Raw genomic sequence first — 55,681 nt, forward strand, 5'->3', positions numbered from 1 at the left:
GCGAGCCGGACGCGCATCACGCGCCGCGCGGACTCGAGCTCGCGGAGCCAGTCGGCTGCGGCGTCGCGCGCGTCCTCGCGCGTGCGGGCCACGACCTCGGCCTCCGTGAGGGGCCCCAGCCGGCGCAGCACGTCCCACACGTCCTCGGCGTGCCGGGCCTGCCGCTCGGGCGCCAGCGCGCCGAGCTCGGCCTCGGTCCGCTCGATCTGCGCGGGGTCGAGCAGGTCGGCGAGCTGTGCCGCGACGCCGTCGCCGCCCAGCAGCTCGGCGAGCAGGGTCGGGTCGAGCGACAGCGCCGCTGCCCGCCGCTCCGCGAGCGGGGCGTCGCCGTCGTAGAGGAACTGCGCCGTGTACCCGAAGAGGAGCGACTGCGCGAACGGCGACGGCGTCGGGGTCGTGACCTCGACGAGGCGCACGCGCCCCGCCGCGAGGTCACGCATGAGGTCGGTGAGCGCCGCGACGTCGAAGTCGTCCTGGAGGCACTCGCGTGCGGCCTCGAGGACGATGGGGAACTCCGGGTACTCCGACGCCACCGACAGGAGCTGCGCCGAGCGCTGGCGCTGCTGCCACAGCGGCTGGCGCCGGTCCGGACGCCGCCGGGGCAGCAGGAGCGCGCGGGCGGCGGCCTCGCGGAACCGTGACGCGAACATGACCGACCCGCCGAGCTCGTCGCGCACCGCGTCGAGCACGTCGTCCGGGTCGAGCAGCAGGTCCTCGACGCCGACGACGGGTGCGTCCCCGCCGAGACCGCCCGAGCCGTCGGTCGCTCCCTCGAGCCACGAGTCCCCGGTGTCCGGGAGCCGCAGGACGATGCCGTCGTCGGCGTGCATCGCGGCGGCGTCGACCCCGTAGCGCTCGCGCAGGCGCGCGGCGAGCACGAGCGCCCACGGCGCGTGCACCTTCGCGCCGTACGGCGAGTGCACGACGACGCGCCAGTCGCCGAGCTCGTCGCGGAACCGCTCGACGACGACCGTCCGGTCGTCGGGCACGCGCCCGGTCGCGTCGCGCTGCTCACGGAGGTACGCGAGGAGGTTGTCGCTCGCCCACGCGTCGAGCCCGGCGGCGCGCAGCCGGTCGGCCGCGGCGTCGTGGTCGTCGGCCGCGAGCGCGTCGGTCTCGCGCACCCAGGCGCCGAGCGCCCGGCCGAGCTCGGCGGGCCGCCCGGGGGAGTCGCCCTTCCAGAAGGGCAGGCGCCCGGGGATGCCCGGCGCGGGCGTGACCAGCACGCGGTCCGGCGTGATGTCCTCGATGCGCCACGTGCTCGACCCGAGCGTGAACGTGTCGCCGACGCGCGACTCGTAGACCATCTCCTCGTCGAGCTCGCCGACGCGCTTGCCGCCGCGCGGGGCACGCCCGCCCGCCGTGTCCGGGTCGCCCGCCACACCTCCTGTCGCGGCGTCCGTGGCGAGGAAGACGCCGTACATCCCGCGGTCGGGGATGGTCCCGCCGCTCGTCGCCGCGAGCCGCAGCGCGCCCGGTCGCCCCGTGAGCCGGCCCGACGCACGGTCCCACACGATGCGCGCGCGCAGCTCGCCGAAGTCCTCGCTCGGGTACCGCCCCGCGAGCATGTCGAGCACCGCGTGCAGCGAGGCGTCGCCCAGGTGGGCGTACGGCGCGCTGCGCCGCACCACGGTGGCGAGCTCCGCGACCGTCCACTCGTCGACCGCGACCATGGCCACGACCTGCTGCGCGAGCACGTCGAGCGGGTTCGCGAGCACGTGGAGCTCCTCGATGCCGCCGGTGCGCATGCGCTCGGCGACGACCGCGGAGGGCACGAGGTCGCCCCGGTGCGTGGGGAACACGACGCCGTGCGACACCGCGCCCACCTGGTGCCCCGCGCGCCCGATGCGCTGCAGCCCGGAGGCGACCGACGGCGGGGCGCCGACCTGCACGACGAGGTCGACCGCGCCCATGTCGATGCCGAGCTCGAGGCTCGACGTCGCGACGACCGCGGGCAGCCGCCCGTCCTTGAGCTCGGTCTCGGTCCGCGTGCGTTCCGCACGGCTCATCGAGCCGTGGTGGGCGCGCGCGATGACGGGCTCGACGCCGGAGCTCGCGCCCGACTGCGCCTGCACCTGCGCCGCGGTGATCGTGCCCGGGTCGAGCACGTCCTCGCCCTGACGTTCCGCCCACACCTCGTTCATGCGTGCCGTGAGGCGCTCGGCGCCGCGGCGGGAGTTCGTGAACACGAGAGTCGAGCGGTGGTCGGCGACGAGGTCGACGACGCGCTCCTCGACGTGCGGCCACACCGACGGGCGCTGCGGCCGGACGTCCGGCGCCCCGGTCGGGCGGGACGTCGCAGGCCCCGAGAGGTCCCGCTCGCCCGGCGGCAGGGGTGGCAGCGCGCTCGCGCTCGTCGCCCCGGACGTCGCGCCACGGGCCCCGCCTGCTTCCTTGCCCGGGCGCGCGCCGGCGTCGGGCACCAGCGCGGCCGTGCCGAGGTCCGCGAGGTCGGGGACGGGCACCACGACGTCGACCTCGATGCGCTTGGCCGCGGGGGGCTGCACGACGACGACCTCGCGGCCCGCCTCCGCCTCCGGGCGGTGGCCGCCGAGGAACGTCGCCACGGCCTCGACGGGCCGGACGGTCGCCGAGAGCCCGATGCGCTGCGCGGGCGGGCGGTCCTGCGCCTCGAGGAAGGCGTCGAGACGTTCGAGCGACACCGCGAGGTGCGCGCCGCGCTTGGTCCCCGCCACGGCGTGGATCTCGTCGACGATCACGGTCTCGACGCCCGCGAGCCCCGCGCGCGCCTGCGAGGTCAGCACGAGGAACAGCGACTCGGGCGTGGTGATGAGGATGTCCGGCGGGTGCGTCGCGAGGCGGCGGCGCTCGCTCGTGGGCGTGTCGCCCGTGCGGGTGCCGACGACGACGTCCGGCACCTCGAGCCCGAGCCGCACCGCCGCCTGGCGGATGCCCGCGAGCGGGGAGCGGAGGTTGCGCTCGACGTCCGCGGCGAGCGCCTTGAGCGGCGAGACGTACACGACGCGGCAGCGCTGCTCGCGCACGACCTCGCCGGCTGCGGGCGCGCTCATGATCCGGTCGAGCGACCACAGGAACGCCGCGAGCGTCTTGCCCGACCCGGTCGGAGCGACGACGAGCGCGTGCCGGTCGCTCGACACCGCGTCCCACGCGCCGGCCTGCGCCGCGGTCGGGGCGTCGAACGCGCCCGAGAACCAGGCGCGCGTGGGCGCGGCGAAGCGCGCGAGCGGGTCCGTGGTCACTGGCCCATTCTCGCCGCGACCACCCACACGCGCCGCGCGACGGGAGACCGGCGGCCCGCCCGCGCGAGGGAAGTCCTCCGAGCGCTGCGTCGGCGTGCGAGCGATGCGTCCCGGGACGCATCGCTCGCGCACGGACGCAGCGCTCGGCCGTGCGGACCGAGAGGGCGCGCGGCGTGGGAGGCTGGTCCCGTGCGCTACCGCGAGTTCTCCGAGCTGGTCGACGAGGTGTTCGGCGCGTCCCTGGGACGCGCCTACGTCCGCGAGCAGGTGCTGTCCGCGCTCGGCGACCGGACGGCCGCCCAGGCGCTCGAGGACGGCGTCGAGCCGCGCGTCGTCTGGCACGCCCTGTGCGACGCGCTCGACGTGCCCGACGCGCGACGCTGGGGCCACGACGACCACCGCCAGGCCCCGCCGCGCCGCTGACCCCGCCCCTGCCGGTCCACGGAGGACCGCCGAGGGGCGCGACGGGCCTCTCGCCGCGATGATGGCCGCATGAGCGCTCCCGCCCGAGGCCGTGCCGCGGTCCGCGTGACCGCGGCCGACGTGCGCGGAGCCGTCTGGTCGCTCGTCTCGACGGCCGTCGGCCTCGGGCTCGCGATCTGGTTCGTCCCCGGGGTCGAGGTCACCAACCCGTGGTCGCTCGTCCTCGCGGCGCTCGCGGTCGGGCTGGGCGACGTGCTCCTGCGCCCCGTGCTCCGGCGTCTGGCGCACCGGTTCGGCGTGGTCGGCGCGCTCGTGTCCGGCGTGGTGGCACAGCTCGCGGTCGCGTGGGCGGCGCTCACGTACCTGCCGGGGTTCCGGAGCGGCTCGTGGGTGGACGTGCTCGCGGTGCTCGTGCTCGCGGCCGTCCTCATGGCGCTCGGGCGCTGGGTGGTCGGGGCGAGCGACAACGAGTACGTCCTCGGTGACCTGCTCCGGCGGGCGCGCCGGCAGGCCGGCGTGCCGCGACGCGGGCCGGGGGCCGCGGGTGCGACCGAGCGCCCGGCGGGACTGCTCGTCGTCCTGCTCGACGGCGTCGCGCGCCCCACGCTCGACTACGCGCTCCAGGCCGGGCTCGCCCCGACGCTCGCCCGCTGGCTGGGCAGCGGGAGCCACCACCTCACGACGTGGTGGGCGCGCGTGCCCGCGACGACGCCCGCCTCCACGATCGGCCTCCTGCACGGCTCGACGGAGCACGTGCCCGCGTTCCGCTGGTGGTCGCGCGCGCTCGGCCGGCTCGTCGTGACGAACCGACCCGCCGACGCGGCGGCGGTCGAGGCGCGCACCAGCGACGGTTCCGGGCTCCTCGCGGGCGGGGGAGTCGCCGTCTCCACGATGTTCTCCGGCGACGCGGCGACGAGCCTGCTCGTCATGAGCCGGGCGCGCGAGGGGCTCGGGCCCGGCCAGATGTTCGTGCACTTCTTCGCGAGCCCGTTCGTGCTCGTGCGTGCGGTCGTCGTCGCGCTCGGCGAGCTCTTCAAGGAGCTCTACCAGGGCTGGCAGCAGGCCGTGCGGGGCGTCGAGCCCCGGGTGTCGCGCCTCGGCTGGTACCCGGTGCTGCGCGCGGTGACGAACGTCGTGCTGCGCGACCTCAACACGACGCTCGTCGCGGAGCAGCTCGTGCGCGGGACGCCGGTGGTGTGCGTCGACCTCGTCGACTACGACGAGATCGCCCACCACGCCGGACCGCTGCGCCCCGAGTCGCTGCGCGCGCTGGAGGGCCTCGACCGGGTCGTCGGGCTCTGGGAGCAGGTCGCCGCCGTCGCGCCCCGCCGCTACGAGGTCGTCGTGCTGTCCGACCACGGGCAGTCGCTCGGCTCGACGTTCGAGCAGGTCGAGGGCCGGTCCTTCCTCGACGAGGTCCGGCGCCTCATGGCCCCCGGGCCCGGCGCGCGCGCCGGGGTGCGCCGCGGCGAGGAGGACGCCCGGGCCGAGGGACGCCGTCGGGCCACCTCGCCCGACAGCGAGTCGTGGGGCCCGGCGAACACCGCCCTCAACGCGCTGCGGCCCGGGACGTCGGGCGAGGAGGCCGCAGAGCCCGGCCGCATGATGGTCGGCCCGGACCGGACCGAGCGGCGCCCTGGCGCCGAGGACGCCGCGCTGCCCGAGGTCCCGGAGGTCGCGGTCGTGGGGTCGGGCAACCTGGGCATGGTCTGGTTCCCGCGCGAGCCGCGCCGGCTCACGGGCGACGAGGTCCGCGAGCGGTGGCCGGGGCTGCTCCCCGGTCTCGTCGCGAACCCGGCCGTCGGCGTCGTCGTCGAGCGCGGTGCGGGCGGCGAGGTGCGGGCGCACGGGTGCGGCGGCTCGCGCGACCTGCGGTCCGGGGAGGTCGTGGGCGAGGACCCGCTCGCGGGCTACGGGTCGAGAGCCGCGGCGGACCTGCTGCGCGTGGCGGCGCTCGAGGACGCGGGCGACCTCGTGCTCGTCTCGCGCGTGGACGAGGTCGGGATGGTGCACGCGTTCGAGGGGCTGGTCGGGTCGCACGGCGGCCTCGGCGGGGCCCAGAACGAGGCCGTCCTGCTGCACCCCGCGCACCTCGGGCTGCCCGACGACGAGCTCGAGGACGTGGACGGCACGCCGATGCTCGTCGGCGCGGAGGCGGTGCACCGTCGCCTCGTGGCGTGGCTCGTCGACCTCGGCGTGCGGTCCGTCGCCCCGGCGGCGGACGGCGCGGGGCGGCGGGCGGGGGAGCCGTGAGCGTCCGCGTGACGTGGCTCGGCCACTCGAGCGTCGTCCTCGACGTGCGGTCCGGACGCGCGGGGGTGCCGGACGTGCGCCTCGTCACCGACCCGCTCCTGCACCGGCACGCGGGGATGCTGCGGCGGCGCGGAGAGCGGCCCGCCGCGGTGTGGCAGGACAGCGACGCCGTCCTGCTGTCCCACCTGCACCACGACCACGCGGAGCTGCGCTCGTTGCGCCTCCTCGGCGACGCGCCCGTGCTCACGGCCCCGGCGAACGCGCGCTGGCTGCGCGCCAGGGGCCTGCGCGGGGTCGGGCTCGACGACGCGTGGCACGCCGTCGGGGCGGAGGCGGCGGGGGTCGAGGTGCGCCTCGTGGCGGCGGTGCACGGGCACCGGCCGATGCCGCACCGGCCCAACGCGGCGAACGGGCACCTCGTGCGGGCGGACGGCCCGGACGGGGCGCGGGTGTGGGCGGTCGGGGACACCGAGCACTACCCGGACATGGTCCACCTGCCGGCGCTCGCGGGCGGTCCGGTGGACGTCGCGCTCGTGCCGGTCGGCGGGTGGGGACCTCGGCTCTCGGGCGGGCACCTCGGCCCCGTGCAGGCGGCACGGGTGTGCGCCGAGGTGGGCGTGGGCGTCGCGATCCCGGTGCACTGGGGCACGCTCCACGCGCCGGGTGGGCGGCACCTCCCGCGTGGCTGGATGGACCACGCGGGGGCGGCGTTCGAGGCGGCCGCGCAGCGCGAGGCGCCCGGGACGCGCGTCGTGGTCCTGCGACCGGGGGAGTCGTGGTCGTCCGACGACGCGTGAGCGGCGCGGTCGTGACACGCCGAGGTGCGCGTTCCGGGATCGAACACGTGTTCGGCTAGAGTTGTGCACAGGACGCGCTCCGGCGGGTCCAGGACGCCGGTCCGGCACGACGATCCACAGGCTCGAGGGTCGCCGGAGCCGCGTGTCGGTGGCTGCCCGTAGCGTCGGGCCACAACGAACAGATGAACGTCGAACCGAAGGTGGACTGACATGCCCGCACCCGCAGACCGCGAGAAGGCGCTCGAGGCGGCCCTCGCCCAGATCGACCGGAGCTTCGGCAAGGGCTCCGTCATGCGCCTCGGCGAAGAAGGCCGCGCCCCCGTCGAGGTCATCCCCACGGGCTCCATCGCGCTGGACATCGCGCTCGGCATCGGCGGCCTGCCGCGCGGGCGCGTCATCGAGGTGTACGGCCCGGAGTCCTCTGGAAAGACGACCGTCGCGCTGCACGCCGTCGCGAGCGCGCAGCGCGCGGGCGGTATCGCGGCGTTCATCGACGCCGAGCACGCCCTCGACCCGGAGTACGCCAAGAAGCTCGGCGTCGACACGGACGCGCTCCTGGTCTCCCAGCCGGACACCGGCGAGCAGGCGCTCGAGATCACGGACATGCTGATCCGCTCGGGCGCGCTCGACATCATCGTCATCGACTCCGTCGCGGCGCTCGTGCCCAAGGCGGAGATCGAGGGCGAGATGGGCGACAGCCACGTCGGTCTCCAGGCCCGCCTCATGTCGCAGGCGCTGCGCAAGATCACGGGTGCGCTCAACGCGTCCGGGACCACCGCGATCTTCATCAACCAGCTCCGCGAGAAGATCGGCGTGTTCTTCGGCTCGCCCGAGACGACGACCGGTGGCAAGGCGCTGAAGTTCTACGCGTCCGTCCGCCTGGACATCCGTCGTATCGAGACGCTCAAGGAGGGCACCGACGCGGTCGGCAACCGGACCCGTGTCAAGGTCGTCAAGAACAAGATGGCCCCGCCCTTCAAGCAGGCCGAGTTCGACATCCTCTACGGCGTCGGCATCTCCCGCGAGGGTGGCCTCATCGACATGGGCGTGGAGCACGGGTTCGTGCGCAAGTCCGGGTCGTGGTTCACCTACGGCGGCGACCAGCTCGGTCAGGGCAAGGAGAACGCGCGTTCGTTCCTGCGCGACAACCCGGACCTCGCCAACGAGCTCGAGAAGAAGATCAAGGAGAAGCTCGGCGTCGGGGCCAAGATCGACGCTCCGGCCGACCCTGCGGCGGGCGTGACGGTCCCGGCCGACGGCGCGGCCGCGCCCGGCGCGGCGAAGGCCCCGGCCGCGGCCGCCAAGGGGAAGAAGTCGCCGTTCTGATCGACGAGCGGGACGGTGAGGACGGCTTCGAGCCGTCGGACCTGTCTGAGGAGGACGACGGGCGCCGCACCGGCCGCAAGGCCGGGCGGCGCCCGCGCCCGACCCTGCACGAGCTCGTGGAGCGCGGCGAGATCAGCGACGCCGACCTCGCCGAGCGCGCTCGGGAGACGGTGCTGCGCATCCTCACGGCCGCGCCGAAGAGCCGTGCGGAGCTCGCGCAGTCGCTCGCGCGCAAGGGCTACCCCGAGCACGTCGTCCTGCCGATCCTCGACCGGTTCGAGGAGGTCGGTCTCGTCGACGACGCGCAGTACGCCGAGATGATCGTCCGCACCCGGCACGCCGAGCGCGGGCTGTCACGCCGCGCGATCTCGACCGAGCTGCGGCGGCGCGGCATCGACGGCGAGGTCGGCGCCGCGGCGCTCGAGCAGGTCGACGACGACTCCGAGGCGGACGCGGCCCTGGAGCTCGCCCGCACGCGCCTCGCCCGCACGCGCGGCCTCGACCGCGAGGTGCGGGTGCGCCGGACCGTCGGGGCGCTCGCCCGCAAGGGCTACAGCCCGTCGCTGGCCTTCGAGATCGTCCAGCGAGAGCTCGACGCCGAGGCCGCCGAACCCCCGCTCGACTGAGGCCGTCAGCGGGTGACGGAGACCGCGGGTGCGTCCTCGGCCGGTCCGCCCGCGACGACCGTGGGGTTGCCGATGCCCGGGCCGGCGGCCGTGGCCCCCGCGGTGCGACCGCTGAGGAAGCGGGAGAGCCATCGCGCCACGAGGGTCAGCAGCCAGTTGATGACGATGAAGATCACCGCGGCGAGCACGAGCGACTGGAGGATGTTGCCGTTGCCGACGCCGTAGAGCTGCGCGGCCCGCAGGAGCTCGTTGTACGTGATGATCTGGCCGAGCGCGGAGTCCTTGAGGACGACGACGAGCTGCGAGACGAGCGCGGGGAGCATCGCGATGAGCGCCTGGGGGAGCTGGACCGAGCGCAGCGTCTGCCCCTGGGTAAGGCCGATCGCGAGCCCGGCCTCGCCCTGGCCCTTCGGGAGGTTCCCGACGCCGGAGCGCACGAGCTCGGCGATGACGGAGCCGTTGTAGAGCACGAGCGCGAAGACCACGGCGAGGAACGGGGCGTCGTCGACGTTGTTGAAGCCCAGGAGCAGCCAGAAGAAGATCATCATGAGCAGCACGGGCACGGCCCGGAAGAACTCGACGACGATCCCGCACACGGTCCGCACCGCGCGCAGGTGTGACAGCCGGCCGGTGCCGAACAGGAGCCCGAACGCGAGCGCGCCGACGATGCCGAACGCGGCGGCGCGCAGCGTGTTCTGCAGACCGGGGATGAAGTAGTACTGCCACGCGTCGGCGGTGAACAGCGACGACCACAGCTCGGGAGCGAGCTGGCCCTTGTTGCCGAGCGCCACGAGCACGAGCGCGGCGATCCCGAGGACGACGACGGCGCCGACGATGTTGCCCAGCAGGATCGCGCGGCGCGCGCGAGGGCCGGGGGCGTCGAAGAGGACGGACTGCTGGGTGCTCATCGGCGGACCGCCAGTCGGTTGGAGAGGGACGTGGTGAGCAGGCCGATGGGGATGACGAGGATGACGTAGCCGATCGCGAACGTCAGGAAGATCCCGTAGATGTAGTTCGAGTTGAACTCGATCATGGTCTTCATGAGGCTCGAGGTCTCGGTCGTGACGCTCGCCGCGGCCGCGACGGTGGAGTTCTTCAGCAGCGCGATGAGCGTGTTGCCGAGCGGCGCGATCGAGCCGCGGAACGCCTGGGGGAGGATGATGAGCCGCGCCGCGGGGAGGAACGACAGACCGATCGCCCGCGCCGCCTCCGCCTGGCCGATCGGCACCGTGTTCACGCCCGACCGGATCGACTCGCACACGAACGCGGCGTGGTAGATCGCCAGGCCCACGACGGCGAGCCGGAAGAAGTTCGCCGCGAAGTCGGGGGCGAGCGTGACGTTGAGCTGGCCCCACAGGCCCAGCACCATGAACGTCATGATGATCGTCAGCGGCGTGTTGCGGAACACGTTGACGTACGCGGTCCCCGCCCAGCGCAGGCTCGGCACGGGGGAGATCCGCATGAGCGCGAGCGCCGTGCCGAGCACGAGCGAGAGGATCGCGGCCCAGAACGTCAGCTGGATGTTGACCCAGAACGCGCCGAGCACGTCGTACTCCCGGGCGAGCGCCCAGGTCTGCGACAGGTAGTCACCCACGGTTGGTGGTCCTCCGGGAGGGTATGTGCCGGGCCGCGTCTACGGCCCGGCGGCCGGGGGAGCGGCGCACCGGCGCGCGGCTCCCCCGACCGTGGACGGTCAGGCGCAGGGGTCGACCGTCGGCGGGTTCTCGCTGGCGTTGGGCGTGTACCCGGTCCCCTCGGTGTTCTTGGTGACGAACTCCTCCCAGGAACCGTCCTCGATCATCTTCTCGATCGCGGCGTTGACGTCCTCGCAGACGTCGTTGTCCTGCGGGAGCCCGACGCCGTAGCGCTCGGTCGAGAACGGCGCCCCGACGACCTTGACCTTGCCCTTGTTGGCCGGCTGGGCGGCGAGGCCCGCGAGGATGATGTCGTCGGTCGTGACGGCGTCGACCTGGCCGGCGGTGAGCGCGGTGACGCACTCGGCGTACCCGGGTCGCTCGAGGAGCTGCGCGCCCGCGGCGTACTCGTCCTTGATGCGCTGCGCGGACGTCGAGCCCGTGACGGAGCACAGGTTCTTGCCCTCGAGCGACTCCGGCCCCGTGATGTCCGTGTTGTCCTCGGCGACGAGCAGGTCCTGCCCGGCCACGAAGTACGGCCCGGCGAACGCGACCGTCTCCTTGCGCGTGTCGGTGATGGAGTAGGTCGCGAAGATCATGTCGACCTGACCGGTCTGGAGCATCGTCTCGCGCTGGGCGGACGGCGCCTCGACCCACTCGATCTGGTCCTCGCCGTACCCGAGCTCGCCCGCCACGTACGTGGCGACGTCGACGTCGAAGCCCGTGTAGGTGGAGCCGTCCTGGTACCCGAGCCCTGGCTGGTCGAACTTGATGCCGATCTTGATCGAGCCCTCGGCGCCACCGCCGGTGTCGCCCGAGTCGGTGGCTCCGTCGGTCGCGGTGTCCTCGCCGCCGACCTCGCCGCCGCCGCACGCCGCGAGCGTGAGCGCGGTGAGAGCGGCCAGCACGGCAGCACCTGCGTGTCGTGTGCGCATCGTTCCTACCCTTCGTGAGTGGTGGCCGCCCGCCGAAGGTGTGCCTCGACGGTCGACCGGGTTCTGGGGCTGTCGGGCCGGGCCCGTAGGTGCCCGGCGGGCTTCAGTGGGTGAGGATCTTCGAGAGGAAGTCCTTGGCGCGGTCGCTCTTGGGCGCCGTGAAGAACTCCTCGGGGTGGGCCTCCTCGACGATCTGGCCGTCGGCCATGAAGACGACCCGGTTCGCGGCCTTGCGGGCGAAGCCCATCTCGTGCGTGACGACGATCATCGTCATGCCCTCCTTGGCGAGGGCGACCATGACGTCGAGGACCTCGTTGATCATCTCGGGGTCGAGCGCCGAGGTGGGCTCGTCGAAGAGCATGACCTTGGGCTGCATCGCGAGCGCGCGGGCGATGGCGACGCGCTGCTGCTGCCCGCCGGAGAGCTGGGCGGGCATCTTCTGCGCCTGGTTCATCACGCCGACGCGGTCGAGCAGCGCGAGCGCGCGGTCCTTGGCGACCTTCCCCTTCTCACGCCGCACCTTGACCGGGCCGAGCGTGACGTTGTCGAGGATCGTCTTGTGCGCGAAGAGGTTGAAGGACTGGAAGACCATGCCGACGTCGGAACGCAGGCGGGCGAGCTCCTTGCCCTCCTCGGGCAGGGGCTGCCCGTCGACGCGGATCTCCCCGGAGTCGATCGTCTCCAGCCTGTTGATCGCCCGGCACAGCGTCGACTTCCCGGAGCCCGACGGGCCGATGACGACGAGCACCTCGCCGCGTCGGACCGTGAGGTTGATGTCCCGCAGCACGTGCAGGTCCCCGAAGTGCTTGTTGACGTCGCGCAGCTCGACGAGCGGCTCACCGAGGACCTGCTCGGCGGGGAGGGGCTGAGCGTCCTGCGCGCTGCGCTGCGCGTCGGACGGCGAAGAGGTTTCGTCGGCCATTCCTGGACACTATGTCCCTTCTGTTGCACGGTGCCACCTCATCCGGCAACAGTCGGGCAACAGTTCAGTAACACGGCACCCGGCGCCGTACCCTGGACGGTGATGTCCACGATCGCCTCCGCCCCCGTCCCGGCCGCACTCGCACCCCGTGCCACCCCCGGTGCGCCGGTCGACGACGCGCACCCGCGCACCTACGTCGTCCGCACGCTCGGCTGCCAGATGAACGTCCACGACTCCGAGCACATGGCGGGGATGCTGGAGGAGGCGGGGTACACGCGCGCGAGCGCGGACGACGAGGCCGCGAACCGCGCCGACGTCGTCGTGATCAACACGTGCGCGGTGCGGGAGAACGCCGCGACGCGCCTCTACGGGAACCTCGGCCAGCTCGCCTCGGTCAAGGCGGCCCGGCCCGGGATGCAGATCGCCGTCGGCGGCTGCCTCGCCCAGAAGGACCGCGGCACGATCGTCGAGAAGGCGCCGTGGGTCGACGTCGTGTTCGGCACGCACAACCTCGACGCGCTGCCCGTGCTGCTCGAGCGGGCGCGCCACAACGAGGCCGCGCAGGTGGAGATCGCCGAGTCGCTCCAGGTCTTCCCCTCCACGCTGCCGACCAAGCGTGAGTCGGTCTACGCCGGCTGGGTCTCGATCAGCGTCGGCTGCAACAACACGTGCACGTTCTGCATCGTCCCGCACCTGCGCGGCAAGGAGCGCGACCGCCGCCCGGGCGAGGTCCTCGCCGAGGTCGGGGCGCTCGTCGAGGCCGGAGCCATCGAGGTCACCCTGCTCGGCCAGAACGTCAACAGCTACGGCGTCGAGTTCGGCGACCGCGGTGCGTTCGCCAAGCTGCTGCGCGCGTGCGGGACGATCGACGGGCTCGAGCGCGTCCGCTTCACGTCGCCGCACCCGGCCGCGTTCACCGACGACGTCATCGCGGCGATGGCCGAGACGCCGAACGTCATGCCCCAGCTCCACATGCCGCTCCAGTCGGGGTCCGACCGGATCCTGCGCGCCATGCGCCGTTCCTACCGCTCCGAGCGCTTCCTCGGCATCCTCGACCGCGTGCGCGCCGTCCTGCCCGACGCCGCCATCACGACGGACATCATCGTCGGGTTCCCCGGGGAGACCGAGGAGGACTTCGCGGAGACGATGCGCGTCGTCGAGGCCTCCCGCTTCTCCTCGGCCTTCATGTTCCAGTACTCGCCCCGCCCCGGGACGCCCGCCGCGACGATGGAGGACCAGCTCCCCAAGGAGGTCGTGCAGGAGCGCTTCGAGCGACTCCAGGCGCTCCAGGAGCGCATCGCCGGCGAGGAGTCGGCCCGTCAGGTCGGTCGGACGATCGACGTGCTCGTCGGCGAGGGCGCCGGCCGCAAGGACGGCGCCACGCACCGCGTGACCGGACGCGCCCCGGACAACCGGCTCGTCCACCTCGCGCTCCCCGTCGACGTCGTGCCCACGGCGCCCGACGACGCCGCGCCGGTCCCCGCCGCCACGCCCGCGTCCGCGGACCCGCGCCTCGCGGACGACCTCGACCCTCGCCTTCCCCGCCCCGGCGACGTCGTGACGGTGGAGGTCACGCGCTCGGCACCCCACCACCTCATCGCCGACTCGGCGCTCACGGGCGGCTCGTTCGCGGTGCGCCGCACCCGCTCCGGCGACGCGTGGGCGACGCGCGAGCGCGCTCGCCTCGGCGGTGGCGACGACGACCACGGGCACGGGCAAGGCGGCGGCGCCCCGTCCGGCCCGGTCGTCCTGGGCCTCCCCACGCTCCGCGCCTGAGCCGCTGATCCCGCCGGCGGACCCGACCGCGCGTGCCTGGCCGCCGCGGCCGGCGTCAGTCGTCCAGCGTTCCCGGGGGGAGCTGCGCGCCGATGGCGTGGAAGAGCTGCACGGCGGTCCCGAGACCGCACGAGACGGTCTGCGCGAGCTGGTCGTCCGTCGCGCCGTGCTCGAGGTCCACGGAGACCTCGGCGTAGAGCGCGAGCCGGCCCGCCTCCTCGCGGACGTAGACCTTGGGCCAGATGCGCTCGCGGTTCCAGTCGTTGACGGCCTGCAGGGTCACGAGGCGTGACTCGAGGGGGAGCGACGTCGACCAGCGGCCCCGGACCTGGAGGATCTCGGACCGGTCGCCGAGCAGCAGGAACCAGAACCGGTGCCCGTCCCACGTCCCGGTGATGTCGCCGTCGTCGTCCACGCGGAAGTGGTAACCGCGCCGCGTGAGGTGGTCGCCGATGCGCGCCATCGACAGCGCGCGCGGCAGCTCTTCCTCGCGCGGGAGCGAGTCGGGCGCCTTCGGGCGGCGGTTGCCGAACAGGCGCGTGAACCAGTTGGTGCGGGCCTGCGTCATGGCGCCTGCCTCGCGGGGTCGGGGTAGAACTCGTCGAGCGCGTCGAAGAACATCGACCCGGTGCTCAGCCCGCACTGGAGGAGCTGGTCGAGCTGGTCGTCGGTCACCCCGTGCTCGAGGTCCACGGTCACCTCGGTGAAGACCTGGATCATCCCGTTGTCGCGCACGCGCGTGTACGTCTTGGGCCAGATCCGGTCCGCGTTCCACTCGTTGCAGAACTCGAGGATCTCCTCCAGCCGCTCGAGCGCGAGGTCGCGGTTCCACTGACCGCGGACCTGGAGGATCTCGTCGCCGTGGCCGAAGAGCAGGAAGTAGAAGAGCCGACCGTGCCACAGCCCGCCCACGTCACCGTCGGAGTCGACGAAGTAGCTGTAGCCGCTGTCCGTGATCCACTCGACCACCCGGGAGAGCGCCAGCGGGGTCGGGGGACGCAGCACGTCGGTCGCGACCTGTCCCAGCTCTCGCGCCAGGAGGTCCTCGACCTGCGACTGCAGATCGTCCCCGGCGCGGCCGGGCGCCGCCCCGCCGTCCGGAGCCCCGCCGGGATCACCGTCCCGCCGGTCGTCGTCGTCCCGCGCCCCGAAGAACCTCACCCACCCACCGTACTCGCGCGCGCCCCCGGACGTCGCATCGCGGACCTCGTCCGTCGTCGCCCGTGGCAGCGCACCCGGGCCGCTGCGCGACGTCCGCACGGAACGGCCCCGCCGCATCGACCCGTGCCGTGGGGCGCCGCCGCCCCTGCTGCCGTCCGTCGCCGGCGTGCGGGCTGACCGGACCTCGTGCCGACGACGGCTACGGTGGGCCCGTGACCGTCCGCGCCGTCGTCCTGCCCGGTACCCCGCTCCTCGTCCCCGGCGCCGCGGGCGACACCACGGTGCTCAACGACACGCGCGCCGCGGCGCTCGCGGCGCTGGGCCGACTCGTGGACGGTGCCCGGGCCGTGCAGGGGGACGGGACCGCGCCCGTGGTCGTCGTCGCACCGGGACCCGCGCCGGGACCTGCGCCGGGACCCGCGCCGGGATCCGCGCCGACGCGGGGTCCGGCGCGAGCGTCGCTCGCGGCGGCGGGCGTCGCGGACGCCTGGCTCGACACCACGTGGGCGGTCGCGACACGTCCGGCCGCGCGGGACTGCCCGGTGGCGGGGGCAGCCGCGTCGGTGGGGCTCCTCGCGCTCGCCGGCGCGGGCTGGACGGGCCCAGTCGACGTCGTCGAGCTCGACGACGCCGACGCACCCGCCGCGCACGCGCTCGGCGCGCGCCTCGCCCGGCAGGGCGCGCGCCTCGTCGTCGTACACGACCCGCGGGCCGCGGCGCCGGACGCGGTGCTCGCCGGGTTCGGCGCCGCGCCCGACGCCGGGCACCGGCACGTCGCGACGGGGGAGTACGAGCAGCGCCGCTACGAGGTGCGCTGGTACGACGACGTCGCCCCTTGCGCCCCGGCCGGCAGGTCCGTCAGCCGCTGAGCCCCGCGCCGACGGCCGCGGCGTCCTGCTCGCGACCGAGGCGACGCAGGGTCGCGACGAGCTCGTTGGCGACCAGCGTCCGCGCGTCGCCGTCGTGGACGATCGCGAAGCCCTCCATCGCGGACTCGAGGAGGTCGACGGCCTCCGCGTCGGCACCGGCCTCGCAGCGGGAGCGCCCCGCGAGCCAGAACGCGTGGGCGGCGTCGCCGACCTGCCCTGCGCGCGCGAACTCCTCTGCCACGGCCTCGGCGAGCGTGGCGGCGGCGTCGAGCTCTCCCGCGGTCGCCAGCAGCCGCGCTCGGGTGTCCCGCAGGTCGCGGCGCTCCTGCTCGTCGGCCGCCGTGTCCCGCTCGACGAGGTCGGCAGCGCGGGGGACCTGCTCGGCGGCGGCCGGACCTGCCGCGTCGAGGTCGTCCAGCGTGCGCTGGAGCTGCGCGAGCGCTCCGGTCACGTCGCCGCGCCCGGCCTCCAGCCGGGCGTACGCACGGACGATCGGGCCGACGAACCGGGGTGCGACTCCACCCGCGCGGACCAGCGCGAGGGCGCGCACGAACGCCGGGGCGGCGCCCTCGTCGTCGCCCTCGACCGCGGCGAGCTGGGCCGCCTCGGCGAGCGCGAACCCGGCCCGGTCGAGGTGGCCCGCCGACTCCAGCTGCGCCGACGCGCGCCGCAGGAGCTGGGCCGCGCGCACCGGGTCCTCGCCCGCGACGTCGTCGGCGAGCCGGAGCATCCCCTCGGCGTCGGTCGGCTCGGCCGAGGCCTGCCCGACGTGCCCGGAGCCGTGCTCCGTGCCGAGGTCCGCGCCGGCCGGAGCGCCGGGGAGCGAGGGGGTCGCGCCGCCCGACGAGGACGTCGCCCGGACGTCCGCGCCGTCGTCGCCCACCGCGAGACCGGCCGGGTCGCCCGCTCCGGGCTCCGGCGCGGGCGACAGGACCGAGAGGTCGACGCGGAGCGTGCGGGACCCCTGGTCCCACGCGGCCCGTAGACGCTCGGACGCGGCAGGCGTGCCGTTGCGGGCGTCGAACGAGGATGCGAGGTCGGCCGCCTCGCGGCGGACCCAGTCGTCGAGCTCCGCGACGGTCGTCGCGGGCACGTCGCGCAGGGCGAGCGGCGCGTCCGCGTGCTCGGCACGCAGCACGCCTGTGGCGACGCTCACGCTCGTGAGGAAGCCGAGACGGTCGCCCGGCGAGTCGGCCTCGGTGAGGAACGCCTGGTGCTCGCCGAGCAGGCGCAGCGCGCGCGACGCGTTGCCCGTGCGCGCGAGGAACTCGACGTGCCGACCCTTCGGGCCCGTCATCGAGACCCCGGTGTCGAGGTGTCGCAGACCGCGCCGGTGCGTGCGGGCGGCAGCCTCGGCGTCGCCGACCTCCACGTACGCGAGCTGGAGGTGGGAGAGCATGTCACCGGGCTCGGTGGCGCACGACGGCGACCCCTGGAGTACCTGCTCGAGGAGCCGGATGCCCTCCTCGTGGCGGCCCGTCTCGAAGAGGTACGCGGCGCGGTCGCCGGGCTCGCACGCCTCGCACTGGGAGTACTCGTCCCGCGGGGTCGCGACCCATGCGCGATACGCGTCCTCGACGTCCGCGCCGCCCCGCTCGCGGGCCCACTCGAAGCGCTCCAGCTCGACGGCGTTCGTCCCGTTCCCCGCGAGCGCGTAGCGCCGCGCCATGTCGTCGAGCGTGCGCTCGATCTGCGCGGCGGGGACGGCGGGGAACTCCATGAGGTGCCCGACCATCCACTTGAACGACCAGAAGAGCGAGTGCGCGTCCTCCGCGTCGAAGTGCTCGGGGCGCTCGTCCCACCAGCGCAGCATCTTGGTGAACGGCAGGTAGGCCTTGGTGACCTCGCCGCCCCAGACGTACGACTCGACGAGGACGAAGAGCGCGTACGCGCGCGTCCCGTCCGGCCCCTCGGCCTCGACGCGCTCGACCTCGGCCGCGGCGGCCGTGGAGCGGGCGAGGCCGTAGGGCATGCGGCGGACGTCGTACAGCGCGGCGTTCACCTGGTCCACGGACCGGGTCATCGGTTCTCCTCGTCGGTGTGCTCGGTGTGCTCGGTGTGCTGGCCGGGGCGGGGGTTTGCGAGGGCGCGGGCCAGCAGGAGCGACAGCGAGTCGTTCATGAGCGCGGCCTCGACGGGCTGGAGCGCCTTGCCCGACGCCAGCACCGCGGTGACGTACAGGGACCGGACCCCCGCGCTACGGACGTCGGCGTCGGGACTCGCGAGCAGGTCACGCACCGTGTCGTTCGTGTCGTTGAGGACCAGCCGACGAGGGCGGGCCGGGCCGCTGAGACCCGCGAGGATCTCGCCCCACAGGTCGTCCGTCTCGGCCACACGGGCCGCCTCGCGCGCGTGGTCGCCGTCGCGGTCGTGCAGCAGCATCGCGGGCAGGGCGTCCGGCTCGTACCGCCGCAGCACGACGTCGCAGTCCTGGTCGGCGAGCGCGGCGTCGACCGACGCGAGCGCCTCCGCGACCTCGAGCTCGCGCAGGGGCTCGACCTCGGCGAGGACGTGCGCGACGTCCGTGGCGGAGACCGGCGACAGCCGCCACTGCGGGAACCGCGCCGCGACGCGCTCGAGCAGGTCCGCGTCGTAGACGTACCCGCCGTTGACGACGGCCAGGCCCTGGGCGGCCGCGACCGGGGCGATGCGGCGGAACTCCTCGACGCTCGAGGTGTAGAGCAGGCGGCCCTCCGGTCGAGCGTCCACGAGGTCGGCGAGCGTCCCGGTCCCGGCGGTCGTCTCGAACGGCAGCACGCGCGCCGCGACGTCGAGCATCTCGTCGTCGGTGAGCGCGAGGGCTCGGACCGCGAGGTGGTGGGTCTCGAGGAAGCGTCGCGCGAGGACCGTGTCCGCCGCGAGCGTCTCGAGCAGCCACCGGCGGACCTGCGCGCCGAGAGCGTCCCGGGTCGCGAGCAGGACCTCGTCCTCGTACAGGCCCTCGCGCGACGCGGTCGGACGCAGCACGGACGCGTCGAGCACGCACCGGACGAAGAACGCCCACGGGGGGAGCAGGTCGTCGACCGCGCTGCCGAGCAGCATGCGCTTGACGTAGACCCGGTGCCGCGCCGTGGTCGTCGGCGCGACCGCGGCCGGGAGCACGTACGCCACGCCGGACAGGCCCGCGAGGGGCAGGTCGAGGTCGATCCGGGCGAGCGGGCCGAAGCCCAACGTCCGCTCGGCGTAGCGCGTCAGGGCCGCGTCGCGGGCAGCGGGCGTCGGGTGCGCGGCCCGCCAGGGGAGCTCGTCGCCGCTCAGTCGGCGCAGCACGACGGGGGCGGCGTCCGCGCCGTCGGCGGCTTCGCCGTCGAGACGCGTCTCGACGAGCAGCTCGACGGGCAGGAGCGAGCCGAAGTCCTGCGCGAGCGCGACCACCGTCTCCGGTGCGAGCCAGTGCTCGGTGTCCCGGCGCGGGCGCAGCCGCACGACGCTCCCCGGCTCCGCGGGCGCGTCCGGGTCGTCCGGGCCCAGCTCGACGAGCTCGTACCGGCCGTCCGCCCGGCCCCGCCAGCGGACCGGGGCCGCCCGTCCTCCCGAGGGCGACGGGCGGGCGGAGCGCGACACGAGCTCGATCTCGTCGGCGACCATGAACGCCGAGAGCAGCCCGATGCCGAACTGGCCCAGGAACTCCTCGCGCCCCGAGCCCAGCTCGACGTCGCGCTTCGAGCTGCGCCCGATGGTCGCGAGCAGCTCTTGCGCCTCGTCGCGGGTCAGGCCGACGCCCGAGTCGTGCACCTCGAGACCGCCGTCCGGGAGCGGGCGCAGCAGGATGCGGCTCGGGGTCTCCGGGCCCTCCAGGGCGACGCGCGCCGTGATCGCGTCGACCCCGTTCTGCAGGAGCTCGCGCAGGTACACGCGCGGGCTGGAGTACAGGTGCCGGGCGAGGAGGTCCACGACGCCCCGCAGGTCGACCTGGAACGCCGCCGTCGCGTCCCCGCCCGGGGTCGTGCCGTGCGGGTGGCGCCCGCCGTCGGTGCGCTCGTGCGCCGCGCTCACCGCGCGTCGACGTCGGCGGTGCCGTCGGGGACCACGCCCTGCGCCGCCGTGTCGGGGAAGCGCTCGTCGAGCGCGTCGAAGAACTGCAGGCCCGTGAAGAGGCCGCACTCGACGAGCTGGCCGAGCTGGTCGTCGGCCGCGCCGAACTCGAGGTCGGTCGCGACCTCGGTGTACACGGCGACCTGGTCGTCCTCGACCCGCGTGTAGACCTTGGGCCAGATCTTGTCGCGGTTGAACTCGTTGGCGACGAGCACGACCTGTGCCTCCGCCGCGGCGGGCAGCGTCCGGTTCCACCGGCCGCGGACCTGGAGGATCTCCTGCTTCTCGCCCATGAGGAAGAAGAAGAACACCTTGCCGTCCCAGTTGCCGCCGAGGTCTCCGTCGGAGTCGACGAAGTACTTCCAGTCGCGGCTCTTGAGGAACGCCTCGACCCGCTCGCGCGTCAGCGGCGCGTTCTGGCTCGTCGGGGCGGCGTCCGGCTTGGTGAAGAAACCCATGTCTCGAGTCCTTGTCGTCGGTGTCAGGGTCCGTGCACCGCCCGCGAGAGGGCAGGTCGGAGCACGCGACGGGGTTGGGTGGCGGGCCCGCGAGCAGGCGGACCGTCCACCGGACACACTACGCATCACCGCCCACACGACCCAGGTCCGGGCCACCCGGCCGGTACCGTTGCGCGGGTGAAAACCGAGCACGACCCGACCGGCGCGCGGGACGGGGGCGATCGGCGCGACCGCCGCGTCGTCGTCGCCGTCGTGGGCCCGACCGCCACCGGCAAGTCGGACCTCGCCCTCGACCTGGCCGAGCGGCTGTCCGTCCCCGGGGCTCCGGCGGAGATCGTCAACGCCGACGCCTACCAGCTCTACCGTGGCATGGACGTCGGCACCGCGAAGGTCCCCGTCGACGAGCGCCGCGGCGTGCGTCATCACCTGCTCGACGTGATCGACCCCGTCGAGGACGCGTCGGTCGCGCGCTACCAGGCCGAGGCCCGGCGCGTGCTCGACGAGATCGCCACGCGCGGGGCGCGCGCGGTCGTCGTCGGCGGGTCGGGCCTGTACGTGCGCGCGCTCCTCGACGACATGCGTTTCCCCGGGACCGACCCGGCCGTGCGCGCGGCGCTCGAGGCGCGCGCCGAGGCCGAGGGCACGCGCGCGCTGCACGACGAGCTGGCGCGGCGCGATCCCGCGGCCGCCGCGAGCATCGGCCCCGCCAACACGCGGCGGATCGTGCGCGCCCTGGAGGTCATGGAGCTCACGGGCGAGCCGTTCACGGCGAACCTCCCGCGGCAGGCTTACGTGCGCCCGACCGTCCAGGTCGGTCTCGACTGCGACCGCGAGGTCCTCGACACGCGCGTGGCCGGACGGGTCGAGCGCATGTGGGCGCAGGGGCTCGTCGACGAGGTGCGCCGCGTCGAGGCGCAGGGCATGGGCCGGACGGCGCGCCGCGCCGTCGGGTACGCCGAGGTCCTGGCCGCGCTCCACGGGGAGACGACCGAGGACGCGGCGCGCGAGGCGGTCACCGCGAACACCCGTCGCCTCGCGCGCAAGCAGATGGGCTGGTTCGGCCGCGACCCGCGCGTGCACTGGCTCGACGCGCAGTCCCCGACCCGCATCGAGGACGCGCTGACCCTCGTGGCCCGGGCGGACGAGCACGCGGACGCCGTCGCGCGGGGCGACGTCCCCGAGCCGGACGAAGCGGACAGCGACGCCCCGGTGCGCCGTAGTCTGGGCTCATGACGCGCACCCGCTTCACCAAGGGCCACGGGACCCGCAACGACTTCGTGCTGCTCGCCGACACGAAGGGCGAGCTCGACCTCACGCCCGAGCTCGTGCGCGCGCTCGCCGACCGCCGCGGCGGGATCGGTGGCGACGGGGTCATCCGCCTCGTGCCGACCGCGCTCGTGCCCGAGTCGCGCGAGGTCCTCGCCGAGGACCCGCACGCCATCTGGTTCATGGACTACCGCAACGCCGACGGTTCGGTGGCCGAGATGTGCGGCAACGGCGTGCGCGTGTTCGCCGCGTTCGCCGAGCGGCTCGGGCTCGTGAGCTTCGCGGGCGGGACCGAGGTGCCCGTCGGGACGCGCGCGGGCGTCAAGCGCGTGCGCAAGGAGGCCGACGGCTGGTTCGCGGTCGACATGGGTCGCTGGTTCCTGCCCGGCGGCCGTCCCGCGCTGCACGACGGCTACGACGCGACGGTGGTGGTGCGCGGCTGGGAGGTCCCGCGGCCCGCGCTGAGCGTCGACCTCGGCAACCCCCACACCGTGCTCGCCGTCGCGCGCGAGGACCTGCTCGACCGCGCCGACCTCACGGAGGCGCCCGTCGTCGAGCCGCACCCGACGCACGGGACGAACGTCGAGCTCGTGGTGCCGCTCGGCGAGACGACGGCCGACGACGGCACGCTCGTCGGGCGCGTCCGCATGCGCGTGCACGAGCGCGGGGTCGGGGAGACGCCGTCGTGCGGGACCGGCGCGTGCGCCGCGGCGCTCGCGGTCCGCGTCTGGGGCGGCCCGGACGCGCCGGACACCTGGCTCGTCGACGTCCCGGGCGGGACCGTCCGCGTGAGGGCGCTCGAGGGGGACCGTGTCGAGCTCGCGGGGCCTGCCGAGCTCGTGTACGCGGGCGAGGTCGACCTCGCGTCGTTCCTGCCCGCCCCCGCGGCGGCGGAGGCCGAGGGCGCCGCCGACGCGGCGCCCGAGGGCGACGACGGGTCGGAGGGCGCCCCACGCACCGATTCCGGTGAGGGTGTCCCTGACGGGACGCCGGACGCGGAGCGCACCGCGGTCTGACGGACTGCTGCGCCCTCGGTCCGGCGGACCGGTCGCGACGCGTCGGTCCGGCTCAGCCCGGCGCCACGACCTCCAGGACCCGGAAGCCCTTCGCGCTCGCGGCGCGCTCGACGACCGCGCCCGGCAGAAGGGGCGGCAGCGCCTCGGCGAGCCAGCGCTGGAGCGAGTCGGACCCGAGGTTGCGCTGCACGACGAGGTGCGCGCTCGCGCCCGGCGCGAGGCGCGGGAGCCAGTGCAGCAGCATCGCGTGCAGGACGTCCTTGCCGACCCGGATCGGCGGGTTGGACCACAGGGCGGCGAGCGCGACGTCGTCGGGCACGTCGTCGGGGCCGACGGCGCGGACGTTCGGCAGGCCCAGCCGCTCCGCGTTGCGCCGCACGAGGTCGAGCGCTCGCTCGTTGACGTCGACGGCCCACACGGTCGCGTCCGGGGCCTCGAGCGCCATCGTCAGCCCGACGGGGCCCCAGCCGCAGCCGAGGTCGAGGACGTGGGCCGGGCCGGCGCCGGCCCGGGCCGCCACGACCTCGTCGAGCGGCGGGGTGGTGCGGAGCAGTACCTGCGTGCCGAGGTCGAGGCGACCGGGGGAGAAGACGCCGGACGCGACCTCGACCTCCACGTCCCGGCCTGCCAGGCGCGCCGAGATCGTGCGGCGCTCGGCGGCGGAGGCCGGCTTCGCGGTGAAGTAGTGGTCGTGCGAGCCGTCCTGCGCGGGGTCGGCGGCGGGGTCCTGGTCCTCGGTCACGTCGGCCGATCCTACGCGGAGGCGTCCCTCGACGACGCCGGCCCGGCCCCTCGGCACGGGCCTCACCCGCTAATCCGCTGGCCTCGGGACGATTTTCCGTGCCACGCTTGTTCTCCTACCACGGCGCACGAGCGCCGCTCCCTGACGAAAGGCGGCACATGAGCGCTACCCCGGCAAACACCCCAGCGACCCCCACCCCGGCTCAGGACGAGCCGACCGGCGCGACGCGGGACATCGCGAGCGACGTCGTGGCACGGGTGCTCGCTCGGGCCGGGACGGCGCGCGCCGAGGGCGGCACGGTCCACGCACAGCACGACGGCGAGCAGCTCGAGCTCGAGGAGCGCAGCGCGCTGCGCCGCGTGGTCGGTCTGTCGACCGAGCTCGAGGACGTCACCGAGGTCGAGTACCGGCAGCTGCGACTCGAGAAGGTCGTGCTCGTCGGGCTGTGGAGCCCCGGCGCCGACCCGCGCGAGGACGGCGCGCCGAGCTCCGCGGAGGAGGCCGAGATCTCGCTGCGCGAGCTCGCGGCCCTCGCCGAGACGGCGGGCTCCCAGGTGCTCGACGGCGTCATCCAGCGCCGCGCGAAGCCCGACCCGGGCACGTACCTCGGCTCCGGCAAGGCGGCGGAGCTCGCCGACGTCGTCGCCGCCAGCGGCGCGGACACCGTCGTGATCGACGGCGAGCTCGCGCCGTCCCAGCGTCGTGCGCTCGAGGACATCGTCAAGGTCAAGGTGATCGACCGGACCGCGCTGATCCTCGACATCTTCGCCCAGCACGCCAAGTCCCGGGAGGGCAAGGCCCAGGTCGAGCTCGCCCAGCTCGAGTACCTCCTCCCGCGCCTGCGCGGGTGGGGCGAGTCGATGTCCCGGCAGGCCGGCGGCCAGGTCGGCGGCGCCGGCGCGGGCATGGGGTCGCGCGGCCCCGGTGAGACGAAGATCGAGCTGGACCGCCGCCGCATCCGCAACCGCATGGCGAAGCTCCGCCGCGAGATCCAGGCGATGGCCCCGGGGCGCGAGACCAAGCGCGCCTCGCGCAAGCGGCACGCCGTGCCGTCCGTCGCGATCGCCGGCTACACGAACGCGGGCAAGTCGAGCCTGCTCAACGCGATCACGGGAGCGGGCGTGCTCGTCGAGAACGCGCTGTTCGCGACGCTCGACCCGACGGTGCGCCGCACGCGCACCGAGGACGGCCGCGTCTACACGCTCGCCGACACCGTGGGGTTCGTGCGCGCGCTGCCGCACCAGCTCGTCGAGGCGTTCCGTTCGACGCTCGAGGAGGTCGGCGACGCCGACCTGCTGCTCCACGTGGTGGACGCGTCGCACCCCGACCCGGAGGGCCAGATCGCGGCGGTCCGGCACGTCCTGGCCGACATCCCGGGCGTGGAGGACGTGCCCGAGGTGATCGTCCTGAACAAGGCGGACCTCGCGGACCCGGAGACCATCGCGCGCATCCGCCTGCGCGAGCGGCGCACGGTCGTCGTGTCGGCGCACACGGGCGAGGGGATCGAGCACCTGTGCGAGCTCATCGCGCACGAGCTCCCGCGCCCGGACGTGGAGATCGACGTCGTCGTGCCCTACCACCGTGGTGACCTCGTGCACCGCGTGCACACCGAGGGCGAGATCGACCACGAGGAGCACACGCCCGAGGGCACGCTCCTGCGGGGTCGTGTCGCCCAGGCGCTCGCGACCGAGCTCGTCGGGGTCTCGACGCAGGGCTGAGCACGTCGCGCCGGGAGGCCGGCCCGACGTCCTCCGCGACCCCGTACGGCATGCGTCGTGCGGGGTCGTGCCCGTGCCCGCGCCGTCGTCCACAGGGCGGCCGGCCCGTGGGCGCCCGACCGTAGACTCGGCGGGTGCCCCCCTCCACACGACCCGCCCCCGACCGCGTCGACGCCGAGGGGTCGGGCACGACGGCCGGCACCTCGGGTATGAGCGACGTGCCCGAGGTGGACGCGCTCCTCGACGTCGCCGTCACGCGGCTGGGCGGTGCGCGGCGCGACGGCCAGCACGCGATGGCGCGCGCGGTCACCGAGGCGATCGAGGGGTCGGAGCACCTCGTCGTCCAGGCGGGCACGGGCACGGGGAAGTCGCTCGGGTACCTCGTGCCCGCCGTGCGGCACGCCGTCGCGACGGACGAGCGGGTGATCGTCTCGACGGCGACCCTCGCGCTCCAGCGTCAGGTCATCACGCGCGACCTGCCGCTCGTCGCCGACGCCGTGGCGGACCGTCTCCCGCGGCCCGCCACGATCGCGCTGCTCAAGGGGTGGCACAACTACCTGTGCGTCCACAAGGTCGCGGGCGGGTACCCCGCCGACGAGCCGACGCTGTTCGACCTGCCGGGCGAGTCCGCGGGAGCCGCCGACCACCCCGCCGCGCGCGGCGGGACCAGCGCGGCCGCGCTCGGAGAGCAGGTCGTGCGGCTGCGGGAGTGGGCCGACGAGACGTCGACCGGCGACCGGGACGACCTGGTGCCCGGCGTGAGCGACAAGGCGTGGCGGCAGGTCTCGGTCACCGCCCTCGAGTGTCTCGGCCAGCGGTGCCCGATGCTCGCCGAGTGCTTCCCCGAGAAGGCGCGCGCGACGGCCCGCGAGGCCGACGTGGTCGTGACCAACCACGCGATGCTCGGCATCGCCGCGATGGGTTCGCCCGGCGTGCTGCCCGAGCACGACGTGCTCGTCGTCGACGAGGCGCACGAGCTCGCGGACCGGGTGACGGCAGCCGCGACGGTCGACCTGTCGGTCCCGGCGATCGAGAGCGCGGCACGGCTCGCGCGCCGGCACGGCGGCGTCACGACGGACGCGCTCGACGCGGCGTCGGCGGCGTTCGGGACGGTCGTCGGCGCTCTGCCCGCCGAGCGGTTCCCGGACGGGCTGCCCGACGCCGCGCGCTCGGCCGTCGCGGCGGTGCGCGACGCGGCGCGCGAGGTCCTCTCGACGCTCAAGCCTGAGACCGGGGTCACCAAGCCCGCCCAGCCGGACTCCGGGCTGAAGATGGCCCAGTCGACCATGCTGCAGCTCTTCGAGGTCGCCGAGCGCATGGCCGCCGACCCGACCGGGCACGACGTGCTCTGGTGCTCCCGCCCCGCCGAGGGCGGCTGGTCGGCCGACCGGTTCGGCGAGGGCGCCAGCCGCCTGCACGCCGCCCCGCTCGGCGTCGCCGGTCTCATCCGCACCCACCTGCTCGCCGAGCGGACCGGGGTGTTCACGTCCGCGACGCTCGCACTCGGCGGGAGCTTCGACGCCGTCGCGCGCACCTTCGGCCTCGGGAACGGCGGCGAGGGCGGCGACGCCGACGCGCCGCGGTGGCGCGGGCTCGACGTCGGGAGCCCGTTCGACTACGCGCGGCAGGGCATCCTCTACGTCGCCAAGCGCTTGCCCACTCCGGGCCGCGAGGCGTCGACGGAGCACCAGCTCGACGAGATCGCGGCCCTCGTCGAGGCTGCGGGCGGGCGCACGCTCGGCCTGTTCTCGTCGCGCCGCGCCGCGGTCGCCGCGGCGGAGGCGATGCGCGAGCGGCTCGACGTGCCGGTCCTGTGCCAGGGCGACGACCAGCTCCCGACGCTCGTGCGCGAGTTCGCCGCCGACCCGGCGACGTGCCTGTTCGGCACGCTGTCGCTGTGGCAGGGCGTCGACGTGCCGGGCCCGTCGTGCCAGCTCGTGCTCATCGACCGCATCCCGTTCCCGCGCCCGGACGACCCGGTGAAGTCGGCCCGGGCCCGTGCGGTCGAGGCCGCGGGCGGCAACGGGTTCATGCAGGTCTCCGCGACGCACGCCGCGCTCCTGCTGGCGCAGGGCGCCGGCCGGCTCGTGCGGTCCATGGCGGACCGGGGCGTGGTCGCGGTCCTCGACCCGCGTCTCGTGACCGCGCGCTACGGCACGTTCCTCACGCGGTCCATGCCGGGGTTCTGGCAGACGACCGACCGCGACGTCGCTACCGCTGCGCTCCGGCGCCTCGCCGCCCTAGGCTGAGTCCTTCCCGCGAGCATCAGGGAATCCAGCGAACTTTCACGGAGGCGAGATGACGACGAGCACGTCCCCGCAGGGCACCGGCGACGCGACCACGGGCGGTCCGGGAGGGGGAGCGCGGACCACCAAGCTCGCGATCGTCGGGGCCGGCGCGGTCGGGTCGACGCTCGCGTACGCGGCCCTCATGCGCGGCGCCGCGCGCACGGTGGCGCTCCTGGACGTCAACAGGGCGAAGGTCGAGGCGGAGGTGCTCGACCTCCAGCACGGCATCCAGTTCATGCCGATGGCCCGGGTCGAGGGCTCGGACGACGTCGCGGTGTGCGCGGGGGCGGACGTGGTCGTCGTGACGGCGGGGGCGAAGCAGAAGCCCGGCCAGACGCGGCTCGACCTCGCCGAGGGCACGATCGGCCTCATGCGCACGATCCTGCCCGGGCTGGTGGAGGTCGCCCCGGACGCGGTCTACGTCATGGTGACCAACCCCGTCGACATCGTCACGTACGCGGCGCTCAAGTTCTCCGGGCTGCCGCCGACGCAGCTCTTCGGCAGCGGGACGGTGCTCGACTCGTCGCGCCTGCGCTTCCTCGTGGCCCAGCACTGCGGCGTCGCGGTGCAGAACGTCCACGCGTACATCGCGGGCGAGCACGGCGACAGCGAGATCCCCCTGTGGAGCTCCGCGACCATCGGCGGCGTGCCGCTGCTCGAGTGGCCCGGCCTCGGCGGGCGGGGGCCCCTCACGGGGGAGGTCCGTGACGACATCGCGCGCGAGGTCGTGCAGTCGGCCTACCGGATCATCGAGGGCAAGGGCGCGACGAACTACGCCGTCGGGCTCGCGGGCACGCGCATCATCGAGGCCGTGCTCGACGACGAGCACCGCATCCTGCCGGTCTCGACGCTCCTGGACGGCGCGTACGGGCTCGACGACGTGTGCCTCTCGCTGCCGACGCTCGTCGACCGCCGGGGCGCCGCCGAGCGGGTCGAGGTCCCGCTGGCCGACGAGGAGCTCGCCGGCCTGCGCTCGTCCGCCGAGTCGCTGCGCGCCGTCGCCCGCCGCTTCGGTCTCTGACCGGCCGGGCCCGGCGGCCGGGCCCGAGCACCGCGAGAGCCGGGTGGTCGACGACCACCCGGCTCTCGGCGTGCTGCGGGGTCGGGCCCCGGTCGCTCAGAGGCTGCGCAGGACGGAGACGACGCGCCCGAGGACCTGGGCGTCGTCGCCCGGGATCGGGTCGTACGCGGCGTTGTGCGGCATGAGCCACACGTGGCCGTCCGCGCGACGCAGAGACTTCACCGTGGCCTCGCCGTCGATCATCGCCGCGACGATCTCGCCGTTCTCCGCGACCGGCTGGCGGCGCACGACGACCCAGTCCCCGTCGCAGATCGCGGCGTCGATCATCGAGTCGCCCTGGACCCGCAGGAGGAAGAGCTCGCCCTCGCCGACGAGCTGGCGGGGCAGCGGGAAGACGTCCTCGACGACCTGCTCCGCGAGGATCGGCCCGCCGGCGGCGATGCGACCGACGACCGGGACGTACGACGGCGCGGGGTGCGCCTCGTCGTACGCGGGCTGGGGCGCGGCGCCCGCCGTCCCGAGCGGGGTCGCGCGGCGCGCGTCGTCCGGCTGGACGACCTCGATCGCGCGGGGGCGGTTCGGGTCGCGCCGCAGGAAGCCCTTGCGCTCGAGCGTCGTGAGCTGGTGCTTCACGGACGACGGGCTCGTCAGGCCGACGGCCTCGCCGATCTCCCGCATGCTCGGCGGGTAGCCACGCTGCTCGACGCAGGCGCGGATGGTCTCGAGCACGAGGCGCTGCCGCGGCGTGAGCCCGTCACCCCCCGCCGACCCGTCCGGGAGCTCGCGCACCTCGGCGAGCCCCCGTGCCCTGTCCGTGCCTCGTGCCGCCATGGTCGCTCCGCCTTCGTCCGTCGCGGCCGCCGACGCCTCCCGGCCTGCGGCCTCCCCTCCCCGGGGCGTGCGCCTCGGGACCTCGGTCGTTCCTCCAGGTCCGAGCGGACATGTCCGGCGAACCGACCTGACACCAGGCTAGGGGAGGTTGCGACACGAATCAAACACCTGTTCGAGCATGTCTCGACTCTGTCGGTCGTTCGTGATAGACCTTCGTACAGGTGTTCTACGTACACGTGTTCGACCGACCCGGTCGGCACGGAGGCAAGAGGCTCGCGGCGTCCGATCGACCGGGGAAGGCGATCGGGCCCGCGGGCCGGGACGGAGCAGGCATGGATGCGATGGCGATCTCGGCGGTCGGGCCGCTCGGCCGCGCGGGCGGGGCTGCGGTGCCGGAGCGCGCGGGCGAGCGGCCGCTGCGGCTCACGCGGCGGGGCCGTGTGGTCCTCGTGCTCCTCGCGGCCGTGCTGCTGCTGCTCGCTGCGCGCGTGGGCGTCGCCGTCGCGAGCGCGCCGGGCGAGCCCGTGGAGGTCCGGGTCCACGTCGTCACCGCGGGGGAGACGCTGTGGGAGCTCGCGCAGGGCGTGGCGGCTCCGGGCGAGGACCTGCGGGACGTCGTGAACGGGCTCGCCGAGCTCAACGGGCTCTCGTCGTCGGGCCTCCAGGCCGGGCAGAAGATCCTCCTCCCGGCGTCCGCCTAGGGGGCGCGCGCAGCCCGTCGTCGTCGGCGGGTCCGAGTCCGGTGTGACGCAGGACACGGCAGGAAACCCTCGTGTGTCGGGTCGCAGGGGTTGCATCCCTGATTAGGCGCACCTAAGTTAGTGTCACCTCACAACGCCGGCTGGGGGGCTGGGCGGACGAGGCGAGGAGCGCGCGGTCCACCGCGACTCCTGTGCACGTCGCCGCGCGTGAGGCGAGTCACGCGCGTGATGGGGACGGGGGCGTCCCGACGGGGGCGGTCGATCACGACCGCCCCCGTTCTGCTGTCCACGGCCGGCCGCCTGTGCGCCGTCGTCCCACCCTCGGCGGGGTCCCCTCGTCGGAGGCGTGTTGCACCGCCCCGCCGCGACGGCATACGTTCGTCGCGCCGACCCGTCGGCGCGAACCCGCGGAGGAGCCCGCCATGCACTGCCCGTTCTGCCGCCACGCGGACTCCCGCGTCGTCGACTCGCGCACCTCGGACGACGGCGCGTCGATCCGTCGGCGCCGCCAGTGCCCCGAGTGCAACCGCCGCTTCACGACGATCGAGACCGCGAGCCTGTCCGTGGTCAAGCGCTCGGGCGTCACGGAGCCCTTCTCGCGCGAGAAGATCGTCAACGGCGTGCGCAAGGCCTGCCAGGGACGCCCCGTCAACGAGGACGACCTGGCGGTGCTCGCGCAGCGCGTGGAGGAGACGATCAGGGCGAGCGGCAGCGCGGAGCTCGACGCGTACGAGATCGGGCTCGCGATCCTCGGGCCGCTGCGTGAGCTCGACGAGGTCGCGTACCTGCGCTTCGCGAGCGTCTACCAGGCGTTCGACTCGCTCGAGGACTTCGAGAGCGCCATCACCTCGCTCCGGGTCGAGCGCGAGGAGCGCGAGTCGGCGGCACGGGCCGAGGGCCCGGACGGCGCCGCTCCCGCCGAGGACGTGCGCGAGGAGCCCGCGCCCCACGCCTGAGACGGCGACACCGTGCCCCGTCGTCGCTCCCGCGTCGTGGTCACCGGACCGCGTCCGCGGTGCTACAGGTCGCTGGACCGCGACGCCCAGATGTTGATGCCCGTGTCCGCGGGCAGGGCGTCGACCGCGGCGAGCTCCTCCGCGGTGAGAGCCGGCGCGTCGAGCGCGGCGAGGTTCTCGTCGAGCTGGCGTGTCGAGCTGGCGCCGAGCAGGACCGTGGTGACGCGTTCGTCCCGCATCGCCCAGAGGATCGCCGTCGTGGCGAGGCTGCGTCCGTGGGCGCGGGCGAGGCCGTCGAGCCGGCGCACGTGGTCGAGGTTCGCGTCCGAGAGGAACGCCGGACGCAGCGGCCCGCCGCGCGCCGCACGGGAGTCGTCCGGGACCCCGCGCAGGTACCGGTCGGTGAGCATCCCCTGGGCGAGGGGCGAGAAGGCCACGACGCCGAGGCCCTCGGCCCCGGCGACGTCGAGCACGGACGCCCCCGCGGGATCGTGCGGGTCGGGCTCCTCGACCCACCGGTTGAGCATCGAGTACGACACCTGGGTCACGACCAGGTCGACGCCGAGCCGCTCCGCGACGCGCAGCGCCTCCCGGGTGCGGCGCGCCGAGTAGGAGGAGATGCCCGCGTACCGCGCGCGCCCCGAGCGGACCGCCGTGGCGAGCGCGCCGACGGTCTCCTCGAGCGGCGTCGTCGGGTCGAAGCGGTGGGAGTAGAAGATGTCGACGTGGTCGAGCCCGAGGCGGCGCAGCGACGCGTCGAGGGAGGAGAGCAGGTACTTGCGCGAGCCGCCCTCGCCGTAGGGGCCCGGTCCCATGCGGTAACCGGCCTTGGTCGTCACGACGAGCTCGTCGCGGACCGGCCGCAGCTCGCGCGCGAGCAGGTGACCCAGCGACTCCTCCGCCGCTCCGCCCGGCGGCCCGTAGTTGTTCGCGAGGTCGAGGTGGGTCACCCCGCGGTCGACCGCGTGGAGCACGATCTCGCGCTGGGTCGCCCGGGGGTCGGCGTCGCCGAAGTTCTGCCACAGGCCCAGCGAGACGGTCGGCAGCGCGAGCCCGGAACGACCGAGGCGGCGGTGCGGCGGCGGGGCGCCGTCCGTGGGCGACGGCGGCGCGCTCGGTCGGGCGGCGGGGGCAGGAGAGGCGTCGGGCGGCACGGTGCCGAACCTACCGGACGCCGTCCGACGGCCGTCGGGGAGCCGGCGAGCCGGGGACAAATCAGGTGGCGTCCGGCGACGGGGTGCGGGAGGCTGGCGAGGTGCCCCGCACCGTCGGGCCGACACCGCAGTGCACGACCGAGTTCCCCATCGACGAGGAGACCGCCATGGCGTCCGACCAGCAGCGATCCGCTGCAGACACCGCACCGACCGACGAGGCCAAGGCGAAGTTCCGGGAGGCGCTCGACCGGAAGAACGCGGCGCGCCACCGCACGGCGGACGGCGAGTCCAACACCGGGTCGGTGCACGGCTCCGAGACCGTCGGCCCCGTCCAGCGCACGTTCCGCCGCAAGTCCGGCTGACCTGCGTCCCGTCGTCCGGTCGTCCCGCAACGGGGCGGCCGGACGACACGTGTCCGGGGTCAGTCCTCCGACCGGGCGAAGCGCCGTCCCGTGAGCTCACGGGCCTCGACCACGACCCACTCCTCGGTCGGCACGTCGACCGTGGGGACCAGCGGGTCCGCACCGTCCTGGACGGCGTCCACCTCGTGCTCGTTCCGGACCCGGTGGGCGGTCCCCCGGGCGACGACGCTCCACGCCCCGTCGTCGTCGACGTGGTCCCACTCGAGCGCGACGCGCTCGTTGGTCGCGAGGGTCGCGAGCTTGGTCCCCGGCACGGTGCGGAACGCGAGCGTGCGCTGGTGCGCCCGCACGGTGACGGGGTAGATGTCCGGCTCGCCCCGCACGCTCACGGCGAGGCGTGCGACGTGGGTCCCCTCCACGAGGTCCCACGACGCGTCGGCGTCGAGGATCTGCGGCCCGTCGTGCGTGTATCCGGTCATGCCTCATCGTGGCACCGACGCGGACGCGGCGCTCAGCGGCGAAGGTCATGCCGCCCGAGGACCTTCGCCGCGTGCGCCGGGCGGCCGGCGCACGCGGCGAGATCGCTCGAGGTGGGTGTCAGTCCAGGACGCGCAGGGCGATCGTCTGCTCCATCGCGGCCAGCGCGTCGATGACGGCGGGCTCGACGCGCGAGCCGACGTCGGTGACGACGTAGCCGATCTCGCCACGGGTGGCGAGCAGCTGGCCCTCGATGTTCGTGCCGTGCTCCGCGAGCGTCGCGTTGACGGCCGCGAGGACGCCCGGCGTGTTCCGGTGCAGGTGCGTGATGCGCGTGATCCCGGTGGTCTGCTCGAGCGCGAGGTTCGGCACGTTGACGCTGAGCGTCGTCGAGCCCGTCGTGAGGTAGTCGCGCAGCTTGGCCGACACGAACTGGCCGATCGCCTCCTGCGCCTCCTCCGTCGAGCCGCCGATGTGGGGCGTGAGGATGACGTTCGGCAGGCCGCGCAGCTCGGAGTCGAAGCTGTCGCCCTTGCGCTTGGGCTCCTGCGGGAACACGTCGACGGCGGCGCCGGAGACGCGACCCTCGACGATCGCCTCGCGCAGCGCGCCGTAGTCCACGACGAACCCGCGCGAGAGGTTGAGGAAGATCGAGCCCTGGCGCATGCGGGCGAACTGCTTGGCGCCGAACAGTCCGGCGTTGCCCTGGCGGCCGTCGACGTGCAGCGTGACGACGTCCGCCTGCTCGAGCAGCTCGTCGAGCGTGTCCATGCGGCGCGCGTTGCCGAGCGCGAGCTTCTCCGCCGTGTCGTAGAAGACCACGGACATGCCGAGGTTCTCGGCCACGACCGAGAGCTGGGTGCCGATGTTGCCGTAGCCCACGATGCCGAGCGTGCGGCCCCGGACCTCGTGCGCGCCCTCCGCCGACTTGTCCCAGCGGCCCTCGTGCAGCGCGCGGTCGCGCTCGGTGAGGCGGCGCGTGAGCGCGATGATCTCGGCGAGCGCGAGCTCGACCACGGAGCGCGTGTTCTGGAACGGGGCGTTGAACACGGCGACGCCCTGCGTCGCGGCGGAGCGCAGGTCGATCTGGTTCGTGCCGATGCAGAACGCGCCGAGCGCCACCAGGTCGGGGGCGTTCTCGAGCACGTTCGCGGTGACGTTCGTCTTGGACCGGATGCCGAGCAGGTGGACCCCGTCGAGGGCCTCGATCAGCTCGGACTCGTCGAGGGCGCCGGTGCGGACGGTGACGTCGATCCCCGCCGCCTCGAGGTTCGAGGCAGCGAGAGGGTGCAGGTTTTCAAGGAGGAGGGCGCGTAGCACGATCCCATGGTGCGCCCGGTCCGCGGTCCGGACCAAACGGGTCTTGACCCTCGGGACGAGGTGAACGCCCGACCCGCGCGGCCCGGACCCGACGCCTCACGGGGCGACGCGGGCACCGCCGTCCGCGTCCGTGCTCACCCGCATGCTCACCCCGGCGCCCGCTCGCGTCTCGGCGCCCGGCGCGCTGCCGGCGACGCCCGCGGGGAGCGCGCGGGCGTGCACGACGACCAGGCGCTGGGTCGGGCGGGTCATGGCGACGTAGAGGTCCGACGCGCCGGACGGGCCGGTCGCGACGTCGGAGGGCTCCACGAGCACGACGGCGTCGAACTCCAGCCCCTTCACCTGCACCGGGTCGAGCACCGTGACCGGGGCGTCCGGACCGGCGTCCTCGAGGCCGAGAGCGACGCGCAGGTCCGCGACGGCCGGAGCGGCGGCGACGACGGCGACGCGCCCCGACTCCGCGGCGACGAACTCCGCGCGGGCGGCCTCGGCCTCGGCCCGGACCAGGGCGGCGAGGTCGGCGGGCGCCGCCTCGACGACGCGCAGCGCGTCCTCCACGTCGCGCGCGGACGTCAGCGGCGAGACCGGCAGCCCGGCGGCGAGGGCGGCGCGCCGTGCGGCGTCGGCCACGGTCGCCGGGGTGCGGTAGTTGACGGTCAGCTCCGCGAGGCGCCACGCGTCGCGGAACACCGGGTCGAGCATGCCCTTCCACGAGCGCGCGCCCGCGAGCGACGACGTCTGCGCGACGTCGCCGACGACGGTGAACGAGCGCGTCGGGCACCGGCGCACGAGCATGCGCCACGCCATCGCCGAGAGCTCCTGCGCCTCGTCGACCACGACGTGCCCGTACGTCCACGTGCGGTCCTGCGCGGCGCGCTCGGCCGTCGTGAGGCGTGGGCCGCTCGCCGAGAAGCGCTCGGCCAGCACGTCCGCGCCGACGATCCCGCCGCCGGCGCCCGACGACTCGAGCACCTGACGTGCGTACTCCAGGTCCTGCGCGCGCTGCGCCGCCCGGGCGGCGGCCTCGGCCCGCTCCGCCTGGTCGTCCTCGCCGAGCAGCTCGGCGGCCTCGTCGAGGAGCGGGACGTCCGCCGGGGTCCACGGTGAGCCCTTCGGTCGCTCCAGCAGGCGGCGGTCGGCCGGCGAGAGCTCGGGCGCCGCCTCGGCGAGCCGGTGCGGCTTGGTCCAGAGGTCCTCGACGAGGCGCTCCGGCGTGAGGGGCAGCCACGCGAGGTTGAGCGCGACGCGTACGTCCCGATGGGAGCGCAGGTCCTCGAGGGCGAGCGCGCGGTCCTCGCCGACGAGCGGCTCGCCGAGCTGGCGGCCGTACTGGTCGACGAGCCGCGAGAGCATCTCGCGGACGAAGGTCACGCGCGCGAGGTTGTGCGGCTTGTGCGTGCGCCGGGCCTTGGCGATCGCGTCGCGGACGTCGCGGCGCCGGATCAGCAGGTCGTGGCCGTCCAGGCGCACCGGGACGTCCGCCGCGGGCACGCGCTCGCGCGCCCGCACCGCGCGTCGCACCGCCCGGGCCATGACGGCCCGGCCCTTGACGCGGGCGACGCGGGGGTCCTCCGCGCCGTCGGCGACGACGCCGGGGAGGAGGTCGGCGATCGTCGTGCTGACGACCCCCGTCTCGCCGAGCGACGGCAGCACCTGGTCGATGTAGCGCAGGAACGAGTGGCTCGGACCGACGAGAAGGACGCCCGAACGCTCCAGCACCCTCCGGTGCGCGTAGAGCAGGTACGCGGCGCGGTGCAGGGCGACGGCCGTCTTGCCCGTGCCCGGGCCGCCCTGCACGACGAGCGCCCCCGCCAGCGCGGACCGGATGATCGTGTCCTGCTCGGACTGGATCGTCGCGACGATGTCGCCCATGCGGCCGGTGCGGCCCGCCGCCATCGCGGCGAGGAGCGCGCCCTCGCCCGAGAGCGTCGTCCCGGTCACGGCCTCGGGCGCGTCCAGGTCCAGGAGCTCGTCCTCCAGACCCGTCACGTCCCGCCCGCGCGTCACCAGGTGCCGCCGCCGGACGACGCCGTCGGGGTGGGCCGCCGTCGCACGGTAGAACGACTGCGCCGCGGGCGCGCGCCAGTCGGTGAGGAGGCTCGTGTGCTCGGCGTCGGTCAGGCCGATGCGCCCGACGTAGCGGCGCGTGCCGTCGTCGAGGTCGAGCCGGCCGAACGCGAGCCGGTCCTCGACGGCGTCGAGCTGCGCGACGCGGTCCTCGTACAGCGTCGCGAACGCGTCGCGCTCGCTCCGGTTCTGCGGCGAGCCGGACGGTCCGGACCGACGGACGCCGTCGAGCCGCGCGCGGGCGGCGGCACGCAGCTCGTCGAGGCGCGCGTAGAGGGTGTCCACGACCTCCTGCTCGAGCCTGAGCTCGTCGTTGCGTCCCACGCTGTCCCTTCCCTCGGCCGGGCGTCGCGCCCGAGCGCACGCCCGTGACACGGCCGTCCATTATGGCCCACGGGCGCCCGGCCACGGACCGGTCCTCGGCGCGTCCCGCACCCGTGACCGGGCCCGACGCGCGGCTGACGCTAGGATCGTGGGCCATGGCGACCAGAGGGGAGCGGGCGTCGTGACCGGGACCGACCGTCAGGTCCCCGCGCGACCCTCTGCGCGGGGCGACGAGGCCGGCGCGCGTGACCAGGTGCTGTCCGAGCGCGCGGTCCTCGCCCCCACGGACGAGCTGCGCATCCTCCTCGTCGAGGACGACGACGGGGACGCGATCCTCGTCGAGGAGCTGCTGTCGGACGGCGACCTCACGGTCGAGCTCCATCGCGCGACGACGCTCGACGCCGCGCTCGAGATGCTCGCCTCCCGGCCCGTCGACTGCGTCCTGCTGGACCTCGGGCTGCCCGACTCCGTCGGGCTGTCGGCGGTCGAGCGGGTGCGGACCGGCACCCACCCGCCGGCCCTGGTGGTCCTCACCGGGCACTCGGGCATCGACCTCGGCGTCCAGGCCGTCGCGGCCGGCGCCGACGACTACCTGGTGAAGGGGGAGGTCGACGGCGACCTCCTGGGCCGGTCGGTGCGCTACGCCGTGCAGCGGCGCATGTCCGTCGAGCAGCAGCGCGCGCTGTACCGCAGCGAGGTACGGGCGGCCGAGACCGCTCGGCTGGAGCGCGCGCTCCTGCCCACGCCGCTCGTCCAGGACGACCGGCTCGACGTCATGGTGGGCTACGTCCCCGGCGGCAACGGTCTCCTGGGCGGTGACTTCTTCGATGCGGTCGAGCGCCCGGACGGGACGGTGCTGTGCGTCATCGGCGACGTCGCGGGCCACGGTCCGGACGAGGCGGCGCTGGGCGCGACGCTGCGCACGGCCTGGCGCACCATCGTCCTCTCCGACACCCGGCCGGAGGGCATCCTTCCCCTCCTGGAGCGCGTCCTCGTGCCCGAGCGCGCCCGTCCCGAGGTCTTCGTCACCCTCTGCCAGGTCGTCGTCTCCGCAGACCGCCGGCGTGCGGAGGTCTACCTCGCGGGGCACCTCGCACCGCTCCTGCTGCGCGACACCGCGACCGAGATCACGCCCACGGCCCGCGGCCGCGCTCTCGGGATCCCCGTCCAGGGAGGGTGGACGTCGCAGTCCGTCGACCTCGGGGAGCGCTGGGCGCTCATGCTCTACACGGACGGGCTCGTCGAGGCGACGGTCGCGGGCTCGGGGGTCCCGGCGGGACGGGCCCGGCCCGAGCGCGTCGGCGTCGACGGCCTGCGCCGCGCCGTCGACAGGGCTCTCGAACTGGGGGTCGAGGGGGTCGTGGAGCGCGTCTTCCGCCGCGTGCGCGACCTGCACGGCGGCCCGCTGGCGGACGACGCCGCGCTCCTCGTGCTCGGCTGGGGCGGGGACGAGGGCACCCCCGGCGAGCGCACGGCGACCCTCGCGGACTCGGACGAGTGGGCCCGGTGACGCCGGCGGTGAGCGAGACGACCGGTACGCCGCACTCCAGGCGGCGGCGCGCCCCCACCCTGCGCCGCCGGCTCGGGTGGGCGCTCGTCGTCGCGGGCGTGATCCTGCTCGGCGTGCTCGCGACGTCGGCCATCGCCCTCTCGCGCGTGCTGACCACCCAGGGCGAGGTCACCGGGCCGTTCTTCGACGCGGTGACCGAGGCGGACGCCGCGTACGTGGGCCTGCTCGACGCCGAGGTGGCGGTGCGCGCGTACGTCGCGACCGGGGACGACACGGCGCTCGAGGCCTACACCCGGGCGGTCGGGACGGACGCCGAGGGCGTCGTCCCCGACCCCGCGCTCGTGGACCTGCTCGGGCTGGACGAGGAGCAGGCGGCGACGCTCGCGCAGGCCGACGCGTCGGTGCGCGCCTGGGTCACCGACTACGCCGAGCGCGCGATCGCGACCACCGAGGACGACGGCCCGGGGCGGGTGCGCGCCGTGGACCAGGCGCACGGGGCCGAGCTGTTCGCCGACGCGCGGGCCGACACCGCGCGCTACGTCGACGCGATCCGCGCCGAGCGCCTCGAGCGGCTCGACACGCTCGACCGCTGGAGCAGGGCCCTCTTCGGCAGCGTCCTCGTCCTCGTGGGCTCGGCGCTCGCGGTCGGGATCATCCTCTGGGTGTGCCTCAAGCGCTGGGTCACCGAACCGATGGCCGAGCTCGCGCACCGCGTGCGGCTCGTGAGCTCCGGGAGCCTCGACGAACCGGTCGTGACCTCCGGCCCGGCGGAGATCGCGGACCTCGCCCAGGACGTCGAGCACATGCGCGTCGAGCTCGTCAACCAGGTCGCCGAGATCAAGGCGTCGCACGAGGACGCGGCCCGCTCGCACGAGCTCCTCGCGGAGCAGGCACGTGAGCTCGAACGGTCCAACCGCGACCTCGAGCAGTTCGCCTACGTCGCGTCCCACGACCTCCAGGAGCCGCTGCGCAAGGTCGCGAGCTTCACGCAGCTCCTCAAGAAGCGGTACGGCGGCGAGCTCGACGACCGCGCGGACCAGTACATCGACTTCGCGGTCGACGGCGCCAAGCGCATGCAGCGGCTCATCCAGGACCTGCTCGGCTTCTCGCGGGTCGGCCGGACGGGCAACGAGCGCGTGGACGTGGACCTCGAGCGGGAGCTCGAGGGCGTGCTCGAGGACCTGTCCGAGAAGATCACGGAGACCGGGGCGAGCATCACGCACGACCCGCTGCCCGTCGTCGTCGGCGAGCGGGCGCTCCTGCACCAGCTCCTGGCGAACCTCCTCGGCAACGCGCTGAAGTTCCGCGACCCCGAGCGGGCGCCCGCCGTGCACGTGGGCGTGCTCGCACGGGACACGCACTGGGAGATCTCGGTCGAGGACAACGGGATCGGGATCGACCCGCAGTACGCCGAGCGCGTGTTCGTCATCTTCCAGCGGCTGCACGCGAAGGACGTGTACGAGGGCACCGGCATCGGCCTCGCGCTGTGCAAGCGCATCGTCGAGTACCACGGCGGCCGGATCTGGATCGAGCCGCGCGACGGCGGGACGACGATCCGCTTCACGCTCGCCCACGCGTACGTGCACGCGCAGGTCGGCTACGCTCGCTCCGACCACGACGGCGCGGAGCAGTGATCCCCGAGTGATCCCTGCCCGCGCACGCCACGACGACGAGGAGAGCCCCGCATGAGCCACGGCAGCAAGCCGATCGACGTCCTCCTGGTGGAGGACGACCCCGGCGACGTGCTCATGACGCGCGAGGCGTTCGAGGACCACAAGGTCACCAACCGCCTCTCGGTGGTCTCCGACGGTGTGAGCGCGCTGCAGTTCCTGCGCAAGGAGGGCGAGCACGAGGGCGCGCCGACGCCGGACCTGATCCTGCTCGACCTCAACCTGCCGCGTATGGACGGGCGCGAGGTCCTCGCCGAGCTCAAGGCGGACGAGGCGCTGCGCAAGATCCCGGTCGTCGTGCTGACGACGTCGGAGGCCGAGGAGGACGTCGTGCGCAGCTACTCGTTGCACGCCAACGCGTACGTCACCAAGCCGGTCGACTTCGACCGCTTCATCGACGTGGTGCGCCAGATCGACGACTTCTTCGTCTCCGTGGTGCGGCTGCCCGGTCGCTGAGCCGGCGCGTGCCGCTCCGGGGACCCGCCGGGTACCCGAGCGGGTCTGGCCGCGTCGGGAAGAACCGCGGGACGAGCCGTGTTGTCCTCGTCAGGCCCGTCGCGCGCCGTCGGCAGCGCACGGGCGAAGGACGTCACGAGGAGGATGCATGCTGGACCCTCGCGGGATCTACGAGCTCGACGAGCAGGCGGTGGCACGCCTGTGGCCCACGCCGCCCGAGCCGGGCGCGGGGCCCGTGCTGCTGCACGCCGTCGCGGGGTTCGTCGACGCGGGCAGCGCGGGCGAGGTCGCGGTCGACCACCTGCTGGGGATCGGCGAGGTCACCCGTGTGGTGACGTTCGACGTCGACCAGCTCCTCGACTACCGCTCCAAGCGCGCCACGATGACCTTCAGCACGGACCGCTGGTCCGACTACGACGAGCCGCACCTGGTGATCGACCACGTGCGCGACGCCGAGGGGACGGGGTTCCTGCTGCTGCACGGCGCCGAGCCCGACGTGCAGTGGGAGCGCGTGGTCGCCGCGGTGCGCGACGTCGTCGAGCGCCTCGGCGTGTCGCTCACGGTCGGCTTCCACGGCATCCCGATGGGGATCCCGCACACGCGGCCCCTGTCGGTCACCGCCCACGCGACGCGGCCGGAGCTGCTGGGGGAGCACACGTCGTGGTTCGGCACGGTGAAGGTCCCGGCCAGCCTGGCGGCCCTGCTGGAGCTGCGGCTCGGCCGGGCGGAGCACGACGCGCTCGGCGTCACCGTGCACGTACCGCACTACCTGGCGCAGTCGTCGTACCCACCGGCGGCCGTGGTCGCGCTTGAGCACGTGCAGCGCGTCACCGGTCTGGACCTCGCGACGAGCGGGCTCGCGGAGGCGGTGCAGGACGCGAAGACCGAGGTCGAGCGGCAGGTGCGCGACTCCGAGGAGGTCGCCGCGGTGGTCCGCGCCCTCGAGGAGCAGTACGACGCGTTCGCGCGCTCCGTCGGGCGCACGAGCCTGCTCGCGGAGTCCGCGCCGATCCCGACGGCCGACGAGCTCGGCGCCGAGTTCGAGCGCTTCCTCGCGCAGCAGTCGGGCGACTGAGCCGCGTCGACCCGGTTCGCCCCGGTTCCGGACCGGGGTGGAATGTGCCGAAAAATCATCACGAGAGGTGGCGAGTTCCATGGCGGACCAGACGTGGTCCGTGCCACACTGTCACCCGTTGCAGTGACGTACTTGCGCACGACCCGGTGCAGGGCCGGTACGTGGGTCCGCCCGGCGGGGTGGTCCGGCGTCGGGCCTGCCGGCCGCACACGGCCGGGGCGCCGGCGAAGGACGTGGGACATGGCATTGCGGCGCACGGGGGTGGACGAAGGGTCCGCTCGCTGATGTCCCCGGATGGACAGAAGGTCAGAGGAAGAGCATGGCGCAGGGTTCTGTGAAGTGGTTCAACGCCGAGAAGGGCTACGGCTTCATCGCGCAGGACGGCGGCGGTGCCGACGTCTTCGTGCACTACTCGGCGATCGAGTCGAACGGGTACCGCACGCTCGACGAGGCGCAGCGGGTCGAGTTCGAGATCACCCAGGGGCCGAAGGGCCCGCAGGCGGAGAAGGTTCGTCCGCTCTGACGTCCCCGACGTCTGGCGGCCGGGCCACCCGGTCGTCGCAGCAGTACAGGAGCCGCGCCCCCTCGGGCGCGGCTCCTGTCGCGTCTCACGACCTGTCCGCCACGGTGCCGCCGGGCGGCGCCCCCTCGGGGTCGTCGAGCACCGGCGCGGTGCCCACGAACGCGCGGAGCTCGTCGCCCGTGACGACGCGCGCCGGGACGGCGAGCGAGCGGACGGCGCGCGCCAGCGTCGTGCTCGACAGGCTCGGCGCACCAGACCCGGCACGGACCGCGGCCAGCACGACGTTGCCGTAGCGCCGGCCCTTGAGCTGCGCGGGCTCCGCGATCGCCGCGACCCGGCCCTCCGCTGCGGACGTCTCCCCGAACGCGGCGGCGAGGGTTGCGGCCTCGCGGCGCGCCGTCGTGAGCGGCGGACGGTCGGCGCAGTTGACGAGGTAGACGCCGCCCGGGCGCAGGACGCGGTGCACCTCGACCGCCATGCCGAGGGTCGCGAGGTGGTCGGGCGTGCGGTCGCCGTCGAACACGTCGCGCACGACGACGTCGTACGAGGCGTCGGGCAGGCTCGCCACCGCGTGCCGCGCGTCGTCGGGACGCAGCCGGAGGCGCGGTGCCCGCGGCAGGTCGAACCACGTGCGCACCAGCTCGAGCAGGCGGGCGTCGAGGTCGACCCCGAGCTGGGTCGACCCCGGCCTGGTGTGCTCGACCCAGCGGGGCAGGCTGCACCCCGCCGCGCCGAGGTGCAGCGCGCGCAGGGGGGCCGCGCCGAGCTCGTCCATGACGGCCGCCATGTGCTGCATGTACTCGAACGCGAGCATCCCGGGGTCGTCGAGGTCGAGGTACGAGCTCGGGACGCCGTTGACGAAGAGCGTGACGGCCGACGGGACGTCCGGGTCGCGCTCGACGTGCGCGGTGCCCGTCGACGTCGGCACGGGCCCGGCCGGGAGCTCCGGCCTCGCGGTTCCGCCGCGGCCCCCGCTGCCCCGCCGCCGGGACGGTGTGGGTGGCGCGGAGGACCCTGAGGAGCGTCGGGAGGTGCGGCGAGCCATGTGCTCACCGTACGGGCTGGACGCCGCCCGGCGTTGACAGGATCGAACAGGTGTTCGATAGTGGAGGAGGAGGTGCGCGATGTCGAACGAAGCAGGCGCGAGGGGGGCGGTCGCCGTCCCCGCCGAGGTCCGTCGGCTGCTGGACCGCGCGGACGCGGAGCTCGTCGCGGCAGCGCTCGCGCAGGACGCGGGCGAGCGGTTCGTGCACGCCCATCTTGGCGCTCTGCGCGCCGCAGCGGCGGTCGTCGCGCTGCGCGCCCGACCGGTGCGTCGCGGGCGGGCCCGCTCGGTGTGGGACCAGCTCGCGGACGCCGAGCCGTCGCTCGCCGCGTGGTCCGGCTACTTCGCGAGCGGGGCGCGCGTGCGCGCCGCCGTCGACGCGGGTCGGTTCGACGCCGTGGACCCGCGCCGGGCCGACGAGCTCATGGCGTGCGCCGAGGACTTCCGTGACGAGGTCGCGATGCTCGTCGACCCGGACGCCGGGTTCGTCCGGCTGCCCGGTCTGCGGACGGTGGCGTCGTGACCCAGGCGCGGCCTGCGTCGAGCGCCCGGTGAGGCGGCGATGAGCCGCGGGCCGCGCGCGCTCGTCCGCAGAGACTGGGGCGACGACGAGGAGGGGTGCTCCATCCTCCACGTCGACATGGACGCGTTCTTCGCGTCCGTCGAGCTCGCCCGGCGTCCTCAGCTCGTGGGGCGACCGGTCGTCGTCGGTGGCGCGGAACGAGGGGTCGTCCTCGCGGCGACCTACGAGGCGCGGGCGTTCGGCGTCCACTCGGCGATGCCCATGGTGACTGCGCGCCGGCTGTGCCCGCAGGCGATCGTCGTCCCGCCGGACCACACGCGCTACTACGAGGTCTCCCGCGCGGTCATGGCGGTCATCGGCGAGATCACCGCGCTCGTGGAGCAGGTGAGCGTCGACGAGGCCTTCCTCGACGTGAGCGGGGCGCGGCGGCGCCTCGGGCCTCCGACGCGGATCGCGGCCGAGCTCCGGCGTCGCGTGCGGGCCGAGCACGGCATCACCTGCTCGGTCGGGATCGCGACGAACAAGTTCGTCGCCAAGCTGGCCTCGACGCACGCCAAGCCCGACGGCGTGCTCCTCGTGCCGGCGGCCGCCACCGTCCCGTTCCTGCGGACGCTGCCCGTCGGCGCGCTGTGGGGCGTGGGGGAGCGGACCGAGAGCGCGCTCGCGCAGTGGGGCATCCGCACGGTCGCCCAGCTCGCCGACACGGACGTCGCGTCGCTCCAGGCGGCGGTCGGCAAGGTCGCGGGAGCGCACCTGCACGACCTCGCGTGGGGGCGCGACCCCCGGCCGGTCGAGCCGGAGCGGTCGGAGCGGAGCATCGGTGCCGAGACGACGTTCGCGCACGACCTGCGCGACCTCGCGGCGGTCCAGGCGCGCGTGCTCGAGCTCGCGGACCGGTGCGCCGGCCGGCTGCGCCACCAGGGTCTCGTCGCGCGCACCGTGAGCGTGAAGGTGCGGACGAGCGACTTCCGCACCGTGACCCGCGCGCGGACCCTCGGCGCCCCGACGGACGTCGCACGCGAGATCTACCTCGTGGCGCGCGAGCTCGTCGCGAGCGTCGACCTGCGGGGCCTCGCCGTCCGGCTCGTGGGAGTCCGCGCGGAGGGCCTCGAACCCCGTGCGGACGCCGTCGTGCAGCCCACGCTCGAGGAAGCCGTCGAGGAGACGAACGCCGCCCGGCGACGGGTGGAGGAGGCCGTCGACGCGGTCCGAGGGCGCTTCGGGGTGAGATCCATCGCCATGGGGCCCGCGAGGGCCCGCTCGACTACCACCCCCGCGGATGTCGATCTATCCTGAGGGTGACACACGACCACCGTGGAGAAACGGGGTGCTCATGCCTCTGTCTGAGTACGAGCAGCGGGTCTTGGAGCAGATGGAGCGCGCGCTCACCTCGGACGACCCGCGGTTGGCGAACACGCTCCAGGCGCCACGACGACGTTCGGCGCTGCGCTATGTCCTGGCCGGAGTCGGCGTCGTCGGCGGCCTCCTCCTCCTCGTGCTGGGTGCTGCGCTGTCGCAGACCTGGCTCGGGGTGATCGGCTTCGTCCTCATGTTCGGGGGCGTCGTCCTGGTCTTCCAGTCTCCGCGCTCGTCGCGCAAGGGACCGGTGGGGACCGTCGAGGCGGACGGCACCGTCCGCCCGGCCGCGCCGAGCAAGCCGGCCCGCAAGCCCTTCCTCAGCCGACTGGAAGAGCGCTGGGACCGTCGGCGCGAGCAGGACGGTCGCTGAGCGACTCCTCGACAGCCTCGACCGCCGAGTCGACGAGCTCCTGGAGCCGGTCGGGACGGGCGACCGTCCGCGGCTCCGGGGCGTAACGCTCGGCCTCGAGGGCCGACGCCAGCCCGGAGACCGCCTCGGCGACGTCCTCGTCCCGCGCGTGCTGCCCGCGACGGGCCTGCAGCGCTGCGACGACCGCCGCGGGAACGCGCCGGGGCGTGGTCGACGTCGGCCACCGGACGTCGAGCGCCCCCAGCCGGTCGGTGAGCTCCGCCCATGCGTCCTCGGCGTCCCGCAGGCTCTGCGTCTCGGACCGGCGGCGGAGCGCGAGCCACAGCGCCCCGCCGACGGCGATCGCGACGAGTAGGAGCGCGACGCCCACGACGAGCAGCCAGGGTGCCCCGTCGTCCTGAGCGCCGCCGGTCGGCCCGCCCGTGCCGGGCGCGGTGGGCACGGGGCTCGCGGGCGCGGAGGGAGCCGCGGTCGTCGCGCCCGGTGTCGGCACGTTGCCCGGGTCTCCCGGCCCTCCCGGCGTCACGGCCACGGGCGTCGCCCACCGCGGGGTCGGGCCCGTCTGCTGGGCCGGGGTCGGCTCGAACCGCACCCAGCCCTGCCCCGGGAACCAGAGCTCCGGCCAGGCGTGGGAGTCGCGACCGGTGACCTGGAAGCTCGAGTCGTCGACGCGTTCGCCCGGCAGGAACCCGACGCCGAGACGTGCGGGGATGCCGAGGGTCCGCGCCATCATCGTCATCGAGGTCGCGAACTGGACGCAGTACCCCGTGCGGTCCTGCAGGAAGTCCCAGACCGCGTCGCCGGAGTCGCCCGGCGGCACCTCGGTCGAGTAGGTGAACTGCGAGACGTCGCGGAAGTAGGTCTGCAGGGCGAGCGCCTGGTCGTAGCGCGTCGGCGCCCCGTCGACCACGGCGGCGGCCAGGTCGCGGATGTCCTGCTCGTGCTCGGTCGCGGGCACGTCGAGGTAGTTGGGGTCGTCCGGGTCCGCGCCCGTCGCCCCGCGCAGCGACGCCGCGTCGAGCGGCCGGGAGAAGACCGCGAGCTCGTACGCGGTTCCGGCGCCGGTGGGCTGGTCCCCGAGCACCTCGTCGCGGACGTCGTCGTACGACCAGTCGCCGTCGATGTCCACGGTGCGGGGCTCGGTCGGGACGGGGAGCCTGGTGTCCCGCAGCGACTCGAGCGTGACGCGCACGGACGTGGGCTCCTCGACGCCGGCCGGGTCGGTGGGCCACAGCATCTGGTCGGCCGCCTCGATCGGGGTGCCGTCGCGGTCCGCGCCGCGCCGCCAGTTGGTGCCGTCGAAACCCGTGAGGGTGAACACCCGGAGCGGGCCGACCTCGTCCGCGTCGGTCCGGTAGCGCAGCACGACCTCACCCGAGCGCTCCGCGAGGTCGCGACGCATGTCGAGGTCGTCGGAGAGCCGCACCGTCTGCCCGGTCGAGGAGAAGAGGCGCGACCACGACGCGGACGCGACCTCGGGGAGCGAGGCGCTCGCCGAACCGAGACCCAGGGCGACGACCGCGACGGCGACCGCCACGACGAGGGCGCCGACGGCCCGCAGGCCGCCGGCCGCACGGCCGTCCGCGCGGCGCGCGGACGCGCCGCGTCGCACGGTGCGGTGCGGGTTGTCGACCGCGAGGAGCAGGACGAGCGCGGCCACGGTCACGACGAACGCCAGGGGAGGGATCTCGCCCATGATGACGAGTCCCGGGATCCACAGGGCGAGGAGCGGCAGCGCGACCCCGGCGCTCAGGCGGAGCCCGCCGGCCATGAGGTCGGCGACGAGGAAGACCACGACCGCGCCCCCGACCGCCATGAGCGCGATCGGCAGGCTCGGGTCGATCGGGGCGACCTCCGCGAGCGTGAGGTCCCGCGCGGTGGAGAGCCGGGACAGGACCCGGTCGACGTTGGAGAGGCCGATGAGGAGAGAGAAGCGGTCGGTCGGGCCCCCGTAGAGCCCGAGCAGGGCCCAGAGGCCGACGACGAGACCGGCGAGCGAGGGAAGCAGCGCGGCCGGAGGGGCGAGGACGTCGCCCCGTGCCGCGTGGCCCCGCTCGAGGGCGTAGCGCGAGACGCCGGTCACGAGGGCGAGGACCACGATGGTCCGTACGGCGGTGCCGGTCCAGCCGCCCGGACCGATGACGCTGCCGAGCGCGTAGGTCGACGCAACGACGGCGACGGCGACGAGCGCGCTCGTCGCGAGCACGCGGAGGCCCACGGGGGCCGTGGTGTCCGGTCGGGACGTGGTCATCGCGAGCCCTCCACGAGCAGGGTCCAGGCGTGCTCCAGGGACGCCGACGGGTCGACGAGCGCTGCGTGCCACCCGGTGGACCGCAGGGCGGCCACGGTCTCGAGCGCGTCGGCGTGCTCGGGCGCCCAGGGCCGTGCGCTCACCACGAGCGCGCGGTGCAGGCCGTCCCCGGCCATGGCCGCGACCGTGTGCCGGGCGACGGAGCCGAGCGGGCCGAGCACCGCGACGGTGATCTCGCCCGGGCGCCGGTCCCGCCGCAGCGCCTCGGAGGTCGCGACGACGGAGCGGTCGGCGTCCGCGACCACATGGTGCCCGTGGAGGTCGACGGTGGCGTCCAGGAGGTCGGCAGGCCCCTCGCCCGAGCGGTTGACGCGGAAGCCCGTGCCCGACACGACCGGTGCGAGCGACGTCGGGACGAGCCGGACGGGGTGGCCGGCCTGGAGGAGGGACACGCCGATCGACGCCGCGCACTCGACCGCCCACTCGCCGTCCTCGAGGGCGCGGGGGCTCGACGCGGCGAGCTCCGGGTGGGGCAGGAGCCCGCGGTCCAGGAGGACGCTGACGGGCGGCAGGCCCGCGCTCTCGTCCGCGCGGACCATGAGCTGGCCGTGCCGGGCCGCGCTGGCCCAGTGCACGCGCCGCGGGTCGTCGCCGGCGACGTAGTCGCGCAGCACCGAGTCGTCGCTCGACGCGAGCCGAGCACCCGACGCGGAGCGCTCGTGCTCGCCGAACGCCCGCGACCCGCGAACGGGCAGCTCGACCGTGCGCGGCCACACCGCGACGGCGGTCGGGTCGCCGAGCTCCTGGGTCGCGCTGACCAGGCCGAAGAGGTCGACCCGCGTCGTGAGGAGCGGTCCGAGCGGCCACCGGCCGCGGCGGAGCGGGCGCAGGCGGTAGCGGACCGCGATGTGGTCGCCCACCGTCGCGACCTGTGCCCGCAAGGAGCCCTGGTCGCACAGCTCGTGCGCCGCCTGCTCGCTGATCCGGAGGCGGGCGAGCGTCGTGGCCGTGGACGACGTGGCCCGCGTGGCCGCGACCGTGAGGCGCGCCGTCGTGAACTGCCCGCGCACGGCGGGGTTCGGCTGGACGCGGCGCGTCACGTGCAGGGCGCCACGGCCACGGTCGATCCGGCGGACGGCCATCCAGCACCAGGCGGCGCCGACGGCGAGCGCCCCGGCGGCGCCGAGCCCGACGAGGTCCGGCAGCCCGAGCGTGACACCGAGGACGGCGAGCGCGGCGCCGGCGGCGAGCACCACGGTGCCGCGGCGGGTCAGGCGCGCGCTGGCGAGGCTCCTGCCCCTGCCGCGGAGCCGCGCGAGGAACGACGGGGCGCGCACGTCAGCGTCGCTCGGTCGCGTCCAGGGCGGGGATCGGCGTCTGCGCCACGATCGACGCGACGACGGCCTCGGCGTCCTGGCCCGCGAGCCGGGCCTCGGTCGTGATGACGAGCCGGTGCGCGAGCACGGGGACGGCGAGGTACTGCACGTCGTCGGGGAGCACGTGGTCGCGGCCCGCCATGGCCGCGAGGGACTTCGCCGCGCGCAGGAGCTGGAGCGTCGTCCGGGGCGACGCCCCGAGCCGCAGGCCCGGGTGCTCGCGCGTCGCGGTGACGAGGGCGAGCACGTACCTCTTGACGGCGGTCGACGCGTAGACGGCGCGCGCCACCTCGGCGAACCGCAGGACGGCCGCGCCCGTGGTCACGGGGCGGAGGTGGGCCAACGGGTTGTCCGACTCCTGCCGGTCGAGCATCCGGAGCTCGGCGTCGACGTCCGGGTAGCCGACCGTCAGTCGCGCCATGAAACGGTCGCGCTGCGCCTCCGGCAAGGGATAGGTGCCCTCCATCTCGACGGGGTTCTGCGTCGCGACGACGAGGAAGGGGCTCGGCAGCGGGTGGGTCGTCCCGTCGACCGTGGTCTGCCCCTCCTCCATGCACTCGAGGAGCGCCGACTGCGTCTTGGGAGAGGCGCGGTTGATCTCGTCGCCGATCACGATGTTCGAGAAGACCGGGCCCGGGCGGAACTCGAACTCGTGGTTCGCGGCACGGTAGATGTTGACGCCGGTGAGGTCGCTCGGCAGGAGGTCCGGCGTGAACTGGATGCGGCCGACCTTGCAGTCGATCGTGCGAGCCAGCGCCTTGGCGAGCGTCGTCTTGCCGACGCCGGGGACGTCCTCGATGAGGAGGTGGCCCTGGGCGAGGAGGACGGCGACGGTGACGGTCACGAGGTCGGGACGGCCCGTGACGACGGACTCGATGCCGGAGCGGATCCGGCCCGTGGTCTCGACCAGCTCGTCGAGGCCGGCCAGGGCGTCGCCCCCGGGATCGTCGGAGGGCGCGACAGGGGCGATGTCGGGGAGCACGGAGACCTCCGTCGTCGGTGGCGCAGTGCCGCGGACCAGGGAGACCGCGGGTGGGAAGAGCCTAGTGGACCGCCGGCGCTGCGCCGAGCGCCGGCGCGAGGGCCGGCGGTACCCCGGCCGCTGCGTGCGCGCCCCCGGACCGGGGTCGCGACGCGCCATGGGGAGTGCTCCCCTCCACCCCGCTCCACCCGGCGTGACCTGCGGAGATCCTGCGAAGGCGGGTGAAAGCCCGTGGATTCACCGAGAGCGGTGGAGGGAAGTGGAGTACCGTGGAGGAGAAGGGAGCAGGAGGGGAGGTGCCAGGTGCATGTCCGGCTTCGTGGACGACGTGCTCGGCGGTTCCTCCGGCCTGCTCCTGGGCACCTTCACGCCACGTCTGGACGACAAGGGGAGGCTCATCCTCCCCGCGAAGTTCCGGTCGCGGCTCGCACCGGGTCTCGTCATGACGCGGGGGCAGGAGCGCTGTCTGTTCCTGCTGCCGATGGACGAGTTCCGGCGCATGTACGACCAGATCCGGCAGGCGCCGGTGACGAGCAAGCAGGCCCGGGACTACCTGCGCGTCTTCCTGTCGGGAGCGAGCGACGAGATCCCGGACAAGCAGGGACGCGTGTCGATCCCCGCGCCCTTGCGGGCGTACGCGGGGCTCGATCGCGACGTCGCCGTGATCGGCGCCGGCACGCGGGTCGAGATCTGGGACGCGCAGGCCTGGGAGACGTACCTCGCGGAGCAGGAGTCGGCGTACTCCGACACCTCCGAGGAGGTGTTCCCTGACCTGCGCTTCTAGGGCACGACCCACGGTTCCCGCACGGTGAGGCCTCCTCCCGCCCGGTCTGACGCACTTCCCCGGCGCCAGAAAGGACGCGGAGGGAGACCTGACCGTACGGGGACCGGCCGGGCGAGGCGCACCACCGGACGGTACGGACCGGCCACGACCAGCACGGAGAGGAGACGGACATGACGAGCACCCCCGACGACGCCGCCGAGCGGCACGTCCCGGTCCTCCTCCAGCGCTGCGTCGACCTCCTCGCCCCCGCGCTCGCGGAGCCCGGCGCCGTCCTCGTCGACTGCACGCTCGGCATGGGCGGGCACACCGAGGCCGTCCTGGAGCAGGTCCCGACGGCGCGTGTCGTCGGCATCGACCGCGACCCCGAGGCCATCGCCCGCGCGTCGCGCCGCCTCGAGCGGTTCGGCGACCGGTTCCGCGCGGTGCACGCCGTCTACGACGAGATCGGCGACGTCGTGGCCGACGTCGTCGGCGGGCCGGTCCAGGGCGTCCTCATGGACCTCGGGGTGTCCTCGCTCCAGATCGACGAGGCCGACCGCGGGTTCTCCTACGCGCACGACGCGCCGCTCGACATGCGCATGGACCCGTCGACCGGACAGACGGCCGCCGACGTCCTCAACACCTACGACGAGCGCGCGCTCACCCGGATCCTGCGCGACTACGGCGAGGAGCGGTTCGCGCAGCGCGTCGCCCGCGCGATCGTCCGACGCCGCGAGCAGCGCCCGTGGGAGCGCAGCGCCGAGCTCGTCGAGGTCGTGCGCGACGCGATCCCGGCCGCGACGCGGACGACGGGCGGGAACCCGGCCAAGCGGACCTTCCAGGCGCTGCGGATCGAGGTGAACGGCGAGCTCGAGGTGCTCGAGCGCGCGGTCCCGGCTGCCGTGGACGTCCTCGCCGTGGGCGGGCGCCTCGTCGTCGAGTCGTACCACTCGCTCGAGGACCGGATCGTCAAGCGCGTGCTGGCCGCGGGGGCGACGATCAGCGCCCCGCCCGGGCTGCCCGTCGTGCCGGAGGAGGACCAGCCGTACCTGCGGCTCCTCACCCGCGGCGCGGAGGAGGCGTCGGCCGTCGAGCGGGAGTCCAACCCGCGCTCGGCGTCCGTGCGGCTCCGCGGCGCCGAGCGCACCCGGCCCACGCCGCCGCACCGCCGCCCGACGCACCGACCGACCGACCGACCGCACGACCCGGGGGAGAGGACACGATGAGCGCACAGAGGTCGACCGCCGCCCGCCCGCTCCCGCGCACCGCGCGCCCGGCACCGCGCCCGTCGCTCACGGCGCTGCCGGGCGGCGCGTCGGAGCGCGCGCTCCGCTCGCGTCTCGAGCTCGTCCGGGCGCCGCTCCAGGCGCGGTCCAAGATCCCGTTCCTCGTCGTCTGCATGTCGATCCTCGGTGCGGCGCTCCTGTGTGCTCTCCTGGTGAACACGACGATGGCGCGCAACTCCTACGAGATGTCGGAGCTGCGCCGGGAGGTGAGCCGAGTGGCCCAGGACACGCAGAGCCTGGAGGCACAGGTCGCCGCCCAGAAGACCTCGCTGCCGGACACCGCGGCCTCCCTCGGCATGGTGCCCGCGGAGGACCCGGCGATGGTCCGGCTGTCCGACGGCACCGTCCTCGGCGGCGCGCAGGAGGAGGCCGGGCAGTGACGCGACAGACCGGAGCAGGAGGTGCCGGCCGGTCCCGACCGGTCGCGAGCTCGCAGAAGTCACGTCCGACCCCCACGACCTCCCGGCCCGTGCCGGGAGGTCGTCGTGCTTCCGGTGCCGCTCGTGGGGCCGCCGGAACGGGTGCCGGCTCCGGCACGCGAGCCGCCGCGACCGCGCGAGGGACCGGCGCGCGCGCGGCGGACGCACCCGCCCGTTCGCCCCGGACGACGGTGCCCCGCGCGCCGAGGGGCGGCGGGCGCCCGCCAGCGCGCCCCGCCCGGGGGACCCGGGAGCCGGGACGACCCGAGCGGCGCCAGCGCTGGCTCATCGTGGTCGCGGGCGTGATCACGGCGGTCTTCGTGGGCCAGCTCGTCAACGTCCAGGTGCTCCGCGGGCCGGCGCTCGCCGCCGACGCGCGCGCCGACCGCACGCGCAGCTCGACCCTGCTGGCCCACCGCGGCGACATCACCGACGCCGACGGCGTGGTGCTCGCGACGTCCGTGGACCGGTACACGGTCGCGGCGGACCCGAAGACGATCGCCGACTTCACGCCCCGCAGCGCCGACCTCGTCGACGGGGAGCCGCTCGAGGAGGGCGGCGCCGTGGGCGTGGCCAAGCTGCTCGCCCCGATCCTGGGGAAGTCCTCCCCGGAGCTCGCCGCGCAGCTCAACGGGACGTCGCGGTACGTCGTCCTGGCCAAGGACGTCACGCCCGAGGTGCAGCGCCAGATCGCGGACCTCCAGCTCTCCGCCTACGTGCGCACGACCATGACGAGCGAGCGGACGTACCCGGCGGGCACGGTCGCGGGCAACCTCGTGGGGTTCGTCAACGAGGAGCAGGCGGGCGGCGGCGGCGTCGAGGCGTCCTACGACGACGTCCTCGCCGGCGTCTCCGGGTCGCGCGAGTGCGAGGCCGGGCTGGGCGGTCAGGTCATCCCGACCGGCCGGTGCGACGTCGTGGACGCGGTGCCCGGGCGGAACGTGCAGCTCACGGTCTCGCGCGACGTGCAGTGGAAGGCGCAGGACTCCGTGGACCGCGCGGTGAGCGAGACCGGCGCGGAGTACGCGATCGCCGTGGTGCAGGACACGCGCACGGGCGAGATCCTCGCGCTCGCGGACTCGGGTACCGTGAACCCGAACGACCGGACCACGGACGCCGTCGCCCGGCCGAGCCGCGCGGTGTCGAACGTCTTCGACCCCGGGTCGACGGGCAAGGTCGTCACGATGGCCGCCGCGATCGAGGGCGGCTACGCGGACGCCGGCACGCAGTTCGAGGTGCCCGACCGCTACACCACGCCCAACGGGCAGACGTTCAAGGACTCGCACGACCACCCGGTGCAGCGCCTCACCCTCGCGGGGATCCTCGCCGAGTCCTCGAACACCGGCACCGTCCAGGTCGGGGAGAAGATCCCCAAGCAGGTGCGCTACGACTACCTGCACAAGTTCGGCTTCGGGCAGAAGTCCGGCCTCGGCCTGCCGGGCGAGTCCGCCGGGATCCTGCACCCCGCCGACGCGTGGGACGGGCGCACCGAGTACGCCGTGCTGTTCGGCCAGAGCGTGTCGGTGAACGCCATCCAGGCGACGAGCGTCTTCTCGACGATCGCCAACGGGGGCGTCCGCGCGACGCCGCGCATCGTCGCGGGCACCACGGACGAGCGAGGTGAGCTCGTCCCCGCGGATCCTCCCGCTCCGGTGCGTGTCGTCTCGCAGGAGACCGCAGACACGGTGCTGCACATGATGGAGTCGGTGGTCGAGGAGGGCACGGGGTCGAGCGCGGCGGTACCCGGCTACCGCGTCGCGGGCAAGACCGGGACCGCGGAGGCCGCCGGGGACGACGGCCGGTTGTCGGGGATCATGGCGTCGTTCATCGGCGTGGCCCCCGCGGACGACCCTCGGTACACGGTGTCGGTGTTCCTCAAGAACCCCCACTCGTCCATCTACGGCGGCGTGGTCGCGGCGCCCGTGTTCAGCGAGATCATGGGTTTCACGCTCGAGCACGAGGGCGTGCAGCCGAGCACGGAGCCGTACGTGCCGCTCCCGACGACGTGGTGAACCTCACCAGGTCGCGGGAGCCGGGGCGCGCCGTCGGTGAAGGTCCGGTGAAGCGCGCTCCCGCGCGGTGTCCGGGGCCCCACTGCTTGCGAGGGTGCCCGTCGCGGCACGGTAGGTTCTACACGTGACATCCCCGATCGACCGCCTTCGTCCTGCCGCGACCACCCGTCGGTCGGTCGAGGACCTGGCAGCACGGTTCGGTCTCGACGTCCGCGCAGGTGGCGGGCCCGGAGGCTCGTCCGCACCGGGCGGCGTCGAGGTGTGGTCCGTCGCGTCCGACGACCGGACGGCCGACGCCGGCGACCTCTTCGTCGCCCTCCCCGGCGCCCGCGCGCACGGGGCGCGATTCGCGCCCGCCGCCGTCGCGCGCGGGGCGCACGCCGTCCTCACGGACGAGCAGGGCGCCGTGCTCGTGGCCGAGGCGGGCCTCGGGGTCCCCGTGCTCGTCGCCGCGGACCCGCGCGCGCTGCTCGGACCGGTCGCCGCGTGGGTCTACGGCAGTCCCGCGCAGGACCTCACGACGTTCGGCGTGACCGGCACGAACGGCAAGACCACCACCACGTACCTGGTCGACCACGCGCTGCGCGCGCTCGGTTGGAAGGGCGGGCTCATCGGCACGGTGGAGATGCGGTCGGGCGACCGCGTCCTGCCGAGCCGGCTCACGACGCCCGAGGCCGCCGACCTCCAGGCGCTGCTCGCGGCGATGCGGGAGGACGCCGTGCGCACCCTCGCGATGGAGGTCTCGTCGCACGCGCTGGCGCTGCACCGGGTCGACGGGCTCGTGTTCGACGTCGTGGGCTTCACCAACCTCAGCCAGGACCACCTCGACTTCCACGGCGACCTCCAGGAGTACTTCGAGGCGAAGGCGCTCCTGTTCACGCCCGAGCACGCCCGCCGCGGCGTCGTCGTCGTCGACGACGCGTGGGGCGAGCGCATGGTCGCGGCCGCCCGCATCCCGGTCGCGACGCTGCGCGTCGGCGTGCGGAGCCCGGAGGACCAGCAGCCCGTCGCCGACTGGACCGTGCACGACGTCGAGCCCTCGGCAGCGGGCGGCTCCGCGTTCACGCTGCGGCACCGCGACGGCCGGAGCGTGCGCACGACGACGGCCCTGCCGGGCGCGTTCAACGTCGCCAACGCGGCGCTCGCCCTCGCGCTCGTGCTCGAGGCGGGGACCGACCCGCGCGACGTGGAGGCGGCGCTCGAGGCGGCGGGCGGGCTCGCCCCGGCGGTGCCCGGTCGCATGGAGCTCGTCTCGCGCCCGCCGCACCGCCCGCGCGTCGTCGTGGACTTCGCCCACAACCCGGACGCGCTGGCGCTCGCCCTCGACGCGCTGCGCCCGACGACCCCGGGCCGCCTGGTCGTCGTCTTCGGTGCCACGGGCG

48 protein-coding genes are annotated in these 55,681 nt (G+C 74.7%); 28 read left to right on the top strand and 20 right to left on the bottom strand.

Annotation, left to right across the window (positions count from 1 at the left end):
- A partial coding sequence (locus FB00_RS15000) for a DEAD/DEAH box helicase (RefSeq protein ID WP_047233743.1) occupies positions 1-3,221 on the bottom strand: 3,221 nt, incomplete at its 3' end.
- 189 nt (positions 3,222-3,410) lie between these two features.
- Here FB00_RS15000 and FB00_RS15005 point away from each other — a divergent pair.
- From FB00_RS15005 to FB00_RS15025, 5 genes are all read left to right on the top strand, one after another.
- On the top strand, positions 3,411-3,644 hold the full coding sequence (locus tag FB00_RS15005; RefSeq protein WP_047233744.1) for a DUF3046 domain-containing protein: 234 nt from the start codon (positions 3,411-3,413) through the stop codon (positions 3,642-3,644).
- A 69-nt stretch (positions 3,645-3,713) separates the two neighbouring features.
- Positions 3,714-5,897 carry a phage holin family protein gene (locus FB00_RS15010; protein ID WP_047233745.1) on the top strand — a complete coding sequence of 728 codons (2,184 nt, stop codon included), beginning with the start codon at positions 3,714-3,716 and terminating at the stop codon, positions 5,895-5,897.
- Entirely contained in the window at positions 5,894-6,694 is an 801-nt protein-coding gene (locus FB00_RS15015; protein WP_047233771.1) for an MBL fold metallo-hydrolase, read from the top strand. Before FB00_RS15010 ends, FB00_RS15015 begins: the two co-directional genes overlap by 4 nt.
- A gap of 210 nt (positions 6,695-6,904) precedes the next feature.
- Positions 6,905-8,020 carry a recombinase RecA gene (gene recA, locus FB00_RS15020; protein ID WP_047233746.1) on the top strand — a complete coding sequence of 372 codons (1,116 nt, stop codon included), beginning with the start codon at positions 6,905-6,907 and terminating at the stop codon, positions 8,018-8,020.
- A gap of 116 nt (positions 8,021-8,136) precedes the next feature.
- Positions 8,137-8,646, top strand: a complete 510-nt coding sequence (locus tag FB00_RS15025) for a regulatory protein RecX (protein WP_231581877.1) — start codon at positions 8,137-8,139, stop codon at positions 8,644-8,646.
- A 5-nt stretch (positions 8,647-8,651) separates the two neighbouring features.
- On the opposite strand, the gene FB00_RS15030 is transcribed toward FB00_RS15025, so the two are convergent.
- From FB00_RS15030 to FB00_RS15045, 4 genes are all read right to left on the bottom strand, one after another.
- Complete coding sequence (locus FB00_RS15030; protein ID WP_047233747.1) at positions 8,652-9,554, bottom strand: amino acid ABC transporter permease; 903 nt, start codon at positions 9,552-9,554, stop codon at positions 8,652-8,654.
- Positions 9,551-10,240, bottom strand: coding sequence for an amino acid ABC transporter permease (locus FB00_RS15035; RefSeq protein ID WP_047233748.1), 690 nt, complete (start codon positions 10,238-10,240; stop codon positions 9,551-9,553). The genes FB00_RS15030 and FB00_RS15035 overlap by 4 nt, the downstream gene beginning before the upstream one ends.
- A gap of 99 nt (positions 10,241-10,339) precedes the next feature.
- Positions 10,340-11,215, bottom strand: coding sequence for a glutamate ABC transporter substrate-binding protein (locus tag FB00_RS15040; RefSeq protein ID WP_047233749.1), 876 nt, complete (start codon positions 11,213-11,215; stop codon positions 10,340-10,342).
- 103 nt (positions 11,216-11,318) lie between these two features.
- Positions 11,319-12,137: an amino acid ABC transporter ATP-binding protein gene (locus tag FB00_RS15045; protein ID WP_082141369.1), complete on the bottom strand. Its 819-nt coding sequence runs from the start codon at positions 12,135-12,137 to the stop codon at positions 11,319-11,321.
- Between the two features lie 102 nt (positions 12,138-12,239).
- Here FB00_RS15045 and miaB point away from each other — a divergent pair, with 102 nt between their 5' ends.
- Positions 12,240-13,913, top strand: coding sequence for a tRNA (N6-isopentenyl adenosine(37)-C2)-methylthiotransferase MiaB (gene miaB / locus FB00_RS15050; protein ID WP_047233750.1), 1,674 nt, complete (start codon positions 12,240-12,242; stop codon positions 13,911-13,913).
- A 55-nt stretch (positions 13,914-13,968) separates the two neighbouring features.
- Here the strand turns inward: miaB and FB00_RS15055 are convergent, their stop codons facing one another.
- Together FB00_RS15055 and FB00_RS22855 are read right to left on the bottom strand one after the other, a co-directional pair.
- Positions 13,969-14,481 carry a YbjN domain-containing protein gene (locus FB00_RS15055; protein WP_052877713.1) on the bottom strand — a complete coding sequence of 171 codons (513 nt, stop codon included), beginning with the start codon at positions 14,479-14,481 and terminating at the stop codon, positions 13,969-13,971.
- Positions 14,478-15,074 carry a YbjN domain-containing protein gene (locus FB00_RS22855; protein ID WP_369799758.1) on the bottom strand — a complete coding sequence of 199 codons (597 nt, stop codon included), beginning with the start codon at positions 15,072-15,074 and terminating at the stop codon, positions 14,478-14,480. Before FB00_RS22855 ends, FB00_RS15055 begins: the two co-directional genes overlap by 4 nt.
- A 212-nt stretch (positions 15,075-15,286) precedes the next feature.
- Here FB00_RS22855 and FB00_RS21245 point away from each other — a divergent pair, with 212 nt between their 5' ends.
- The gene (locus tag FB00_RS21245; protein WP_052877714.1) at positions 15,287-15,943 is read left to right on the top strand and encodes a hypothetical protein; all 657 of its coding nucleotides are present in this window, start codon (positions 15,287-15,289) and stop codon (positions 15,941-15,943) included.
- Here the strand turns inward: FB00_RS21245 and FB00_RS15070 are convergent.
- Genes FB00_RS15070 through FB00_RS15080 form a run of 3 tightly spaced genes read right to left on the bottom strand, consistent with a single transcriptional unit; the run spans position 15,933 to position 20,436 of the window.
- On the bottom strand, positions 15,933-17,966 hold the full coding sequence (locus FB00_RS15070; RefSeq protein WP_047233751.1) for a hypothetical protein: 2,034 nt from the start codon (positions 17,964-17,966) through the stop codon (positions 15,933-15,935). The two genes, FB00_RS21245 and FB00_RS15070, sit on opposite strands and share 11 nt — an antisense overlap.
- Entirely contained in the window at positions 17,963-19,939 is a 1,977-nt protein-coding gene (locus FB00_RS15075) for an HSP90 family protein (protein WP_082141371.1), read from the bottom strand. The genes FB00_RS15070 and FB00_RS15075 overlap by 4 nt, the downstream gene beginning before the upstream one ends.
- On the bottom strand, positions 19,936-20,436 hold the full coding sequence (locus FB00_RS15080) for a YbjN domain-containing protein (RefSeq protein ID WP_047233752.1): 501 nt from the start codon (positions 20,434-20,436) through the stop codon (positions 19,936-19,938). Before FB00_RS15080 ends, FB00_RS15075 begins: the two co-directional genes overlap by 4 nt.
- Positions 20,437-20,613: 177 nt before the next feature.
- On the opposite strand from FB00_RS15080, the gene miaA reads away from it, so the two are divergent.
- Positions 20,614-21,669 carry a tRNA (adenosine(37)-N6)-dimethylallyltransferase MiaA gene (miaA, locus tag FB00_RS15085; protein WP_082141372.1) on the top strand — a complete coding sequence of 352 codons (1,056 nt, stop codon included), beginning with the start codon at positions 20,614-20,616 and terminating at the stop codon, positions 21,667-21,669.
- Entirely contained in the window at positions 21,666-22,718 is a 1,053-nt protein-coding gene (dapF, locus tag FB00_RS15090; RefSeq protein WP_082141373.1) for a diaminopimelate epimerase, read from the top strand. Before miaA ends, dapF begins: the two co-directional genes overlap by 4 nt.
- Before the next feature lie 52 nt (positions 22,719-22,770).
- Here dapF and FB00_RS15095 read toward each other — a convergent pair whose 3' ends face one another.
- Positions 22,771-23,460, bottom strand: a complete 690-nt coding sequence (locus tag FB00_RS15095) for a class I SAM-dependent methyltransferase (RefSeq protein WP_047233753.1) — start codon at positions 23,458-23,460, stop codon at positions 22,771-22,773.
- Positions 23,461-23,618: 158 nt separating this feature from the next.
- Between FB00_RS15095 and hflX the strand changes: the two genes are divergently transcribed.
- The 3 genes from hflX (at position 23,619) to FB00_RS15110 (ending at position 28,487) form a co-directional block, all read left to right on the top strand.
- Positions 23,619-25,178 carry a GTPase HflX gene (hflX, locus tag FB00_RS15100; protein ID WP_047233754.1) on the top strand — a complete coding sequence of 520 codons (1,560 nt, stop codon included), beginning with the start codon at positions 23,619-23,621 and terminating at the stop codon, positions 25,176-25,178.
- 209 nt (positions 25,179-25,387) lie between these two features.
- On the top strand, positions 25,388-27,427 hold the full coding sequence (locus FB00_RS15105; protein WP_047233755.1) for an ATP-dependent DNA helicase: 2,040 nt from the start codon (positions 25,388-25,390) through the stop codon (positions 27,425-27,427).
- Between the two features lie 49 nt (positions 27,428-27,476).
- Entirely contained in the window at positions 27,477-28,487 is a 1,011-nt protein-coding gene (locus FB00_RS15110; protein WP_082141374.1) for an L-lactate dehydrogenase, read from the top strand.
- A gap of 96 nt (positions 28,488-28,583) precedes the next feature.
- On the opposite strand, the gene lexA is transcribed toward FB00_RS15110, so the two are convergent.
- Complete coding sequence (gene lexA / locus FB00_RS15115; protein ID WP_047233756.1) at positions 28,584-29,318, bottom strand: transcriptional repressor LexA; 735 nt, start codon at positions 29,316-29,318, stop codon at positions 28,584-28,586.
- Between the two features lie 332 nt (positions 29,319-29,650).
- Here lexA and FB00_RS15120 point away from each other — a divergent pair, with 332 nt between their 5' ends.
- Positions 29,651-30,019, top strand: a complete 369-nt coding sequence (locus FB00_RS15120) for a LysM peptidoglycan-binding domain-containing protein (protein ID WP_231581878.1) — start codon at positions 29,651-29,653, stop codon at positions 30,017-30,019.
- A gap of 422 nt (positions 30,020-30,441) precedes the next feature.
- Complete coding sequence (gene nrdR / locus FB00_RS15125; protein WP_047233758.1) at positions 30,442-30,975, top strand: transcriptional regulator NrdR; 534 nt, start codon at positions 30,442-30,444, stop codon at positions 30,973-30,975.
- A gap of 62 nt (positions 30,976-31,037) precedes the next feature.
- On the opposite strand, the gene FB00_RS15130 is transcribed toward nrdR, so the two are convergent.
- Complete coding sequence (locus tag FB00_RS15130; RefSeq protein ID WP_047233759.1) at positions 31,038-32,129, bottom strand: aldo/keto reductase; 1,092 nt, start codon at positions 32,127-32,129, stop codon at positions 31,038-31,040.
- A 101-nt stretch (positions 32,130-32,230) separates the two neighbouring features.
- Between FB00_RS15130 and FB00_RS15135 the strand changes: the two genes are divergently transcribed.
- On the top strand, positions 32,231-32,491 hold the full coding sequence (locus FB00_RS15135) for a DUF5302 domain-containing protein (protein WP_419865529.1): 261 nt from the start codon (positions 32,231-32,233) through the stop codon (positions 32,489-32,491).
- A gap of 59 nt (positions 32,492-32,550) precedes the next feature.
- Here the strand turns inward: FB00_RS15135 and FB00_RS15140 are convergent, their stop codons facing one another.
- From FB00_RS15140 to FB00_RS15150, 3 genes are all read right to left on the bottom strand, one after another.
- Positions 32,551-32,970 (bottom strand): pyridoxamine 5'-phosphate oxidase family protein, encoded by a 420-nt coding sequence (locus FB00_RS15140; protein ID WP_047233760.1) that lies wholly within the window; start codon positions 32,968-32,970, stop codon positions 32,551-32,553.
- A 118-nt stretch (positions 32,971-33,088) separates the two neighbouring features.
- Complete coding sequence (serA, locus tag FB00_RS15145; protein WP_047233761.1) at positions 33,089-34,288, bottom strand: phosphoglycerate dehydrogenase; 1,200 nt, start codon at positions 34,286-34,288, stop codon at positions 33,089-33,091.
- Between the two features lie 96 nt (positions 34,289-34,384).
- Entirely contained in the window at positions 34,385-36,679 is a 2,295-nt protein-coding gene (locus FB00_RS15150) for a HelD family protein (protein WP_082141375.1), read from the bottom strand.
- A gap of 181 nt (positions 36,680-36,860) precedes the next feature.
- Here FB00_RS15150 and FB00_RS15155 point away from each other — a divergent pair, with 181 nt between their 5' ends.
- The 5 genes from FB00_RS15155 (at position 36,861) to FB00_RS15175 (ending at position 41,913) form a co-directional block, all read left to right on the top strand.
- Positions 36,861-38,189 (top strand): PP2C family protein-serine/threonine phosphatase, encoded by a 1,329-nt coding sequence (locus FB00_RS15155; RefSeq protein WP_331386749.1) that lies wholly within the window; start codon positions 36,861-36,863, stop codon positions 38,187-38,189.
- Between the two features lie 8 nt (positions 38,190-38,197).
- The gene (locus FB00_RS15160) at positions 38,198-39,823 is read left to right on the top strand and encodes a sensor histidine kinase (protein ID WP_047233784.1); all 1,626 of its coding nucleotides are present in this window, start codon (positions 38,198-38,200) and stop codon (positions 39,821-39,823) included.
- 51 nt (positions 39,824-39,874) lie between these two features.
- On the top strand, positions 39,875-40,315 hold the full coding sequence (locus FB00_RS15165) for a response regulator (RefSeq protein WP_047233762.1): 441 nt from the start codon (positions 39,875-39,877) through the stop codon (positions 40,313-40,315).
- 148 nt (positions 40,316-40,463) lie between these two features.
- Positions 40,464-41,390: a proteasome assembly chaperone family protein gene (locus tag FB00_RS15170; RefSeq protein WP_082141376.1), complete on the top strand. Its 927-nt coding sequence runs from the start codon at positions 40,464-40,466 to the stop codon at positions 41,388-41,390.
- 319 nt (positions 41,391-41,709) lie between these two features.
- A complete protein-coding gene (locus FB00_RS15175; protein WP_034655075.1) occupies positions 41,710-41,913 on the top strand; it encodes a cold-shock protein in 204 nt (67 codons plus the stop codon).
- An 85-nt stretch (positions 41,914-41,998) separates the two neighbouring features.
- Here the strand turns inward: FB00_RS15175 and FB00_RS15180 are convergent, their stop codons facing one another.
- Positions 41,999-42,841 carry a spermidine synthase gene (locus FB00_RS15180; RefSeq protein WP_231581879.1) on the bottom strand — a complete coding sequence of 281 codons (843 nt, stop codon included), beginning with the start codon at positions 42,839-42,841 and terminating at the stop codon, positions 41,999-42,001.
- 196 nt (positions 42,842-43,037) lie between these two features.
- Here FB00_RS15180 and FB00_RS15185 point away from each other — a divergent pair, with 196 nt between their 5' ends.
- From FB00_RS15185 to FB00_RS15195, 3 genes are read left to right on the top strand one after another with little or no spacing between them, the layout of a single operon-like run.
- Positions 43,038-43,481: an SAV_6107 family HEPN domain-containing protein gene (locus FB00_RS15185; protein ID WP_047233764.1), complete on the top strand. Its 444-nt coding sequence runs from the start codon at positions 43,038-43,040 to the stop codon at positions 43,479-43,481.
- Positions 43,482-43,520: 39 nt separating this feature from the next.
- Positions 43,521-44,777: a DNA polymerase IV gene (locus FB00_RS15190; RefSeq protein ID WP_047233765.1), complete on the top strand. Its 1,257-nt coding sequence runs from the start codon at positions 43,521-43,523 to the stop codon at positions 44,775-44,777.
- Positions 44,778-44,814: 37 nt separating this feature from the next.
- Complete coding sequence (locus FB00_RS15195; protein WP_047233786.1) at positions 44,815-45,210, top strand: DUF3040 domain-containing protein; 396 nt, start codon at positions 44,815-44,817, stop codon at positions 45,208-45,210.
- On the opposite strand, the gene FB00_RS15200 is transcribed toward FB00_RS15195, so the two are convergent.
- From FB00_RS15200 to FB00_RS15210, 3 genes are read right to left on the bottom strand one after another with little or no spacing between them, the layout of a single operon-like run.
- Positions 45,158-47,461 carry a transglutaminaseTgpA domain-containing protein gene (locus FB00_RS15200; protein ID WP_047233766.1) on the bottom strand — a complete coding sequence of 768 codons (2,304 nt, stop codon included), beginning with the start codon at positions 47,459-47,461 and terminating at the stop codon, positions 45,158-45,160. The genes FB00_RS15195 and FB00_RS15200 overlap by 53 nt on opposite strands.
- Positions 47,458-48,798: a DUF58 domain-containing protein gene (locus tag FB00_RS15205; protein ID WP_047233767.1), complete on the bottom strand. Its 1,341-nt coding sequence runs from the start codon at positions 48,796-48,798 to the stop codon at positions 47,458-47,460. The genes FB00_RS15200 and FB00_RS15205 overlap by 4 nt, the downstream gene beginning before the upstream one ends.
- A gap of 1 nt (position 48,799) precedes the next feature.
- Positions 48,800-49,819, bottom strand: a complete 1,020-nt coding sequence (locus FB00_RS15210) for an AAA family ATPase (protein ID WP_369799747.1) — start codon at positions 49,817-49,819, stop codon at positions 48,800-48,802.
- A gap of 349 nt (positions 49,820-50,168) precedes the next feature.
- Here FB00_RS15210 and mraZ point away from each other — a divergent pair, with 349 nt between their 5' ends.
- The 5 genes from mraZ to FB00_RS15235 all read left to right on the top strand — a co-directional run.
- Complete coding sequence (gene mraZ / locus FB00_RS15215) at positions 50,169-50,603, top strand: division/cell wall cluster transcriptional repressor MraZ (RefSeq protein WP_047233788.1); 435 nt, start codon at positions 50,169-50,171, stop codon at positions 50,601-50,603.
- A gap of 170 nt (positions 50,604-50,773) precedes the next feature.
- Positions 50,774-51,808 carry a 16S rRNA (cytosine(1402)-N(4))-methyltransferase RsmH gene (rsmH, locus tag FB00_RS15220; protein WP_047233768.1) on the top strand — a complete coding sequence of 345 codons (1,035 nt, stop codon included), beginning with the start codon at positions 50,774-50,776 and terminating at the stop codon, positions 51,806-51,808.
- The gene (locus FB00_RS15225) at positions 51,805-52,248 is read left to right on the top strand and encodes a hypothetical protein (RefSeq protein ID WP_047233769.1); all 444 of its coding nucleotides are present in this window, start codon (positions 51,805-51,807) and stop codon (positions 52,246-52,248) included. The genes rsmH and FB00_RS15225 overlap by 4 nt, the downstream gene beginning before the upstream one ends.
- Before the next feature lie 341 nt (positions 52,249-52,589).
- Entirely contained in the window at positions 52,590-54,299 is a 1,710-nt protein-coding gene (locus FB00_RS15230; RefSeq protein WP_231581880.1) for a peptidoglycan D,D-transpeptidase FtsI family protein, read from the top strand.
- 124 nt (positions 54,300-54,423) lie between these two features.
- Positions 54,424-55,681 (top strand): Mur ligase family protein (locus tag FB00_RS15235; RefSeq protein ID WP_047233770.1); only part of this gene is annotated, 1,258 nt, incomplete at its 3' end.

It is taken from the genome of Cellulosimicrobium funkei (genome assembly GCF_001019615.1).
Taxonomy (GTDB): Bacteria; Actinomycetota; Actinomycetes; order Actinomycetales; family Cellulomonadaceae; genus Cellulosimicrobium; species Cellulosimicrobium cellulans_E.

Coding starts and splice junctions, on each gene's coding strand:
- FB00_RS15045 (WP_082141369.1), bottom strand. CDS start 12,137: ATGGCCGACGAAACCTCTTCGCCGTCCGACGCGCAGCGCAGCGCGCAG.
- lexA (WP_047233756.1), bottom strand. CDS start 29,318: ATGGCGGCACGAGGCACGGACAGGGCACGGGGGCTCGCCGAGGTGCGC.
- miaB (WP_047233750.1), top strand. CDS start 12,240: ATGTCCACGATCGCCTCCGCCCCCGTCCCGGCCGCACTCGCACCCCGT.
- FB00_RS15055 (WP_052877713.1), bottom strand. CDS start 14,481: ATGACGCAGGCCCGCACCAACTGGTTCACGCGCCTGTTCGGCAACCGC.
- FB00_RS15120 (WP_231581878.1), top strand. CDS start 29,651: ATGGATGCGATGGCGATCTCGGCGGTCGGGCCGCTCGGCCGCGCGGGC.
- FB00_RS15165 (WP_047233762.1), top strand. CDS start 39,875: ATGAGCCACGGCAGCAAGCCGATCGACGTCCTCCTGGTGGAGGACGAC.
- rsmH (WP_047233768.1), top strand. CDS start 50,774: ATGACGAGCACCCCCGACGACGCCGCCGAGCGGCACGTCCCGGTCCTC.
- FB00_RS15110 (WP_082141374.1), top strand. CDS start 27,477: ATGACGACGAGCACGTCCCCGCAGGGCACCGGCGACGCGACCACGGGC.
- FB00_RS15175 (WP_034655075.1), top strand. CDS start 41,710: ATGGCGCAGGGTTCTGTGAAGTGGTTCAACGCCGAGAAGGGCTACGGC.
- recA (WP_047233746.1), top strand. CDS start 6,905: ATGCCCGCACCCGCAGACCGCGAGAAGGCGCTCGAGGCGGCCCTCGCC.
- FB00_RS15185 (WP_047233764.1), top strand. CDS start 43,038: ATGTCGAACGAAGCAGGCGCGAGGGGGGCGGTCGCCGTCCCCGCCGAG.
- nrdR (WP_047233758.1), top strand. CDS start 30,442: ATGCACTGCCCGTTCTGCCGCCACGCGGACTCCCGCGTCGTCGACTCG.
- FB00_RS15195 (WP_047233786.1), top strand. CDS start 44,815: ATGCCTCTGTCTGAGTACGAGCAGCGGGTCTTGGAGCAGATGGAGCGC.
- hflX (WP_047233754.1), top strand. CDS start 23,619: ATGAGCGCTACCCCGGCAAACACCCCAGCGACCCCCACCCCGGCTCAG.
- FB00_RS15070 (WP_047233751.1), bottom strand. CDS start 17,966: ATGACCCGGTCCGTGGACCAGGTGAACGCCGCGCTGTACGACGTCCGC.
- FB00_RS15170 (WP_082141376.1), top strand. CDS start 40,464: ATGCTGGACCCTCGCGGGATCTACGAGCTCGACGAGCAGGCGGTGGCA.
- FB00_RS15190 (WP_047233765.1), top strand. CDS start 43,521: ATGAGCCGCGGGCCGCGCGCGCTCGTCCGCAGAGACTGGGGCGACGAC.
- FB00_RS15105 (WP_047233755.1), top strand. CDS start 25,388: ATGAGCGACGTGCCCGAGGTGGACGCGCTCCTCGACGTCGCCGTCACG.
- FB00_RS15030 (WP_047233747.1), bottom strand. CDS start 9,554: ATGAGCACCCAGCAGTCCGTCCTCTTCGACGCCCCCGGCCCTCGCGCG.
- FB00_RS15080 (WP_047233752.1), bottom strand. CDS start 20,436: ATGGGTTTCTTCACCAAGCCGGACGCCGCCCCGACGAGCCAGAACGCG.
- FB00_RS15010 (WP_047233745.1), top strand. CDS start 3,714: ATGAGCGCTCCCGCCCGAGGCCGTGCCGCGGTCCGCGTGACCGCGGCC.
- dapF (WP_082141373.1), top strand. CDS start 21,666: ATGACGCGCACCCGCTTCACCAAGGGCCACGGGACCCGCAACGACTTC.
- FB00_RS15040 (WP_047233749.1), bottom strand. CDS start 11,215: ATGCGCACACGACACGCAGGTGCTGCCGTGCTGGCCGCTCTCACCGCG.
- FB00_RS15225 (WP_047233769.1), top strand. CDS start 51,805: ATGAGCGCACAGAGGTCGACCGCCGCCCGCCCGCTCCCGCGCACCGCG.
- FB00_RS15140 (WP_047233760.1), bottom strand. CDS start 32,970: ATGACCGGATACACGCACGACGGGCCGCAGATCCTCGACGCCGACGCG.
- FB00_RS15200 (WP_047233766.1), bottom strand. CDS start 47,461: ATGACCACGTCCCGACCGGACACCACGGCCCCCGTGGGCCTCCGCGTG.